The organism is Pseudomonas sp. KU43P, assembly GCF_033095865.1.
Classification (GTDB): domain Bacteria; phylum Pseudomonadota; class Gammaproteobacteria; order Pseudomonadales; family Pseudomonadaceae; genus Aquipseudomonas.
The window spans coordinates 1-55448 of the sequence record NZ_AP019365.1; the positions used below are offsets into that span (position 1 = coordinate 1).

The following is a 55448-nucleotide window of genomic DNA, read 5'->3' on the forward strand; positions in this document are numbered from 1 at the left end:
CATGGCTCAGAATGTTTCCACATGTGGATAACTGAGCGCTCGACCGGTACAATGGCGGTTTGTTTTTGCCTCATCCGGCTTTCAAACTCAGGGGATATCCGTGTCAGTGGAACTTTGGCAGCAGTGCGTGGAGCTTCTGCGCGATGAACTGCCTGCCCAGCAATTCAACACCTGGATCCGTCCGCTACAGGTCGAAGCCGAAGGCGACGAGTTGCGCGTCTATGCGCCTAACCGTTTCGTTCTCGATTGGGTGAATGAAAAGTACCTCGGCCGCCTGCTCGAACTGTTGGGTGAGAACGGCAGCGGTATCGCGCCTGCCCTTTCCTTATTAATAGGTAGCCGTCGCAGCTCCGCGCCGCGTGCCGCACCCAACGCCCCAGTCAGTGCCGCAGTGGCTGCATCGCTCGCACAAAGCCAACCGCAAGGCACCGCTGTGCCCGCCGCAGCCGTTTCCGAGCCGGTCACGGCCCCAGTAGTCGAACCCGTGCTTGTCACTGACAGCGCCGAGTCGTCTTCCCGTGACAGCTTCGATGCCATGGCCGACAGCAACTCGGCACCTGCTGCTAGCGGGCGCACTGAACAGCGTACCGTCCAGGTCGAAGGTGCGCTCAAGCACACCAGTTACCTGAACCGCACCTTCACTTTCGAAACCTTTGTCGAAGGTAAGTCGAACCAATTGGCACGCGCTGCTGCCTGGCAGGTAGCCGACAACCCCAAGCACGGTTACAACCCACTGTTCCTTTATGGTGGTGTGGGCCTGGGCAAGACACACCTGATGCACGCTGTGGGTAACCACCTGCTGAAGAAGAATCCGAATGCCAAGGTCGTCTACCTGCATTCCGAACGCTTCGTTGCGGACATGGTGAAGGCGCTGCAGCTCAACGCGATCAACGAATTCAAGCGTTTCTACCGCTCGGTGGATGCGTTGCTGATCGACGACATCCAGTTCTTTGCCCGCAAGGAGCGTTCGCAGGAAGAGTTTTTCCACACCTTCAACGCCTTGCTCGAAGGCGGCCAGCAGGTGATTCTCACCAGCGACCGCTACCCCAAGGAGATTGAAGGTCTTGAAGAGCGTCTGAAGTCGCGCTTCGGCTGGGGCCTGACAGTGGCCGTGGAGCCGCCAGAACTGGAAACCCGTGTCGCGATCTTGATGAAGAAAGCGGACCAGGCAAAGGTCGAGCTGCCGCATGACGCAGCCTTCTTCATTGCCCAGCGCATCAGGTCCAATGTGCGAGAACTGGAAGGTGCCCTCAAGCGGGTTATCGCTCACTCGCACTTCATGGGCCGCGATATCACCATCGAACTGATTCGCGAATCGCTCAAGGATCTGCTGGCGCTGCAAGACAAACTGGTCAGTGTGGATAACATTCAGCGCACGGTGGCCGAGTACTACAAGATCAAGATCGCCGATCTGTTGTCCAAGCGCCGCTCGCGCTCTGTCGCGCGCCCGCGCCAGGTAGCCATGGCGTTGTCCAAAGAGCTGACCAACCACAGTTTGCCGGAAATCGGTGACATGTTTGGCGGCCGTGACCACACCACCGTTTTGCACGCCTGTCGCAAGATCAACGAATTGAAGGAATCCGACGCGGACATCCGCGAGGACTACAAGAACCTCCTGCGGACGCTGACGACCTGATGGCCGTCAGCCCAGCTAATTGAAGGCAAGGGACTAGACCATGCATTTCACCATTCAACGCGAAGCCCTGTTGAAACCCCTGCAACTGGTCGCCGGTGTCGTCGAGCGCCGCCAGACCTTGCCGGTCCTGTCCAACGTACTGCTGGTCGTACAAGGCCAGCAGCTGTCGTTGACCGGTACCGACCTGGAAGTCGAACTGGTAGGCCGTGTGCAACTGGAAGAGCCGGCTGAACCCGGCGAAATCACTGTCCCGGCGCGCAAGCTGATGGACATCTGCAAGAGCCTGCCGAACGACGTTCTGATCGATATCAAGGTCGATGAGCAGAAGCTTTTGGTCAAGGCCGGCCGTAGCCGTTTCACCCTGTCGACCTTGCCTGCCAATGACTTCCCGACTGTGGAAGAAGGCCCAGGTTCGCTCACTTGCAACCTGGAGCAAAGCAAGCTGCGCCGACTGATCGAGCGCACCAGCTTCGCCATGGCCCAGCAAGATGTGCGCTACTACCTCAACGGCATGCTGCTGGAAGTGTCGCGCAACACCCTGCGTGCGGTGTCCACCGATGGCCACCGCCTGGCCCTGTGCTCGATGAGCGCAGCGATCGAGCAAGATGAGCGCCACCAGGTCATCGTGCCTCGCAAGGGTATTCTCGAGCTGGCCCGCCTGCTCACTGACCCTGAAGGCATGGTGAGCATCGTGTTGGGGCAGCATCACATTCGTGCGACTACCGGTGAGTTCACCTTCACCTCGAAATTGGTCGATGGCAAATTCCCTGACTACGAGCGTGTATTGCCCAAGGGGGGTGACAAACTGGTAGTTGGCGATCGCCAGGCACTGCGCGAAGCCTTCAGCCGTACCGCGATTCTGTCCAATGAAAAGTATCGCGGTATCCGTCTGCAGTTGGCTGCCGGCCAACTGAAGATCCAGGCCAACAACCCTGAGCAGGAAGAAGCCGAAGAGGAAATCAGCGTTGACTACGAAGGTAGCTCGCTGGAAATCGGTTTCAACGTCAGCTACCTGCTGGACGTGTTGGGCGTGATGACTACCGAGCAAGTTCGTCTGATCCTGTCCGACTCCAACAGCAGTGCCCTGCTGCAGGAAGCGGGCAATGACGATTCTTCCTACGTAGTCATGCCGATGCGCCTGTAACGTAGCAGGCCAAATGTCCCTTCGACGTATCATGGTCACCGCGGTGCGCAACCTGCATCCGGTGACCCTCACACCCTCCCCCCGTATCAATATCCTCTACGGCGCCAATGGCAGCGGTAAGACCAGCGTGCTTGAAGCTGTGCACCTGCTCGGCCTGGCCCGCTCATTTCGCAGCACCCGCTTGAACCCGGTCATTCAGTACGAACAACCGGCGTGCACGGTATTTGGCGAAGTGCAACTAGCTGAAGGGGGCACCAGCAACCTCGGTGTTTCACGCGAGCGTCAGGGGGAGTTCACCATTCGCATCGATGGGCAGAATGCCAAAAGCGCTGCTCAATTGGCCGAGCTGCTGCCATTGCAGCTCATCAACCCAGACAGCTTTCGACTGTTGGAAGGTGCGCCGAAAATACGTCGGCAGTTCCTCGATTGGGGAGTGTTCCACGTGGAACCTCGCTTCCTGCCAGCCTGGCAACGCCTACAGAAGGCGCTCCGGCAGCGGAACTCGTGGTTGCGTCATGGTACACTTGACCCAGCTTCGCAAGCCGCCTGGGATCGGGAATTGTGCCTGGCCAGCGCGGAAATAGATGAATACCGTCGCAACTACATCAAGGCCTTGAAGCCCGTCTTCGAGCGAACCCTGAGCGAACTGGTCGAGCTGGACGGGTTGACCCTTAGCTATTACCGAGGCTGGGACAAGGACCGGGAACTGCAAGAAGTCCTCGCTTCGTCTCTCTTTCGCGATCAGCAGATGGGCCATACCCAAGCCGGTCCACAGCGTGCTGATTTGCGTCTTCGTCTGGCTGCTAATAATGCAGCGGATATTTTGTCGCGTGGTCAGCAAAAGCTGGTGGTATGCGCATTGCGCATTGCCCAGGGCCATCTCGTCAGCCAGGCTCGTCGCGGTCACTGTATTTATCTCGTGGATGACTTGCCGTCGGAGCTGGACGACCAGCACCGACGCGCGTTGTGCCGCTTGCTTGAAGAATTACGCTGCCAGGTTTTTATCACCTGTGTAGATCACGAATTACTGAGGGAAGGCTGGCAAACGGAAACGCCAGTTGCTTTGTTCCACGTGGAACAGGGCCGTATCACCCAGACCCACGACCATCGGGAGTGAAGGCATGAGCGAAAATCAAACGTACGACTCCTCCAGCATCAAGGTGCTGAAAGGTTTGGATGCCGTGCGCAAGCGCCCCGGCATGTACATTGGCGACACCGATGATGGTAGCGGCCTGCACCACATGGTCTTCGAGGTGGTCGACAACTCGATCGACGAAGCCCTCGCGGGTCACTGCGATGACATCACCGTCATCATTCACCCGGACGAATCCATCAGCGTGCGCGACAACGGTCGCGGTATTCCGGTGGACGTGCATAAAGAAGAAGGCGTTTCGGCAGCTGAAGTCATCATGACCGTGCTGCACGCCGGCGGTAAGTTCGACGATAACTCGTACAAGGTTTCTGGCGGCCTGCACGGTGTGGGCGTGTCGGTGGTAAATGCCCTGTCTGAGAAGCTGGTGCTCACCGTTCGCCGCAGCGGCAAGATCTGGGAACAGACCTATGTGCACGGTGTTCCACAGGCGCCGATGGCCGTGGTCGGCGAAAGCGAAACCACCGGTACTCACATTCACTTCAAGCCGTCGGCTGAGACTTTCAAGAACATTCATTTCAGCTGGGACATCCTGGCCAAGCGCATTCGTGAGTTGTCTTTCCTCAACTCCGGCGTTGGCATCCTGCTGAAGGACGAGCGATCGGGCAAAGAAGAGTTCTTCAAGTACGAAGGTGGTCTGCGCGCATTCGTTGAATACCTGAACACCAACAAGACCCCGGTCAACTCCCAGGTGTTCCACTTCAATGTGCAGCGTGACGATGGCGTGGGCGTTGAAGTCGCCCTGCAGTGGAATGACAGCTTCAACGAAAACCTGCTGTGCTTCACCAACAACATTCCGCAGCGAGACGGCGGTACGCACCTGGTTGGCTTCCGCTCTTCCCTGACCCGTAGCCTCAACAGCTACATCGAGCAGGAAGGCCTGGCCAAGAAGAACAAGGTCGCTACCACCGGTGATGATGCCCGCGAAGGTCTGACCGCGATCATTTCGGTGAAGGTGCCGGATCCGAAGTTCAGCTCTCAGACCAAGGACAAGTTGGTTTCCTCGGAGGTGAAAACCGCCGTGGAACAGGAGATGAACAAGTACTTCGCCGACTTCCTGTTGGAGAACCCCAACGAAGCCAAGGCCGTTGTCGGCAAAATGATCGACGCTGCCCGTGCTCGCGAAGCGGCGCGTAAAGCCCGTGAAATGACTCGCCGTAAAGGCGCGCTGGATATCGCTGGTTTGCCGGGTAAGTTGGCAGACTGCCAGGAAAAGGACCCTGCCCTTTCCGAGCTGTACCTGGTGGAGGGTGACTCTGCGGGTGGCTCGGCCAAGCAAGGTCGTAACCGTCGTACTCAGGCAATCCTGCCGCTGAAGGGCAAGATCCTCAACGTCGAAAAAGCCCGTTTCGACAAGATGATCTCGTCCCAGGAAGTCGGCACGCTGATCACCGCGCTGGGCTGCGGTATCGGTCGTGAAGAGTACAACATCGACAAGCTGCGCTATCACAACATCATCATCATGACCGATGCTGACGTCGACGGTTCGCACATCCGTACTCTGCTGCTGACGTTCTTCTTCCGTCAGTTGCCGGAGCTGGTCGAGCGTGGCTACATCTACATCGCCCAGCCACCACTGTACAAGGTGAAGAAAGGCAAGCAGGAGCAGTACATCAAGGACGACGAGGCCATGGAAGAATACATGACCCAGTCGGCCCTCGAAGACGCCAGCCTGCACCTGGACGAATCGGCGCCAGCCGTTTCCGGTGTGCAGTTGGAAGCCCTGGTCAACGAATTCCGCAGTGTGATGAAGACCCTCAAGCGTCTGTCGCGCCTGTACCCGGAAGAGCTGACCGAGCACTTCATCTACCTGCCGGAAGTGACCCTGGAGCAACTGGGTGACCACGCCGTCATGCAGGCTTGGTTGGCCAGCTTCCAGGAGCGCTTGAACAACAGCCAGAAGTCTGGTCTGGCTTACAAGGCAAGCCTGCGCGAAGACAAGGAGCGTAACGTCTGGCTGCCGGAAGTGGAAATCACCTCCCACGGCCTGGCCAGCTACATCACCTTCAACCGCGACTTCTTTGGCAGCAACGACTACCGCACCGTGGTCAACATCGGCGCGAAGCTCTCCAGCCTGCTGGGTGAAGGTGCCTATGTACAGCGTGGTGAACGCCGCAAGGCAATCGTCGAGTTCAAGGAAGGCCTGGACTGGCTGATGAACGAGACTACCAAGCGTCACACCATCCAGCGTTATAAAGGGCTGGGTGAGATGAACCCGGATCAGCTGTGGGAAACCACCATGGACCCAACTGTCCGCCGTATGCTGAAGGTCACCATTGAAGACGCGATCGCTGCCGACCAGATCTTCAACACCCTGATGGGGGATGCGGTCGAACCGCGCCGCGAGTTCATTGAAAGCAACGCGCTGTCGGTGTCAAACCTGGACTTCTGATCAGGTGAGGTTCACAGAATAGCTGCACGGTTTCACAAATAGTTGACCGGCCGGGCTCCAACCCTGGTCCCTGTCGGTCACCATCAGCCCGCCCTCGCGGGCTTTTTTTTGCTTGGAGTTCCGCCGGTACGCCCTACTCCGCTCATTGGAAATTTAGGAGGGTAGGAATGCATTGAGCAAGAGATCTGATGGGCGGCCGAGAAAGCTCAAAAGGTCATAGGGTGGACCTTAGGTGTTGAGGAACATCACCATGAAAAAGCCCGCGTAAGCGGGCTTTTTCATGTGAGCAGGATTCAGTATTGCAGACGCTTGGACTCAAGGTTGCGTGAAGGTGCCCCAGACTTGCACCACTCCCACCAGATGCACTAGGCCGTATACCAGGCAGATCGCAGAGCTGACCCAGATAAAACGGCTACTGCGGCCTGTGCCGGCCAATGCAAATGGGCCCAGCATACCCCGGAGGAGATAAACCAAGGTTATGGCGCAAAGTGCTGGCCCTAGCAGAGGCAGCGGTGCAATCAAACCTGCACCGGAGAGTCCATAGGCTGCCCAGGCAGCAAGAACCAGTGCAATACCCGCCGTTACCACAGCCGGGAACCAACGGCCTGCTTGTGCCGCGCGAACAAAACCCTCGCCTGCGCCAAACAGGCGATACCACGATGGCCCTACCATTATCACCCCCACATGCATCAAGGATGCTAAGAGGCTGAGCCCTGCACCGATCGCTAAGGCCAAGTTGTATTCAGTTGCCACGTCATCGCTCCTCGATGGAATGCAGCTATGAGCCCTATGAGAATTGCCGAATGCAGCATAGTCGCCACTGTGCATGCGAGGCGCCCATAAGATCGTCAAAGGCTCGTCTGGGCCTCAGCGCGGGTACCGATATCCATGATCTGATAACGCACCTTGCGGCCACTGACGGCTGCGGCGGCCTCCACGCCTCCGGTCATGGCGCCGAATATGCCATGGCCAGTACGGGTGGAAGCGCCACACAGGTATAAGTTTCGAATCTCGGTTTTTGTGCCTGGGCGATTGTGCAGGAAGTATTTGGGGGTAAGCGCCAGGCCATAGGAAGAGTGGATACCCATGAAATCCCCGACCTGTTGCAGCATTTTGAAGTATCGGTTGATTCCGGTCTTTTCTTTGGGGAATGCTTCGATGAGCCGTTCACGGAAACATTCATAGCCGCGTGGGATGGCATCTACCACTTCTGTAACTGCTGAGCCAACCGGTGGGATAGTTTGAAACTATGATCGGCGCTGCTTCGCGATTGTTGGGCGTTGCGAAATATGCATAGTTTATTACCTGCAGATCACCCATTTGCATCGGCGGATATTCAAAGATGGCCTGTTGAAAGTCCAGTGGCCGCACCTCAGCCAGAGCATCTACCTGAGGAGATAGGGCCTGAGTTGGTATCAACGATGGCCAGGGGCAGAGGGCGAAAGGATCTGGGGGAACTGGCGCAAGCACTAGAGCAGTTCAAGGGCTCACGCAGCGAGCTTGCCGCGCATCTGGGTCTGAGCGAACGCACCTTGTACCGGCGCTTGAAAGCACTTGGATTGAATTAGGCCGGTAGGTATCTGAAGCGGGGCGCCAGCGCCAGTGTAGAGCGGTTTTATTATTCAGTAGGCAACAGTACATCGATTCAAGACACTGCTTTGCTACCGTCATGAAAACAGCATATGACGTGATCTATTCTTTGATCTCACCGCACCCTTTCCAGAACGTTGCGCAACTCGCGTATGTTGCCTGGGAATGGATGCAGGCTCAGACGTTGCAGCACCTCATCAGTCAAACTCGGCGGCGGCGCTCCTGGCATGCGCTGTAGCAGGCTTTGCGCCAGCAGCGGCAGATCTTCCAGACGCTCGCGTAACGCTGGCAAGCGAATGGGGAACCCGCTGATTCTGTAATACAGGTCTTCACGGAAATTGCCGTTTGCCACCATATTCTTCAGGGGTTTATGGGTCGCCGATACCAAACGAAAGTCTGAGTGCACCGTACGTAGGCTACCCACTGGGCGGAAGCTGCCCGATTCGATCAAACGCAACAACTTGACCTGCATGGCCAGCGGCACCTCACCGATTTCATCGAGAAACAGCGTGCCGCCATGGGCCGCTTCGGCAAGGCCGATCTTGCGCTGGTTGGCGCCTGTGAAGGCGCCTTTCTCGTAGCCAAACAGTTCACTTTCGAACAACGACTCCGTCAGGCCGGTACAGTCCACCACCACCAAAGGGCCGTTGGCCCGAGGGCTGCCCATGTGGATCGCACGGGCGAAGAGTTCCTTTCCAGTACCCGATTCCCCTTGGAGCAGCACCGGGATTTGTGCGGGCGCCGCACGCTGTAGGCTGGCCAATGCATGCTTGAAGGCAGGCGCGCGCCCGACCAGACCCTGCTGCTGAGGTTGTGCCGAGGCTAAGGTCACGGTAGTCAGGCGCTCGACGAAGGCCACCACCTTGCCCTGCTCATCGAGGATGGGCCGCAGTTCCACATCCACATGTTCGGGCCCGCGCGGGGTATGGTGAATATGCAGTACACGTTCCGGCAACTTGCTGTCCCAAGCCTTGCGCATCGGGCAATGCTCACCGGCCTGGTCGCAGGGCACGGCATAGTGATGCGAGACGCGGTGACACTTCTCGCCCAGAGGCGCTTGCTGGTCACGGCCGAACAACCGGCGATAGGCCGCGTTGGCCGCGAGGATGTTGTAGTCGGTATCCAGCACGATCGTAGGCAGCGCATCGTGTTCGAGGTAGGAAACCAGAGCTAGGATGATGGAACGGGATTCAGGCATGACGGCACCGATGGATGACGCACGCAGGGTAACAAGGACTGCCAAGCACTGCCATTGGCTGACAGTCGACTGCCATCCCGGCTGCCAATCTGCCAAACGCCAAGCCGGCAGTGGCCAATTTTCCTGGCTTTCAGGGCTCCAACAGCCTGGCATGCATCTTGATAAACCTCCTGGCACCGCCTACGCCTCTATCAAGGCGCGGTGGATTATTTGGAGAACGTGATGATCATCGGCAACAACCTTCACGTGGAAGCCTTCTTCGACAAGGCAACCTCGACCATCAGCTACCTGGTCATGGACGGCGAGACGCGCAAGTGCGCATTGATCGACAGCGTCCTCGACTACGATCCCAAGTCCGGACGCACCTGCACCGCCTCGGCCGACCTGCTGATTGCCCGGGTAAAGGCACTCGGTGCCGAGGTGCAGTGGGTGCTGGAAACCCACGTGCATGCCGACCACCTTTCGGCTGCGGCGTATCTCAAGGAACACCTGGGTGGCCATACCGCCATTGGTGCGCACATCACCCAGGTGCAGAAGGTATTCGGTTCGCTGTTCAACGCGGAACCTGACTTCGCCCGCGACGGCAGCCAGTTCGATGTGCTGCTCGAAGATGAAGAAGGCTTCCGTATCGGCAACCTGCACGCCCGTGCCCTGCACACCCCTGGGCATACCCCGGCCTGCATGAGCTATGTGGTTCAGGATGCTGGGGAAAAGGCGGTGTTCGTTGGCGACACCCTGTTCATGCCGGATTACGGCACCGCGCGCTGCGACTTCCCCGGCGCCGATGCCAGAACGCTGTATCGCTCCATCCGCCGTTTGCTGGCCTTCCCAGACCAGACTCAACTGTTCATGTGCCACGACTACCTGCCAGGTGGCCGGGACGTGCAGTACGCGACCACCGTGGCCGAACAGCGCGCCAACAACATCCACATCCATCAAGGCATCGACGAAGACAGCTTCGTGGCCATGCGCGAAGCCCGCGACAAGACCCTCGACATGCCCGTGCTGATCCTGCCTTCGGTGCAGGTGAACATGCGCAGCGGTCATTTCCCCGAGCCGGAGGAAAACGGCGTGAGCTATCTGAAGATCCCGCTGAACAAGCTTTGAACGCCCTGCTCCATCATTAGAAATTCAGGAAATACTGTCATGCCTGCCTTGTTGTCCCCAACTCATGCCGACCACCACAAAGTGGTCATCGTCGGCGCCGGTGCCGCGGGTATCGCCACCGCCTCCAGCCTGATCAGCCGCGACCCGTCTCTGGACATTGCCCTGATCGATCCCGCCGACGTGCATTATTACCAGCCCGGCTGGACCATGGTCGGCGCAGGTGTATTCAAAGCGCCAAGCACTGCGCGCACCATGGCGTCGGCCATTCCTCGCGGTGTGCATTGGGTGAAAGCTCGCGTTCAAGGTTTTGACCCTTCGGCCCAACTGGTCATGCTCGAGGACGGCCGCGCCATCAGTTATGAACAGCTGGTGGTCTGCCCTGGCCTGAAGCTCGACTGGGAAGCCATTGCCGGGCTCAGTGAAACACTGGGTCGCAATGGTGTGACCTCCAACTACCGTTATGACCTGGCGCCCTACACCTGGCAGCTTGTGCAAATGCTCAAGCAAGGACGTGCGCTGTTCACTCAACCGCCCATGCCGATCAAATGCGCCGGCGCGCCACAAAAGGCGCTGTACCTGTCCTGCGACCATTGGCTGCGCCATGGCCACCTTGGCAACGTCAAAGCCAGCTTCTTCAATGCGGGCGCCGTGCTGTTCGGGGTGCCCGACTATGTACCCGCGCTGATGGCCTACATCGACAAGTATGGTGTCGACCTCAACTACAACCACCGCCTGGTTGCCGTGGACGGCCCGAACAAGCGCGCGACCTTCGCCCGCACCCTCGCCGATGGCAGCAGCGAAACCCGCACTGAAACTTTCGACATGTTGCACGTCGTGCCGTCGCAGGTGGCTCCCGATTTCATTCGGCAGAGCCCGTTGGCCGATGCCGCTGGCTGGGTCGATGTCGACCCTCGGACCTTGCGCCATCGCCAGTTCGCCAACGTCCATGCCTTGGGTGACGTAGCCAACACCAGCAACGCCAAGACCGCTGCAGCGGCGCGCAAGCAGGCGCCGGTGGTGGCCAACAATGTGCTGGTGGCGCTTGGCAGGCTGCCTACCCTGGCCGAGTACGATGGCTACGGCTCCTGCCCGCTGACCGTCGAGCGCGGCAAGATCGTGCTGGCCGAGTTCACCTACGGCGGCAAGGTCGCGCCCAGTTTTCCACGCTGGCTGCTCGACGGCCGCAAGCCGACCCGCTTGGCCTGGCTCCTCAAGGCGCGGGTACTGCCCCCGCTGTACTGGCAAGGCATGCTCAAGGGGCGCGAATGGATGGCGCGGCCCCAGCCACTGGTCGAGGCTCGCCAGTGATCGAACATGAACTGCTGGGCGCTGGCCTCGGCGCTGTCATTGGTGCGGTGCTGGCGCTGACGGGGGCCGGCGGTGGAATCCTGGCGGTACCGCTGCTGGTGTTCGGCCTGGGACTGTCGATGGTCGAAGCGGCGCCTATCGGGTTGTTGGCGGTGGGCCTGGCGGCGGCTGTGGGGGCGGTGCTGGGGTTGCGTCAGGGGCTGGTGCGCTACCGCGCCGCCCTGTTCATCGCCCTTATCGGTATTGCTGCTGCTCCGTTCGGGCTGATGCTCGCCCACCGTTTGCCTAACACACCCCTGGCCCTGGTGTTCGCGGTAGTGCTGGTCTATGCCTGCCTGCGCATCTGGCGCAAGGCAGCCAAGGACCTACGTGGCGAAACTTCCGAAGCGCACCGCTACATCGAACCTTGCGTACTCAATCCGCTGCAGGGCCGTTTGCGCTGGACGCTGCCTTGCGCGCGAGCCCTGGCCTTCACGGGTGCATTGTCGGGGCTGTTGTCCGGATTGCTGGGAGTGGGTGGGGGATTCGTGATCATTCCGGCCTTGAACCGCTACACCAACCTGCGCATGAAAAGCATCGTCTCCACCTCGCTGGCAGTGATCGCGCTGGTTTCCATGGGCAGCGTAGTCAGCGCCAGCCTGGCAGGGGTCATGCATTGGCGGGTGGGTGCACCCTTTGCCGTCGGCGCGGTTCTCGGCTTGCTGGCGGCCCGGCCGCTTGCCGCAAAACTCGCCGGGCCACGTCTGCAGCAGATGTTTGCCGTGGCCGGCTGGTCGGCTGCCCTACTGTTGGCGGGCAAGGCGCTACTCGGCTAGCAGCTCGCCTTGTTCCGCGGCACACAGCGCCAGCAGGTAGTCCCACACTACCCGCAGGCGCACCGACTTGTGCAGCTCGCGGCGGGTGCAGATCCAGTAGCTGCGCTGGATGGTCTCGCTGGGCAGCACACGCACCAGTGTCGGGTCGTGGCGGGCCATGTAGTTGGGCAGCACGGCAATGCCTAGTCCTGCGCGTGCAGCGGTTTGCTGGGCAATCACGCTGGTGCTGCGAAAAGCCACGTTGGGCGCCCGGCAGAAGCTGTTGAGGAACAGCAGCTCCTGGCTGAACAGCAGGTCATCGACGTAACCGATCCAGCTGTGCTGGGCCAGGTCGTCGCGGTTGCGCAAGGGCGGAGCACGGTCCAGGTAGGCCTGGCTAGCGTACAACGCCAGGCGGTAATCGGTGAGTTTGCGGGTTATCAACAGGTCGGCGCTGGGCCGTTCCAGGTGGATGCTGATTTCTGCTTCGCGGTTGAGGATGCTGACGAAGCGCGGTACTGCCACCAGTTCCACTTCCAGGCCTGGGTAGCGTTCGAACAGCTCGCGCATGCGCGGAGTGAAGAACATGATGCCGATGCCTTCGGTGACCCCCAGACGGATCTTGCCCAGTGGAGTGATGGCCTGGGTGATCTCTTCCTGCGCCAGCAGGGCGACATTCTCCATGGCTTCGGCGTGCTTGAGCAGTGCCTGACCGGAGGACGTCAGCTCGTAGCCCTGGGCATGTTGCACGAACAGCGGCGTGCCGAGGCTTTTCTCGATGCTTTCGATATGCCGGGCGACGGTGCTGTGAGTGGTGTTGAGGCGTTTGGCGGCGGTGAGCAAGCGGCCGCTGCGCTGCAACTCGAGGAAAAACCGCAGATCATTCCAGTCGAACATGCTGGTCCCTTGTGCTGTTCGTTCTCGCCCAATCGCCGGCAAGCCGGCTCCCACATGCACCCCACAAGTCTTGAACCTGTGGGCTACTTATGGGAGCCGGCTTGCCGGCGACAGGGCCAGTCCAGGCCTACCACTGTGCTAAAACGCACAACGGCTGCGCGAAATCTCGTGTTTCCTCTGCGAAATTAATCAATAAGATGTAGGACGACAAGAACAATAATCAGGCGCGAGGTTGCACATGCCGTCAGCCGATTCTGTCTTCGATTACGTGGTCGTAGGTGCCGGTCCCGCCGGCTGCCTGTTGGCCAATCGTCTGTCCGCCGACCCAGCCTGCCGTGTACTGTTACTCGAAGCGGGCGGCCGCGACAACTATCCCTGGATTCACATCCCCGTCGGTTACCTCTACTGCATCGGCAACCCGCGCACCGATTGGTGCTTCAAGACCGAGGCACAAACGGGCCTGGGCGGTCGTAGCCTGGGCTATCCACGTGGCAAGGTGCTGGGTGGCTGCTCCTCCATCAACGGCATGATCTATATGCGCGGCCAGGCCGCCGACTATGACCGATGGGCCGAGCAAGGCAACGATGGCTGGGCATGGAAGGACGTGCTGCCGCTGTTCAAGGCCAGCGAAAGCCACTTTGCCGGCAGCAGCGCGCACCATGGCGCCAGCGGCGAATGGCGAGTTGAACGCCAGCGCTACAGCTGGCCCATCCTCGATGCCTTCCGCGATGCGGCCGAGCAGACCGGCATCGGCAAGGTCGACGATTTCAACACCGGTGACAACCAAGGCTGTGGATATTTTCAGGTCAACCAGCGCAGCGGCGTGCGTTGGAATGCTTCCAAGGCATTCCTGCGGCCGATAAAGGACCGCCCCAACCTCACTGTGCTCACCGATGTGCAGGTCGACCAGGTGCTGTTGAACAACACCCGTGCGCGAGCGGTGAAAGCACGCTGGCAAGGTGCCTGGCACGAGTTCGCTGCGCGCCGCGAGATCATCCTGTGCGCTGGCGCCGTAGGTTCCCCCGGTATTTTGCAGCGTTCTGGCATTGGTCCGCGCAAGCTGCTGGAAGGCCTGGGAATAGCTGTACGCCATGACATGCCAGGCGTCGGTGGCAACCTGCAGGACCATTTGCAGCTACGGCTGATCTACCAGATCCGCAACGCCCGCACCCTCAATCAGATGGCTAACAGCCTGTGGGGCAAGATGGGCATGGGCCTGCGCTACCTGTACGACCGCAGCGGCCCGCTGGCCATGGCGCCAAGCCAGCTGGGTGCGTTTGTGCGCTCGAGCCCCGAACAGGTCACGGCCAACCTGCAGTACCACGTACAACCGCTTTCACTGGAGCGCTTCGGCGAGCCATTGCACCAGTTCCCGGCCTTTACCGCCTCGGTTTGCAACCTGCGCCCGGCGAGCCGGGGACGCATCGACATCGCCAGCGCGGACATGCTCAGCGCTCCGCTGATCGACCCCAATTACCTGAGCGATCCCCAGGACCTGCGCGTCGCCGCCGATGCTATTCGCCTCACCCGGCGTATCGTCCAGGCCCCTGCCCTCGCCGCGTTCGCACCCGAGGAATACCTGCCAGGCCCGGCGTTGCAGACGGAAGAGCAACTGTTCGAAGCCGCCGGCAAGATCGGCACCACCATCTTCCACCCGGTTGGCACCTGCCGCATGGGCAATGGTCCCCTGGACGTTGTGGATAACCAGCTCCGCGTGCATGGCATCCCCGGCCTGCGCGTGGCGGACGCTTCGATCATGCCGCAGATCACCTCCGGCAATACCTGTTCACCCACCCTCATGATCGCCGAGAAGGCGGCGCAACTGATCCTCAAAGGAGCGGCTACCCAGACCAACTTGAACGAAGACGCGATACCGACGCCCTGACCCGGGTGCGTGCAGTACCGGCGGCTTGCGGTCAGAGGCTGCCGACAGTGGAACAAAAAGAATAATCACTGTGGCCTGTGGGCCGAGGACAGCAACGATGTCGGATTACATTCAAGAGCAGGGGGCGACGGCGAGCAGCCCCAGCCGTCGTGAAGAACGCAAGATCATTTTCGCGTCATCCCTCGGGACCGTTTTCGAGTGGTATGACTTTTTTCTTTATGGAGCGTTGGCAGCGGTCATCAGCAAGCAGTTCTTCGCTGGCGTGAATGACACGACCGCCTTCATCTTCGCCCTGATGGCCTTTGCCGCCGGCTTCCTGGTGCGGCCTTTCGGCGCGCTGGTGTTCGGTCGCCTGGGTGACATGATCGGGCGCAAGTACACCTTCCTGGTCACCATCGTGCTGATGGGCCTGTCCACCTTTGCGGTCGGCCTGCTACCCACCTACGCCAGCATCGGCATTGCGGCGCCGATCATCCTGGTGGTGCTGCGCATGCTCCAGGGCCTGGCGCTGGGCGGCGAATATGGCGGTGCCGCCACCTACGTGGCGGAACATGCTCCCGCTGGCAAGCGCGGTTTCCACACCGGTTTCATCCAGTCCACCGCTACCCTCGGCCTGCTGTTGTCGCTGCTGGTAGTGCTGGGTAGCCGCTACATCAGTGGCGATCAGTTCGAAACTTGGGGTTGGCGCCTGCCGTTCCTGCTGTCGATCGTGCTACTGGCGATTTCCACCTGGATCCGCATGAGCATGCACGAGTCGCCGGCCTTCGTGAAAATGAAGGCCCAGGGCAAGGTCAGCAAATCGCCTATCCGTGAGTCGTTCACTTCCTGGCCGAACCTTAAGGTGGTGCTTACTGCGCTGTTCAGCATCAACGCAGGGCAGGCTGTGACCTTCTATACCGCGCAGTTCTACGTGCTGTTCTTCATGACCCAGATGCTCAAGATGGACCCCGCCCAAGCCAACACCTTGCTGATCATCAGCGTGGTGATCGGGGCGCCGTTCTTCGTGTTCTTCGGCTGGCTGTCCGACCGCATCGGCCGCAAGCCGATCCTGATGTTGGGGCTGCTTCTGGCCACGGTGCTGTACTTCCCGCTGTTCAAGGCGCTGAGCCACTACGCCAACCCGCAGATCGACGCTGCCAGTCGCCAGGCGCCGATCGTGGTCACTGCCGATCCGCAGAGCTGCACCTTCCAGTTCGACCCGGTCGGCAAGGCGCGCTTCGACAGCCCCTGCGACAAGGTCAAGACGTTCCTGGTGAAACAAGGCCTGCCGTATAGCTCGGTGGATGTGGCCGGTAGCCAGGTGGTGGTGAATATTGGCGACAAGACCATCAACGGCTTCGACGAAGCGGCGTTGCGTACGGCAGTGGAGCAAGCGGGCTACCCCGCCAAGGCCGACCCGGCGCAGGTGAACCAGGTGATGGTGGTGGTGCTGATCGTGGCGATGATCCTGATCGCTACCATGACCTACGGGCCGTTGGCTGCGGTGATGGTCGAGCTGTTCCCGACGCGGATCCGCTATACCTCGATGTCGTTGCCTTATCACATTGGTAATGGCTGGTTCGGTGGGTTTTTGCCGACGGTATCGTTCGCGCTGGTGGTGTATACCGGGGATATCTTCTACGGGCTCTGGTACCCGGTGCTGGTGACCGGGATCAGCCTGGTGGTGGGGATCTTCTGCCTCAAAGAAACCAAGGATGTGGATATCGACAAGGTTTGAGGGTGTGGCTGCTGGCCCTATCGCCGGTAAGCCGGTTCCCACAGGTTCACCACGCCCTTGGGCACTGTGGGGGCCCCTGTGGGAGCCTGCTTGCCGGCGATGAGGCCATCGAAGCCCATAAAAAAACCGGCTGTAAAAGCCGGTTTTCTTATGCCTCGAAAAAACTTATGCACGATTTTCAGAAAAATGTCATACAGAGAAATAAACAGCCAATTCAAACACTTAGCGATTACTTCCGGCATTTAGTCCAAAAATTGCTAACAACTTATCCACAGAAGGTCAGGCCATCTGCTCCTGCGGTTTTTCATCCACTGGCGGCAACGAACCCATGGCCCGCTGAGTCGCTTCGTTCCAGGCCGCAGCACGGTCGTTGAGTTCGGCGATGGCGCGTGGGCCGGAGCCATTGGCATACATCGGCTCGCCGATCACCACCTCGATGGTGCCAGCACGCTTGCCCCAGCCAGTTTTCGGCCAGTACTTGCCTGCATTGTGCGCAATCGGCAGCACCGGCAACCCGGCATTCACCGCCAGCGCAGTACCACCACGGGAAAACTTGCCCACGGTGCCGAAAGGCACGCGGGTACCCTCCGGGAAGATCAGCACCCACACTTTCTGCTTGAGCAACTCGTCACCTTTGCTGGCCACCTGGCGCAAGGCTTCCTTTGGGTTGTCGCGATTGATCGCGATCGGCCGCAGCATGGCCATTGCCCAGCCGAAGAACGGCACGTAGAGCAGCTCACGCTTGAGCACCTGGCTCAGGGGCGAGAAGTACGCCGAGAGGAAGAAGGTCTCCCAGGTGCTCTGGTGATTGGAGAGAATCACGCAGGGCTCTTTCGGCACGTTCTGGGCGCCGGTGATTTTATAGTCGATGCCGAGAATATTGCGCGCCAGGAACAACGCACAGCGGCACCAATAGACGTTGATGAACTTGTAGCGTTTGGGGAATGACAGGAATGGCGCAACGAAGAAGCTAAGCGAGCACCACAACAGCGAACTGGTGCCCAGCAGCAGGTAAAAAAGAAAGATTCTGATCGCCTGCAGGATCGACATAGTGGCAAGTACCGTTGCGGGGCGTGCCCGCCTGAGAAAAATGCGCCCTCAGGCGCATTGTTTAAATTAGTTCTCTGGCGATAGCTGCCAGATCGTCGAAAATCAGTGTAGTTTCAGCGACGCCTTTTTCCAGCGTCCGCTCGCCCTTGCCGGTTTTCACCAGCACGGGCTGTGCACCGACGGCCAGGGCGGCCTGCAGGTCACCTGTGCTGTCGCCGACGAACCAGACGCCGTGAAGGTCAGCCTGGTAGTGCTCGGCAATCGCCCGCAGCATGCCAGGTTTGGGCTTGCGGCAATCGCAGCCTTCGTCCGGCCCGTGCGGGCAATACACGATGTGGCCCACCTCGCCGCCCTGCTCGGCCACCAGTGCGCGCAAGCGCGCATGCATGGCCTCCAGGGTTGCCAGCGAGTAGTAGCCACGGGCGATGCCGGACTGGTTGGTGGCCACGGCCACCGTCCAGCCCGCCTTGCTCAACTGCGCGATCGCTTCGATCGAGCCGGGTATCGGGATCCACTCTTCCAGCGACTTGATGTAGGCGTCGGAGTCCTGGTTGATCACCCCGTCACGATCGAGAATCAGCAGTTTCAAGGCTTACCCCAGCAGCGAAATGTCGGCAACGCCCAGGAACAGACCGCGCAGGCGGCTGAGCAGGGCATAACGGTTGGCACGCACCTTGGCGTCCTCGGCGTTGACCATCACCGCCTCGAAGAAGGCGTCGACCGGGTCACGCAGAGCAGCCAGGCGGGCCAGCGATTCGCTGTACTGGCGTGCGGCAGCCATCGGTTGCACGGCCTGGTCGGCCTGCTGGATGGCCGAGTACAGCGAGAACTCGTTGGCGTTGTCGAAGTACTTCGGCTCTACCTGGTCGGCGATGGCGCCTTCAGCCTTGCTCAGCAGGTTCGATACACGCTTGTTCACCGCAGCCAGGGCTTCAGCTTCCGGCAGCTTGCGGAAGGCCTGCACAGCCTGCACGCGCTGGTCGAAGTCCAGGGCCGAGCCCGGCTTGAGGGCACGTACCGACAGGTAGGTGGCCACATCGATGCCTTCGTCTTCGTAGCGCGCACGCAGGCGGTCGAAGATGAACTCCAGCACCTGCTCAGACAGGCCGGCAGCCTTGACCTTGGCGCCGAATTGCTTGACCGCGAACTCGACCGCGGTGGTCAGATCCAGGTCCAGCTGCTTCTCGATCAGGATGCGCAGCACGCCGAGGGCGGCGCGGCGCAGGGCGTACGGATCCTTGCTGCCGGTAGGCAGCATGCCGATGCCGAAAATGCCGACCAGGGTGTCGAGCTTGTCGGCGATGGCCACGGCCGCGCCGGTGAGGGTCTGCGGCAGCTCGGCGCCAGCACCGCGCGGCATGTACTGCTCGTTCAGGGCCAGGGCGACGTCTTGCGGCTCGCCATCGTTGAGCGCGTAGTAGTAACCGGCAACACCCTGCATCTCAGGGAACTCGCCGACCATCTCGGTGGCCAGGTCGCACTTCGACAACAGGCCGGCACGACTTGCGCGCTGGGCGTCGCCGCCGATCAGCGGGGCAATGAACGCGGCCAGCTTGGAAACACGCTCGGCCTTGTCATAGACGGTGCCCAGTTGGGCCTGGAATACCACGTTCTTCAAGCGTTCGTTGAAGGTTTCCAGCGGCTGCTTCTTGTCTTGCTTGAAGAAGAACTCGGCGTCGGTCAGGCGCGGGCGCACGACCTTCTCGTTACCCTGCACGATCTGCTTGGGGTCACGGCTCTCGACGTTGGCCACGGTGATGAAGCGCGGCAGCAGCTTGCCTTCGCTGTCCAGCAGGCAGAAGTACTTCTGGTTGTCCTGCATGGTGGTGATCAGGGCTTCCTGCGGCACGTCGAGGAAACGCTCCTCGAACGAGCACACCAGCGGCACCGGCCACTCGACCAGCGCGGTCACTTCGTCCAGCAATGCCGGCGGCACGATGGCAGTGCCTTCCTGCTGCAGGGCCAGTTCGGCGGTACGCTTGCTGATCAGTTCGCGGCGCTCGGCGAAGTCGGCCAGCACGTAGGCTTTGCGCAGGTCTTCGACGTAGTTGGCCGGGGTGGTGATAACCACGTTTTCCGGGTGGTGGAAACGGTGGCCACGGGATTCACGGCCGGCCTGCTGCGACAGGATGGTGCAGTCGACCACCTGGTCGCCGAGCAGCATCACCAGCCATTGGGTCGGGCGCACGAACTCTTCACGGCTGGCCGCCCAGCGCATGCGCTTGGGGATCGGCAGGTCGTTGAGCGAATCTTCGACGATGGTCGGCAGCAGGCTTGCGGTGGCCTTGCCCGGAATGTGCTGGGAGAAGCGCAGCTTGGCGCCGCTCTGGTCGATTTCCGACAGCTCTACGCCGCATTTCTTGGCAAAGCCCAGGGCGGCCTGGGTCGGTTCGCCGTCTTTGAAAGCAGCCTGCATGGGCGGGCCATCGATGTTGATGCTGCGGTCCGGCTGCTGCACGTCGAGCTGGCGGATCAGCACGGCCAGGCGGCGCGGCGCGGCGTACACCTGCTTGCCGGTGTAGTTCAGGCCAGCGGCCTGCAGGCCTTTCTCGATACCGGCCAGGAAGGCGTCGCCGAGGGTGGCCAAGGCTTTGGGTGGCAGCTCTTCGGTGCCCAGTTCAACCAGGAAATCTTGAGCACTCATTGTGCAGCCTCCAGCTTCGCCAACACTTCGTCACGCAGTTCAGGGGTGGCCATCGGGAAGCCCAGGCGTGCGCGGGCTTGCAGATAGCTTTGCGCCACGTCCCGGGCGAGGGTACGGACACGCAGGATGTAACGCTGGCGCTCGGTCACCGAGATGGCGCGGCGGGCGTCCAGCAGGTTGAAGGTGTGCGAGGCCTTCAGCACCATTTCATAGGTCGGCAGCGGTAGGTCCAACTTGATCAGGCGGTTCGCTTCGCTTTCGTAGAAGTCGAACAGTTCGAACAGCTTCTCGACGTTGGCGTGCTCGAAGTTGTAGGTCGACTGCTCCACTTCGTTCTGGTGGAACACGTCGCCGTAGGTGACCTTGCCGAACGGGCCGTCGGCCCATACCAGGTCGTACACCGAGTCGACGCCCTGGATGTACATGGCCAGGCGCTCCAGGCCATAGGTGATTTCACCGGTGACCGGGTAGCACTCGATGCCACCGACTTGCTGGAAGTAGGTGAACTGGGTCACTTCCATGCCGTTGAGCCAGATTTCCCAGCCCAGGCCCCAGGCGCCCAGGGTCGGCGATTCCCAGTTGTCTTCGACGAAGCGGATATCGTGGACCAGCGGATCCAGGCCGATGGCTTTCAGCGAGCCGAGGTACAGCTCCTGGAAGTTGGCCGGGTTCGGCTTGAGCACCACCTGGAACTGGTAGTAGTGCTGCAGGCGGTTGGGGTTTTCGCCATACCGCCCGTCGGCAGGGCGACGGCTGGGCTGCACGTAGGCAGCGTTCCAGGTCTCTGGGCCGACGGCGCGCAGGAATGTAGCGGTGTGGAAAGTGCCGGCGCCTACTTCCATATCGTAGGGCTGAAGCACCACACAACCTTGCTCGGCCCAGTAGTTCTGCAGGGCGAGGATCAGGTCTTGGAAGGTACGCACGGCTGGCGTAGGCTGGCTCACGAAATTCACCTGTATCTGGGGATGCGGATGTAAAGAGCGGGAGTATAACCTGATTCGCCTCGCCCTCTACTCATTGGAGCCTTATGCCACGCTGCTTTTGGTGTACCGACGATCCGTTGTACCAGGCCTACCACGACCAGGAATGGGGAACGCCGCAGCGTGACCCGGCGTTGCTCTTCGAGATGCTTTTGCTCGAAGGGTTCCAGGCGGGGTTGTCATGGATCACAGTGCTGCGCAAACGCGAGCGCTATCGCGAGGTGCTGCACGGCTTCGACCCGCACAGGCTGGCGCAGATGAGCGACGAACGGGTCGAGGAGCTGATGCTCGATACCGGCATCATCCGCAACCGCCTCAAGCTCAAGGCCATAAGGCGCAATGCCCAGGCCTGGCTGGCGCTGGAAAACCCCGCCGAATGGCTGTGGTCGTTCGTCGGCGGCGAGCCGAAGATCAACCACTTCAAAACCCGCAGCGAAGTCCCGGCCGTCACCGACGAGGCCAAGGCGATGAGCAAGGCCCTGCAGAAAGCCGGCTTCACCTTCGTCGGCCCGACCATCTGCTACGCCTTCATGCAGGCCACCGGCATGGTCATGGACCACACCACCGACTGCGATCGCTACGCCGCCTTGCGGCGCTGAGGGGTTACAATGCGCGCCTTGCTGAAATAAGGAATTCGCCTGTGGAAAAGTTCAAGGGCGCCCTGATGGTCGGGGTGCTACGCCTGTTTGCCAAGCTGCCCTGGAGCGCTGTGCAGCGCGTTGGCGCCGGTATCGGCTGGCTGATGTGGAAAGTCCCCAATGGGTCGCGCAATGTGGTGCGGATCAACCTGGCCAAGTGCTTCCCGGAGATGGACCCGGTTGAGCGCGAGCAGCTGGTGGGCCGCGCACTGAAAGATATTGGCAAGTCGTTCGTCGAAAGCGCCTGTGCCTGGATCTGGCCGCCGCAGCGCTCACTCGACCTGGTCAAGGAAGTGCACGGCCTGGAAGTGCTGGAGCAGGCCCTGGCCTCAGGCAAGGGTGTGGTCGGCATCACCAGCCACCTGGGCAACTGGGAAGTGCTCAACCACTTCTACTGCAACCAGTGCAAACCGATCATTTTCTACCGCCCGCCGAAGCTGAAGGCAGTGGATGACCTGCTGCGCGAGCAGCGCGTGCAGATGGGCAACCGCGTGGCGCCTTCGACCAAGGAAGGCATCCTCAGCGTGATCAAGGAAGTGCGCCGGGGTGGGCAGGTGGGCATTCCAGCCGACCCGGAGCCGGCGGAGTCGGCCGGTGTGTTCGTGCCGTTCCTCGGGACGCAGGCGCTGACCAGCAAGTTCGTACCGAACATGCTGGCCGGTGGCAAGGCGGTGGGGGTGTTCCTGCATGCCCTGCGGCTGCCGGATGGATCGGGCTTCAAGGTGTTTCTGGAGGCGGCGCCGGAGGAAATGTACAGCACCGACGTGAACGTGTCGGCGGCGGCCATGAGCAAGGTGGTCGAGCGGTATGTGCGTGAGTACCCGAGCCAGTACATGTGGAGCATGAAGCGCTTCAAGAAGCGCCCGGCTGGAGAGGCGCGCTGGTATTGAGGTTTTGGGGGCGCTTTGCGCCCCCTTCGCTGGCAAGCCAGCCCATATTGACCGCAGTGTACATAGGGCATTCTGGGAGCTGGCTTGCCAGCGATGGGCTGCAAAGCAGCCCAGGGTCTCAAACCTTGTTCAGCTTCTTGAGGAACACCGCCATTTCCTTCTCGGCCTGTTTGTCCCCATGGGCCTGCGCCGCCACGATCCCGTCTTCCCAAGCCTTGCGCGCTGCCGCTACGTCACCTTGCAACTGATAGGCCTTGCCCAGCAGTTTCCAGGCCGCCGAATACTTCGGATCCTGCTCCACACAGCGAGCCAAGTGCACGGCCGCCTCGGCCCCGTTGCCCTCATCCAGCCAGGCCTTGCCCAGGCCAAACCGCAGCAGGGGGTTATCCACACCCTTGGCCAGCATCTTCTCCAGCGATTCGCGCATGCCCTCTTCTCCTAGAAGAAACTCAAGCCGACGTGGAACAGCTTCTCCACATCCCGAATATGCTTTTTATCCACAACGAACAGAATCACATGGTCACCCGACTCGATCACCGTATCGTCATGGGCGATGAGTACCTCTTCATCGCGAATGATCGCGCCGATGGTGGTACCCGGCGGCAGGGTGATGTCTTCGATGGCCTTGCCGACCACCTTGCTCGACTTCGCATCACCATGCGCCACCGCTTCGATGGCCTCCGCTGCGCCGCGGCGCAGGGAGTGCACGCTGACGATATCGCCCCGGCGCACGTGCGCCAGCAAGGTGCCGATGGTGGCCAGCTGCGGGCTGATGGCGATATCGATGTCGCCACCTTGCACCAGGTCGACGTAGGCCGGGTTGTTGATGATGGTCATCACCTTGCGCGCGCCCAGGCGCTTGGCCAGCAGCGACGACATGATGTTGGCCTCGTCGTCGTTGGTCAGGGCCAGGAAGATGTCGGCATCGGCGATGTTCTCTTCGAGCATCAGATCCTTGTCCGAGGCGCTGCCTTGAAGCACCACGGTGCTTTCCAGGGTGTCGGAGAGGTGGCGGCAGCGCGCCGGGCTCATCTCGATGATCTTCACCTGATAGCGGCTTTCGATGGCCTCGGCCAGGCGCTCGCCAATCTGCCCACCACCGGCGATGACCACGCGCTTGTTGGTTTCGTCGATGCGCCGCAGTTCGCCCATCACGGCGCGGATGTCCTTACGTGCGGCAATGAAGAACACCTCGTCGTCCGCTTCGATCACAGTATCGCCGCGTGGGGTTATTGGCCGGTCGCGGCGGAAGATCGCGGCCACGCGGGTGTCGACGTTGGGCATGTGCGCGCGGATCTGGCGCAGTTGCTGGCCCACCAGCGGGCCGCCGTAGTACGCCTTGACCGCCACTAGCTGGGCCTTGCCTTCGGCGAAGTCGATCACCTGCAGCGATCCTGGGTGTTCGATCAGGCGCTTGATGTAGTTGGTCACTACCTGCTCGGGGCTGATCAGCACGTCCACCGGGATGTGGTCGTTGTCGAACAGCTCCTCGCGGGTGAGGTAGGCCGATTCGCGCACCCGGGCGATCTTGGTCGGGGTGTGGAACAGCGAATAGGCCACCTGGCAGGCGACCATGTTGGTTTCGTCGCTGTTGGTCACCGCCACCAGCATGTCGGCGTCGTCGGCGCCGGCCTGGCGCAGCACCGTGGGCAGTGAGCCACGGCCCTGCACGGTGCGGATGTCGAGACGGTCGCCAAGGTCGCGCAGGCGCTCGCCGTCGGTGTCGACCACGGTGATGTCGTTGGCTTCGCTCGCCAGGTGCTCCGCCAGCGTACCGCCCACCTGCCCTGCGCCGAGGATGATGATCTTCATCCGCTACTCCCTAACGTTTTCTTACCCGCGCGAGGCGGCGATCTTGATCAGCTTGGCATAGTAGAAACCGTCGTGGCCGCCTTCCTGGGCCAACAACTGGCGGCCGTGGGGCTGGCGCAGGCCGGCCTCGGTGGCCAGGTCCAGCTCGCGGGCACCGGGGGTGCGGGCGAGGAAGGCCTCGATCACTTCGGTGTTCTCGGTCGGTAGGCTGGAGCAGGTGGCGTACAGCAGCATGCCGCCCACTTCCAGGGTTGGCCACAGGGCATCGAGCAGCTCGCCTTGCAGCGCCGCCAGGGCCGGGATGTCGTCGGCCTGGCGGGTCAGCTTGATGTCCGGGTGGCGGCGAATCACGCCGGTGGCCGAGCACGGGGCGTCGAGCAGGATGCGCTGGAAGGGTTTGCCGTCCCACCAGCTGGCGGTGTCACGGGCGTCGCAGGCGATCAGCTCGGCCTCCAGCTTGAGGCGGTCGAGGTTTTCGCGCACACGGGTCAGGCGCTTGGCTTCCAGGTCAATGGCTACCACATGCGCCAGGCCCGCCTCGGCTTCGAGCAGGTGGCAAGTCTTGCCGCCGGGGGCGCAGCAGGCATCGAGCACGCGCTGGCCGGGCGCCAGTTCGAGCAGGTCGGCGCAAAGCTGCGCCGCTTCGTCCTGCACACTGACCCAGCCTTCGGCGAAGCCCGGCAGGCCGCGCACATCGCAGGCTTCGACCAGGACGATGCCGTCGCGGCTGAATGGGCAGGCGCTGGCACTGACGCCCGCTTCGGCCAGCAGCGCCAGGTAGGCATCGCGGCTGCGGTGGCGGCGGTTGACCCGCAGGATCATCGGCGGGTGCGCGTTGTTGGCGGCGCAGATTGCCTCCCACTGCTCCGGCCAGAAGGCTTTCAATTGCTTTTGCAGCCAGCGTGGGTGGGCGGTGCGCACCACCGGGTCACGCTCCATGCCGGCGAGCAGCGCCTCGCCTTCACGCTGGGCGCGGCGCAGCACGGCGTTAAGCAGGCCCTTGGCCCAGGGCTTCTTGAGCTTGTCGGCGCAACCGACGGTTTCGCCGATGGCGGCGTGGGCCGGGATGCGCGTGTAGAACAACTGATACAGGCCCACCAGCAGCAAGGCCTGCACATCAGCATCGGCGGCCTTGAAAGGTTTTTGCAGCAACTGCGCGGCGAGCAGGTCGAGGCGCGGCTGCCAGCGAGCGGTGCCGAAGGCCAGGTCTTGGGTCAGGCCACGGTCGCGCTCATCGACCTTGTCCAGTTGCGCCGGCAGCGAGCTGTTCAGCGAGGCCTTGCCGCTGAGAACAGCGGCCAAGGCACGGGCGGCGGCGAGGCGTGGGTTCATTGGCCAAGCACCTTGCCACTGGCGAACTTCTCGCGGCGGCTGTTGAACAGGTCGCTGAAGGCCAACGCCTTGCCACCGGGCAACTGCAGTCGGGTCAGGCTCAGTGCCTGGTCAGCGCAGGCAACCACCAGGCCGTCCTTGCTGGCGGACAGAATCTCGCCTGGAGCGCCTTTGCCTGTGGACAACTTGGCGGCCAGCACCTTCACGCTCTCGCCGTCCAGGGTGCTGTGGCACACCGGCCAGGGGTTGAAGGCACGAATCAGGCGCTCCAGCTCCACGGCCGGGCGGTTCCAGTCGATGCGCGCCTCGTCCTTGTTCAGCTTGTGTGCATAAGTGGCCAGGGCATCGTCCTGAACCTCGCCCTGCAGGCTGCCATCGGCCAGGCCGGCAATGGCCTGCAGCACCGCAGGCGGGCCCATTTCGGCGAGGCGGTCGTGCAGGCTACCACCCGTGTCGTCGGCGCTGATCGGGGTGACCACCTTGAGCAGCATGGGGCCGGTATCCAGGCCTGCTTCCATGCGCATCACGGTCACGCCGCTTTCGGCGTCGCCGGCTTCGACGGAGCGCTGGATCGGCGCTGCACCGCGCCAGCGTGGCAGCAGCGAGGCGTGGCTGTTGATGCAGCCCAGGCGTGGGATATCCAGCACCACCTGGGGCAGGATCAGGCCATAGGCGACCACCACCATCAGGTCGGGCTTGAGTGCGGCGAGTTCGGCCTGTGCTTCGGCGTTGCGCAGGGTTGGCGGCTGGAACACCGGGATGTCATGGGCCACGGCCAATTGCTTGACCGGGCTCGGCATGAGCTTCTGGCCACGGCCAGCGGGGCGGTCGGGCTGGGTGTAGACAGCCACGATCTCGTAGGGGCTGTCGAGCAGGGCCTTGAGGTGTTCGGCGGCAAACTCTGGAGTGCCTGCAAAGACGATGCGCATGGAGTTCTCGCTTCAAAAAAGAAAAAGGCTTGCCGGAGCAAGCCTTCTGGAAGGTAGGGATCAGGCTTGCTGGCGGTGCTGCTTTTCCAGCTTCTTCTTGATCCGGTCGCGTTTGAGCTGCGACAGGTAGTCGACGAACAGCTTGCCGTTGAGGTGATCGAACTCGTGCTGTACGCACACCGCCAGCAGGCCTTCGCATTCCAGCTCGAACGGCTTGCCGTCGCGGTCCTGGGCCTTGACCCGAACGCGCAGTGGGCGGTCGACGTTCTCGTAGAAGCCCGGTACCGACAGGCAGCCTTCCTGGTACTGGCCCATGTCGTGAGTCAGCTCTTCGACAGTGGGGTTGATGAAGACGCGCGGCTCGCTGCGGTCTTCGCTCAGGTCCATGACCACGACCTGTTTGTGCACGTTGACCTGGGTAGCGGCCAGGCCGATGCCAGGGGCTTCGTACATGGTTTCAAACATGTCGTCGATCAGCTGACGCAGGGCGTCGTCGAACTCCGTCACCGGTTTGGCAAGGGTACGCAGGCGCGGGTCCGGGAATTCGAGAATGTTCAAGATGGCCATAAGGTCAGGCAGTCACTGTGCGTTCGGTTGAAAACTGAGCACACATAATAAAGGGAATCGACGATTTCGGCACCTGGCAAGCTCGTCTAGGGTGACTATGGGCTTGATAGCCTGCATTTCATGGACAGCTTTTCAAAGTGTTACCCACACAGTTATCCACAGCTTGTGCCACGTAGATGGCCCTGTTTCGATCAAGGATGATCCCCATGCCATGTCACCATCCGTCGCATTGTTCGCCTGCCGAACTGGAGGCCCGATTACGCCTGCATTGCCTGCCGGAAACCGGATTACGGCGTTTTCATACCCTGCTGCAAGCCTTCGGCAGTGCCTCTTCTGCACTCAGTGCCCCGGCTGGCGCCTGGCGGGCGCTGGGCATGGGGCAGGCCGCCGTCGATGCCCGGCGCAGTGCCGACGTGCGCGAGGCTGCACTGGCTGCAATGGCCTGGCTAGAGCGGCCCGGCCAGCATTTACTGATGTGGGACAGCCCTGGCTACCCGGCCCTGCTGGCGGAAATCGACGATCCGCCGCCGTTGCTGTTCGTCGCTGGCGACCCTGCTTTGCTCGAGCGACCGCAGCTTGCGGTTGTGGGCAGCAGGCGTGCTTCACCCCCGGCCCTGGACACCGCCAGGGCATTCTCGCGTTACCTGGCGCAAGCCGGCTTCACCATTACCAGTGGCCTTGCCCTGGGCATCGACGGCGCCGCTCATCGGGCGGCGTTGCAGGTTGGAGGGGGCACGATCGGGGTGCTTGGCACGGGCCTGCAAAAACTTTATCCACAGCGCCACCGCGACTTGGCCAAGGCGATGATCGACAGCGGTGGCGCGCTGGTTTCCGAATACCCGCTGGATGCCGGCCCGCTGCCGGGCAACTTTCCCCGGCGCAATCGCATCATCAGTGGCCTGTCGCTGGGGGTGCTGGTGGTCGAGGCGAGCCTGGCCAGCGGCTCGTTGATAACCGCCCGCCTTGCAGCCGAACAGGGCCGCGAGGTGTATGCCATCCCCGGCTCCATCCACCACCCGGGAGCCAAGGGTTGCCACCAGTTGATCCGCGATGGTGCGTTGCTGGTGGAGAGCGTGGAACAGATCCTGGAAAGCTTGCAGGGTTGGCAGAATTTGCCGCCGGCGGTTGTGGATAAACCGTCCCATCCCCTGCTCGCTTTGCTGCTTGCCGCGCCGCAGACCAGCGAGGCGCTGGCCGTTTGCAGCGAACTGCCCTTGGCCCAGGTGCTGGCGCAATTGACCGAGCTGGAACTCGAAGGCCGGGTGTGTAATGAAGCGGGGCGTTGGTTTGCCCGCGTGGGCTAAGTAAACTGCGCCCATGGCTTAATGCGGAGAGACAAAATGGTGAGCAGTTGGCGTGTGCAACAAGCCGCACGTGAGATCCGGGCCGGCGCGGTAATCGCCTATCCGACGGAAGCGGTGTGGGGCCTGGGCTGCGACCCCTGGAACGAGGACGCGGTGTATCGCCTGCTGGCGCTCAAGTCGCGGCCTGTGGATAAAGGGCTGATTCTGGTCGCCGACAACATCCGCCAGTTCGACTTCTTGTTCGAGGATTTCCCTGAAGACTGGATCGACCGCATGGGCAGCACCTGGCCTGGGCCCAACACCTGGCTGGTGCCGCACCAGGACCTGTTGCCGGAGTGGGTGACGGGCCAGCATGACACGGTGGCCCTGCGGGTCAGCGACCATCCGCAGGTGCGTGAGTTGTGTGCGTTGGTGGGGCCGTTGATTTCCACCTCGTGCAACCCGGGCGGGCGGCCGGCGGCGAAGACGCGGTTGCGGGTAGAGCAGTATTTCCACGGGCAGCTGGACTTGGTACTCGGTGGGGCGCTGGGTGGGCGGAAGAACCCGAGTGTGATTCGTGATCTGGTGACCGGCGAGGTCGTGCGCCCGGGCTGAAATAGGGGCTGACTGTATTGGGGGCTGTGGGAGCCGAGTTGCCTGGGACTTTTCTGATTTCCTATCTAAAGGGCTACCTGGGCTTTAATTTGGGAAATTTCCTACAACTCGTATCGAATACCATCACCTTCTCAGTAGGAACTCCTGCCTCTAGGCTTCAGACCGTCGCCGAATAACTTGGCGATCGGGTGTGGTAGCCCGGATGCAGTTTTTCCATGACAGTCTATGGCGGCTGTGCGTGGGAGGCTTTCGAGCCTGCCTGGATTGGAAAATGCCTGGGTCTACCACCTCGCGTACAGTCGCCACCCAATTCACGTGGTAGTGATGGGGTGGCGGCCTTGAGGAGCATTTTCCAATGGCTAGAAAGATAGTCCCCGACCCACCAATCCCCTGCACTTCCACCCGCCCCTTCGGCCGCTGCGACGCCGGCCACCCTCCACTCTTCACCGTAAACCCCGACATCTCCGCCGCCGACGCCCTGGTCCACGTGGCCCTGTACCTGCGCTGCGCCTACGAGACGGGTTACAAGACCCTCGATTACCTGCGCGAAGAAGGCCGCGGCATGTACTGGTCGAGCCTGCATGCGATCGAAATGGCGGAGGGATTGGTAGAGGCGATGCTCGATGGCATCGAGTCAGCGCCTGTGGCGCAGAGGTAGGTGTGAGGCTTACGGGTGCTTGCCTCGGTTTTTGCATTGTTGCGTAGATCGAGCGCCGCCCGCGCGGCGCTCGATCTCAAAGGCGCCATAACACTCAAGGCAACAAAACAGTCGACCCCACAGTCCGCCGCGCCGACAGCTCGGTCTGCGCCTTGGCCGCCTCACTCAGCGGATACCGCTGCTGGATATCTACCACCAGCTTGCCACTGCCAATCATGGCAAACAGATCATCCGCCATGGCCTGGGTGTTCTCGGCATTGTTGGCATAGCCGGCCAAGGTCGGCCGGGTGACATACAGCGAGCCCTTCTGCGACAGGATCCCCAGGTTCACCCCGGTCACCGCGCCGGACGCATTGCCAAAGCTCACCATCAACCCGCGCGGCTGCAGGCAGTCGAGCGAGGTCAACCAGGTGTCGGCGCCCACGCCGTCATACACCACCGGGCATTTCTTGCCGTCGGTCAGCTCCAGCACGCGCTTGGCCACGTCTTCGCGGCTGTAGTCGATGGTCGCCCACGCCCCCAGTGCCTTGGCTCGCTCGGCCTTCTCGGTGGAGCTCACCGTACCGATCAGCTTGGCGCCGAGTGCCTTGGCCCATTGGCACGCCAGCGAGCCGACGCCCCCGGCCGCGGCGTGGAACAGGATCACATCGCCCGGCTGCACGGCGTAGGTCTGCTTGAGCAGGTACTGCACGGTCAAACCCTTGAGCATCACTGCCGCTGCCTGCTCGAAGCTGATGTTGTCGGGCAGTTTCACCAGGTTGGCTTCGGGCAGCGTGTGCACTTCGCTGTAGGCGCCTAGCGGGCCGACGGCATAGGCGACGCGGTCACCCACTTTCAGGCGGGAAACGCCCTCACCCACCGCCTCGACCACCCCAGCGCCTTCGGTGCCCAGGCCAGACGGCAGTGCGGGTGGTGCGTACAGCCCGCTGCGGAAATAGGTGTCGATGAAGTTCAAGCCCACCGCATGGTTGCGCACGCGCACTTGCTGCGGGCCGGGCGCTACCGGGTCGAACTCCACAAGCTGCAGCACTTCCGGGCCGCCATGCTGGCTGAACTGGATACGCTTGGCCATCTCGCACTCCTGTTGTCGGGATCGGGAAAGGCCTTCTATCGGACGCCTTTGCTTGATCGCCGTCAACTGCGGCGCGCGGGTTGGCGGTGGTATGCTACGCGGCGAATTCTTCCCTGCCCGTTCCTGGTGACCCGATGACTAGCCGCACCGAGGCCGTGAAAGCCTACCTGCTCGACCTGCAAGACCGCATCTGCTCTGCCCTCGAAGCCGAAGACGGCGGCGCCCGCTTCGTCGAGGATGCCTGGGTGCGCGAAGCCGGTGGCGGGGGCCGCACGCGGGTGATCGGTGAGGGCAAGGTGATCGAGAAAGGCGGGGTGAATTTCTCCCACGTGTTTGGCGCCGGCCTGCCGCCGTCGGCCAGTGCCCACCGCCCCGAGCTGGCGGGCCGTGGCTTCGAGGCCCTGGGCGTGTCGCTGGTGATCCACCCGCACAACCCGCATGTGCCCACATCCCACGCCAATGTGCGCTTCTTCATCGCCGAGAAGGAAGGCGAAGAAGCCGTGTGGTGGTTCGGTGGCGGCTTCGACCTGACCCCGTACTACGGCAATGAGGAAGACTGCATCCACTGGCACCGCGTGGCCGAGCAGGCCTGCGCGCCGTTCGGCGCCGACGTGTACCCACGCTACAAAGCCTGGTGCGACCGCTACTTCCACATCAAGCACCGTGGCGAACCGCGAGGCATCGGTGGGCTGTTCTTCGATGACCTGAACGAGTGGGATTTCGACACCTGCTTCGCCTTCATCCGCGCTATCGGCGATGCTTACGTGGACGCCTACCTGCCGATCGTGCAGCGCCGCAAGGCCATGCCCTACACCGCTGAACAGCGCGAATTCCAGGAGTACCGCCGCGGCCGTTACGTGGAGTTCAACCTGGTCTACGACCGCGGCACCCTGTTCGGCCTGCAGTCCGGTGGCCGCACCGAGTCGATCCTCATGTCGCTGCCGCCGCAGGTACGCTGGGGCTATGACTGGAAGGCAGCGCCCGGCAGCGAAGAAGCGCGCCTGACCGACTACTACCTGCAAGACCGCGACTGGCTTGCCCAGTAAGCCCTGTGGATAACCGAGGAGCCCCCATGGACCAGTACGTCGTTTTCGGCAACCCCATCGGCCACAGCAAGTCGCCGTTGATTCACCGGCTGTTCGCCGAGCAGACCGGACAGGACCTGGAATACACCACCCTGCTGGCGCCGCTGGACGAGTTCAGCGACTGCGCCCGCGGCTTCTTCAAGCAAGGCAGCGGCGCCAACGTGACCGTGCCATTCAAGGAAGAGGCCTATCGCCTGTGCGACAGCCTCACCCCACGCGCGCAGCGTGCTGGCGCGGTGAATACCTTGAGCAAGCTGGCTGACGGCACGTTGCAGGGCGACAACACCGACGGCGCCGGCCTGGTACGTGACCTGACGGTGAACGCCGGGGTCGAGCTGACCGGCAAGCGCATTCTCATCCTGGGTGCCGGTGGTGCGGTGCGTGGTGTGCTGGAACCGATCCTGGCGCTGGACCCGCAGTCGCTGGTGGTCGCCAACCGCACCGTGGAAAAGGCCGAGCAGCTGGCGCGCGAGTTCTCCGAGCTGGGGCCGGTGGTAGCGAGTGGCTACAGCTGGTTGCAGGAGCCGGTGGACGTGATCATCAATGCCACTTCGGCGAGCCTGTCTGGCGAGTTGCCGCCGATTGCCGAAAGCCTGGTCGAGGCTGGGCGCACGGTGTGCTACGACATGATGTATGGCAAAGAGCCGACGCCGTTTTGCCAGTGGGCCAGTAAACTCGGGGCGGCGAAGGTGCTGGATGGGCTGGGGATGCTGGCTGAGCAGGCGGCCGAGGCGTTCTTTATCTGGCGTGGGGTACGGCCGGATACGGGGCCGGTGTTGGACGAGCTGCGTCGGCAATTGGCCCGCGGTTGAGAATCTGGGGCCGCAAAGCGGCCCCCGTCATCACTCAGCGAATTGAATGGGGCACAGCTCCACCCCCTCCAGCTTCTGCAATTCCTCGATCACCTGCGGCCTGGCCCGCTGCAACGTCAAACTGCCCCCCGCGCGCCGCAACCGCCGCGCCTCCCGGTGCAACATATCCACACCCGAATAATCGATGAAGTTCACCTGCCGCGCATCGATCACCACGTGCGGCCCCTGGCAGCGCTGCAAACGCACCTGCAGGTAATGCGCTGCGCCGAAGAAGATCGACCCGCCCACTCGCAATACATCGGCCTGCCCTTCCCTGCTCTGCTGCACCCGTGGCCGAGACGTGCGCTTGAGGTAGAAGAACAGCGACGCCAGCACCCCCGCATAAATGGCCGTCTGCAGCTCCAGCAACAAGGTTGCCGCTGCGGTCAGCGCCATCACCAGGAACTCCGACCGGCTGACCCGGAACAGCGCACGAATCGCCCGGTGGTCCACCAGCCCCCAGCAGATCAGTAAAATGCTGCCGGCCATGGCCGGGATCGGCAGGTGCGCGATCAAGCCGGCCCCGGTCACCGCGAACAATGCCACCCAAAGGGCCGAGAACACACCAGCCAGCGGCGAACGGGCTCCGGCGTCGTAGCTCAGGCCCGAGCGGGTGAACGAGCCGGAAGACAGATAGCCAGAGAAGAATGCGCCAACGATGTTCGACAGGCCCTGAGCGCGAATTTCCTGATCGGCGTCGATCAGTTGCTCCGAGCGCGCCGACAGCGAGCGGGCGATCGACAGGCTGGTCACCAGGCCAAGCATGCCGACCGCAACGGCACTGGGCAGCAGGCGCAGAATCAGTTCCAGGTCCAGCAACGGCAGTGGGCTGAGCGGCGGCAGTTGGCCAGTGAAAGCCGGTACCCGGGCTACATGGCCGAAGAAGCCCGGCATCAGCCAGGCGAACAGACTGACCAGCACCAGGCTTATCAACAGGCTCGGCCAGCGTGGGCGCCAGAGCTTGAAGGCCATGCCGATGACCACGGTGGCCAGGCCAAGCAGCAGCGAAGGCAGGTCTACTTCACCGGCGTGGCTGGCCAGGTCCTGTACGGTCTTAAGAGCCGTCGCCTGGCTTGGCAGGTCCATGCCCAGCAGGTTGGGCAACTGGCCGAGGGCGATGACGATGGCCGCGCCGAGGGTGAACCCGAGCACCACCGAATGGGAAACGAAATTGACCAGCGCGCCGAAGCGCAGCAGGCCGAGCAGCAATTGGAAGATGCCACCGAGGAAGGTCAACAGCAGCACCAGCGTGATGTAGTCGCTGCTCCCGGCCACGGCCAAGGGGCTGATGCTGGCGTAGAGGACGATTGAGATCGCGGCGGTCGGGCCGCAGATCAGGTGCCAGGAGGAGCCCCACAAGCAGGCCACCAGCACCGGCACGATGGCAGCGTACAGGCCGTACTCGGCGGGCAGGCCGGCGATCAGGGCGTAGGCGATCGATTGTGGCAGGGCGAGGATCGCACCGCTCAGGCCCACCAGCAGATCCTGGCGCAGGCTGCGGCCCGATTGGCGGGGCAGCCAGGTGAGGAAGGGCAGCAGGTGAGTCAGGTGAATCATCGGGTAACTCGCATTGGGTTCTTGTGCGGGTTGGAGCGGCCTCATCGCCGGCAAGCCGGCTCCCACAGATACAGCAGTGTGTGAAATCCCTGTGGGAGCCGGCTTGCCGGCGATGAGGCCGCTACAGGTTCTACAAATCCAGGGCACTGCCTCCAGCCAGGGTAGTCACCCCAGCCAACCAACCCTCGACTACCTGGGGATTCGCCTTGACCCAAGCCTTGGCCGCCTCATCGAAGCTGATCTTCTTATCCACAACCTCAGCCATGATGCTGTTTTCCATGCCCAAGGTAAATTTCAGGTTGCTCAGCAGCTTAGCCGCATTCGGGCAGGCTTGTGGATAACCCTTGCGGGTCAACGTATAGACCTCGCCCTTGCTGCCGAACCACTGCTCCCCACCCGACAGGTAATGCATCTTCAACTTCACGTTCATCGGGTGCGGTGTCCAGCCCAGGAAGGTGATGAACTGGTTCTTCTTTACCGCTCGGTCTACCTGCGCCAGCATCGCCTGTTCGCTCGACTCCACCAGCTTCCATTGGCCGAGGTTGAACTCATTCTTGTCGATGATCTCCTTCAGCGACAAGTTGGCGGGGGCGCCGGAGCCGATCCCGTAAAGCTTCTTGTCGAAGCGGTCGGCCTGTTTCTGCAGATCGGCAAAATCCTTCACGCCGGCATTCCACACGTAGTCGGGCACCGCTAGGGTGAACTCGGTTCCCTCCAGGTTGCGCGAGAGCTGCTGAACATCGCCATTGGCGACGAACTTGTCATGAAAGCCCTGCTGCGCCGGCATCCAGTTGCCGAGGAAGGCATCAACCTTGCCGTCTTTCAGGCCGCCATAGATGATCGGCACCGCCAGGCTGTCGATCTTGACCTGATAGCCCAGGCGCTCCAGGAGCAGGCGGGCAACAGCGTTGGTGGAGGCAATGTCGCTCCAGCCGGGGTCAGCCAGTTTCACGGTGCTGCATTGCGCGTCGTCGGCGTGGGCCGTGAGGGTAGTCAGGCCGAGGGCCAGGGCGAACACGGCGGTGGAAAACTTGGGCATGGCGGCCTCTCTTCATCAATCCATGGGGGCGGGCTGTGGATAACGTGCCTTACGCTCGAGGTCGTCGAGATCGATGTGGTTGCGCATGTACTGTTGGCTGGCGTCCACCCAGGGTTGGTGGTCCCAGCTTTTCAGCGTGCCGACGGCCAGCGCTTCGGCCACCAGGCGGCGCCGCCGTTGGCTGGCCAGTACCTGCTGGCGCAGGCTGGGGATATCCCAACGCTGCCGGGCTTCATCGACAAATGCCTGCAGCAGCGCCTGGTGGTCGGGGCTGCCGGTGAGGTTCTCCCGCTCGTGCGGGTCGCGGTTCAGGTCATAGAGTAGACAGGGGTCCTCTTCGCTGTATACGAACTTGTAGGCGCCGCGACGGATCATCATCAGCGGGCCGACCGTGCCTTCGGCCATGTACTCGCCAATCACCTCATCGTGCCCGCCCTGCCCTTGCAGATGGCCGAGCAGCGAACGGCCGTCCAGGTGCAGGGATTTATCCACAGCCCCACCGGCCAGTTCGACCAGGGTCGGTAGCAAGTCGCAGGTCGATACCGAGGCGCTCACCCGCGCTGGGGCAAAGCGTTTTGGCGCGTGAATCAGCAGTGGCACCCGTGCCGACATCTCGAACCAGTGCATCTTGTACCAGAGCCCGCGCTCGCCAAGCATGTCGCCGTGGTCGCCGGAGAACACGATGAGGGTGTCGTCGGCCAGGTTGCACTCTTCCAGGGTCTGCAACAGTTGGCCGATGTTGTCGTCAATGTAGCTGCAGGCGCCGAAGTAGGCGCGGCGTGCGTCGCGGATCTTGTCCACAGGCACAGGCTTGTTCCACAGGTCGTAGACCTTGAGCAGGCGTTGGGAGTGTGGGTCGAGTTCTGCCTGGCTGAATTCGGCCCGGGGCATGGGGATATCCACACCTTCGTAGCGATCCCAGTAGCGCCTGGGGATGGTGTACGGGTCGTGCGGGTGGGTCATGGACACGGTCAGGCAGAACGGTCGGCCATCGTTTTCGCGCACATGGTCGTAGAGGTACTGGCGGGCTTTGAACACCACTTCTTCGTCGAAATCCAGCTGGTTGGTGCGCACGCAAGGGCCGGCCTGCAGCACCGACGACATGTTGTGGTACCAGCTCGGGCGTTCGTCCGGGGCGTCCCAGTTGACTGCCCAGCCGTAGTCGGCAGGGTAGATATCGCTGGTCAGTCGCTGTTCGTAGCCGTGCAGCTGGTCCGGGCCGCAGAAATGCATCTTGCCTGACAGCGCCGTGCGGTAGCCGAGGCGGCGCAGGTAGTGGGCGTAAGTCGGGATGTCGGCGGGGAAGTCGGCGGCGTTGTCGTAGGCGCCGATGCGGCTGGGCAGCTGGCCGCTGACCAGGGTGAAGCGGGACGGCGCGCACAAGGGGCTGTTGCAGTAGGCCGAATCGAACACCACTGCCTGTTCGGCCAGGCGGCTCAGGTGCGGCATCTGGATGGGGGATGGGGCGTAGATGGGCAACAGCGGGGCGGCCATCTGGTCGGCCATGATGAACAGGATATTCGGGCGCGTCATGGGAGGCTTCCATTGTTTGGGGTTATGCGAACCGCTTGCCTATCAAGATGCGACTGTGGCTAACATGGGTAAAGCCCATGGCGGGCAATGACTGGGATTAGCCAAGCTTATGTTTGATCACCTTGCCCACCTGTCACTGGATGCCTTGCGCGTGTTCGAGGCTGCTGCCCGCCTGCGCGGTTTCACCGCCGCTGCCCTTGAACTGGGCACCACGCAGCCGGCAGTGAGCCAGCAGGTCAAGCGCCTGGAAGCACAACTTGGTACGCGCTTGTTCGACCGTATCTACCGAGGCATCGAACTGACCGAAGCGGGCCAGTTACTGTTCGATCAGGTGCATCAGGGCTTGCAGGCCATGGACGATGGCATTGCCTCAGTCAGCGGGCGCGGCCAGCGGGAAGTGCTGCAGGTGGCAACCGACTTTGCCTTTGCGGCGTTCTGGCTGATGCCGCGTCTGCAGCGCTTTCATGAGGCTTATCCACAGGTGGATGTGAGCCTGGTGACGGGCGAGCGCAGCCAGGCCATGCTGCGGCCGGATATCGACGTGGCGGTGCTGTTTGGCGATGGGCGATTTCATCAGGGCGAGAGCCGGTGGCTGTTCGATGAGGAAGTCTTTCCCGTCTGCAGCCCTCGGCTAATTCATGGCAAACCCTTGTCAGCCGCGGCTTTGCAGCGTTTTCCGTTGCTTCATTTGCGTGGCGAACAGGCCAGCCGCTGGTTCGATTGGGCGGGCGTGTTTCGCGGGTTTGGAGTGACCAGCCCGCCTCCGCCGGGGCAGTTGCGGTTCGATAACTACACCTTGCTGATCCAGGCGGCGATTGCTGGGCAGGGGATGGCGATTGGCTGGGGGCATCTGGTGGATGGGTTGGTGGAGCAAGGGTTGTTGTGCCGCCCTTTGGAGGGGAGTTTGCGGTCCAAGCGGGGGTATTACGCGGTGCTGCCGCCGCGCAAGCGGCGGGGGGCGCTGATCGAGCGGTTCGTGGACTGGCTGGAGCAGGAGCGGGGGCTGTGATGGGGGCTGCTGAGCAGCCCATCGCCGGCAAGCCGGCTCCCACAGGTTCACCACAGGCTTTGAAAGCGCTGTAGGAGCCGGCTTGCCGGCGATGAGGCCTCAGGATACGAAGTTCAGATGCTCGCCCCGGTGCAGCCCCAGCTCCAGCATGTCGACCATCCCCGCCGCCACCCCGGCCAAGCGCCGCAGTGGCGCATCCAGCTCCGGCTCCACCGTGCCGCTGGCCGTGCGAAAGTGCTCCATGCCCATGCCAGGCCAATCCGCTGGCGCATTGATCAGCGTCCAGTGCAAGGCACTGCGCTGCAGCGCATCGACCACCTGGTCCGCCCCGACGCGCTGTTCATCACTGTAGCGGCCTGGCGTATCCAGCACGGCAAAATCGCCCACCAGCAATAGCTGGCGTATAGTCGTGCGGCCAAGCCCGGCAATCAGCGCTTCGCTCATGCGCCATTGGGCCGGCAGGTCTCCGGGCGCCAGCGCAGACAGCAGGGCGATTACCGCCGAGCCGCCTGCGGCGCCCTGCTCCGCCTGGTCAGCACTCGCCAGCCCGCCTATCTTGAAATGCAGACCGGGACGCGGGGCATGGCGATTGAGGTCGTCGACCACCGCCGTGACCTCATGCTGGCGCGACAGCAGCTCGACCATCAGGGCACTGCCCAGGCTGCTTTCAGCCCCGAACAGCACCAGTTTGAACACTGGGGTTTCGGCATTTTTCACCACGTCACTCCCTTCGCAGGTGGTGATGGTTTGACCGCAATCAGGAGTTATCGTGCAGAGGATAAAGGGCTACCACGCCCACGTTTACTATGACGCTAGCACCCTCGATCAGGCCCGTGAGCTGTGCGAGGAAGCGATGCGGCTGTTTCCCGTTACCATGGGTCGTATGCACCAGAAGCCGGTAGGGCCGCACCCCGACTGGAGCTGCCAGCTGGCGTTCGGGCCGGAGGTGGTGGGGGTGGTGTTGCCGTGGTTGGCGTTGTATCGGAAGGGGTTGGTGGTGTTTCTGCATCCGCTGACCGGGGATGAGCTGGCGGATCACCGGGATCATGCGATCTGGATGGGGGCCGTGCGGCCTTTGGATCTGTCGATCTTTGAGGAATAGGTTGGTTTTGCTGGCCTTATCGCCGGCAAGCCGGCTTCCACAGTGGGCATGTGCAGCCCTAACCCTGTGGGAGCCGGCTTGCTGGCGATGAAGGCGACGCGGATCAGCGGCGAGCGCCGCGCACCCCTTCAGCCAAGGCCGAGCACAGGCTCAATACATCGCCAACGGCCTGATCGGCATCTTTGGCCTGGGCAATTTTGTCGACCAGCGCCGAGCCCACCACCACACCGTCGGCCAACCGCGCGATCGCCGCAGCCTGCTCCGGCGTACGAATACCGAAACCAACGCTGATCGGCAGGTCGGTATGCCGGCGCAGACGGGTGATCGCCTCGGTCACATGTTCGGTAGTCGCCGAACCGGCCCCGGTCACACCGGCCACCGACACGTAGTAAACGAACCCGGAGCTGCGCTCCAGCACGCGCGGCAGGCGCGCATCGTCGGTGGTCGGGGTGGTCAGGCGAATGAAATCGATGCCGGATGCCTGGGCTGGGGTGGCCAGTTCGGCGTCGTGCTCCGGTGGCAGGTCGACGATGATCAGGCCATCGACACCGGCCGCTTTCGCTTCAGCGACGAACTTTTCCACGCCAAAGCGGTGGATCGGGTTGTAGTAGCCCATCAGCACGATCGGCGTGGCCTGGTTGCCCACGCGGAATTCACGCACCATCTGCAGGGTCTTGGCCAGCGTCTGACCGGCTTCCAGTGCGCGCAGGGTGGCGAGCTGGATGGCCACGCCATCGGCCATCGGATCGGTGAACGGCATGCCCAGTTCGATCACGTCGGCACCGGCAGCCGGCAGGCCCTTGAGGATCTGCAGCGAGGCGTCGTAGCCAGGGTCACCGGCGGTGACGAAGGTGACCAGGGCAGCGCGGCCTTCGGCCTTCAGCTCGGCGAAGCGTTGTTCAAGACGGCTCATGCCTGTTTCTCCTGGGCTGCCATGTGGTTCATCACGGTTTGCATGTCTTTGTCGCCACGGCCGGACAGGCAGATCACCATCAGGTGGTCCTTGGGCAGGTTCGGTGCGCGCTTGATCGCTTCGGCCAGCGCGTGGGAGCTTTCTAGGGCCGGGATGATGCCTTCCAGGCGGCAGGTGGCGTGGAAGGCGTCGAGGGCTTCGTCGTCGGTGATGCTGACGTACTCCACACGCTTCACTTCGTGCAGGTAGGCGTGCTCCGGGCCGATGCCTGGGTAGTCGAGGCCTGCGGAAATCGAGTGGGCGTCGGTGATCTGGCCGTCGTCGTCCTGCAGCAGGTAGGTGCGGTTGCCGTGCAGCACGCCCGGTACCCCGCCGTTGAGGCTAGCGGCATGCTTGTCGGTATCGACGCCGTGGCCGCCGGCTTCGACGCCAATGATCTGCACACTGGCATCGTCGAGGAAGTCGTGGAACAGGCCCATGGCGTTGGAACCACCGCCCACGCAGGCGATCAGGCTATCAGGCAGGCGGCCTTCCTTTTCCTGCAGCTGGGCGCGGGTTTCCTTGCCGATGATCGACTGGAAGTCGCGGACCATGGCCGGGTAAGGGTGCGGGCCGGCGACGGTGCCGATCAGGTAGAAAGTGTCGTCGACATTGGTGACCCAGTCGCGCAGCGCCTCGTTCATGGCGTCTTTGAGGGTACCGGTACCGGCGGTGACCGGCACGATCTCGGCGCCCAGCAGCTTCATGCGGAACACGTTGGCCTGCTGGCGCTCGATGTCGGTGGCACCCATGTAGATCACGCAGGGCAGGCCGAAGCGGGCAGCGACGGTGGCGGTTGCCACGCCGTGCATGCCGGCACCGGTTTCGGCGATCAGGCGCTTCTTGCCCATGCGCTTGGCCAGCAACACCTGGCCGATGCAGTTGTTCACCTTGTGCGCGCCGGTGTGGTTGAGCTCTTCACGCTTGAAGAAGATCTTCGCGCCGCCACAGTGTTCGGTCAGGCGCTCGGCGAAGTACAGCGGGTTGGGGCGGCCGATGTAGTCGCGCTGGAAGTAGGCCAGTTCTTCGAGGAACTTGGGGTCGGCCTTGGCGGCTTCGTATTCGCGGGCCAAGTCCAGCACCAGGGGCATCAGGGTTTCGGCCACGTAGCGGCCGCCGAACGAGCCGAACAGGCCGTTGGCGTCTGGGCCGGCGCGATATTGGGTCTGGGTCATGGGTCGCTCCAGGGCGTAATGAATGAGTGATGGGCTTTACTCTAACCACGGCAAGCCCGGCTGAAAACCGATAAGATTGCGCAAACCTGTCAGGAAAACTCACACGTCAAATGGCCCAGGATCTCCCTCCCCTCAATGCACTGCGGGCCTTCGAGGCCACCGCCCGGCTGAACAGCGTCAGCCAGGCTGCCGAAGCGCTGCATGTGACTCATGGCGCCGTGAGCCGGCAGATTAAGGTGCTCGAGGCGTACTTGGGCGTGGCGCTGTTCGTCAAGGACGGGCGAGGCATCAAACTCACAGATGCAGGCGTCAGGCTCCGCGATGCCAGCGGCGAGGCATTCGACAAGCTGCGCGGTGTATGTGCCGAGCTGAGCCGGGACAACAGCGAAGCGCCCTTCGTGCTGGGTTGCTCCGGCAGCCTGCTGGCGCGCTGGTTCATCCCCAGGCTCGGACGGCTCAAGGCCGATTTGCCCGAGTTGCGCCTGCACCTGTCGGCCGGCGAAGGTGACCTCGACCCGCGGCGGCCGGGGCTGGATGCGCTGCTGGTGTACGCCGAACCACCGTGGCCGGCAGACATGCAGGTGCATGTGCTGGCCGAGGAACGCATAGGGCCGGTACTCAGCCCACACTACGCGGGCTTCGAGCGCTTGCGTCGCGCGTCGGCCAAGGCTTTGCTCGGCGAAGCCTTGCTGCATACCACGTCGCGCCCGCAGGCATGGCCGACCTGGGCACAGGAGCAGGGGCTGAAGGTTGCTGAGCTGGAGTACGGCCAGGCCTTCGAGCACCTGTATTACCTGCTCGAAGCCGCAGTTGCCGGCCTTGGCGTGGCCATCGCGCCGCAACCACTGGTGGCGGACGACTTGCGCGCCGGGCGGCTATGTGCACCTTGGGGGTTTGCGCCGACGCCCGCAGCACTGGCGCTGTGGGTGCCACGGCGCGCCGCAGATGGGCGCGCCGAGCAGTTGGCGCAGTGGCTGCGCCGGGAACTGGAACGGCAGGTAGGTTAGTTGCGGCGGTACAGCAGGTAGGCCGCCAGCAGGCCGAGGGCGCCCAGCGCCACACCGGCGGTGGTGACCGGGTGCTCCTGAGCGTAATCGCGGGTGGCGATGCCGGTCTGGCGGGTGCGGGTCTTGACTTCCTCATAGGCATCGCTGAGCAGGCTGCGCGAGTGTTTCAGCGCACTTTCCGCGTTGCTGCGGATGGCCTTCACCGACTTCTGGGATTCCTCGGAAGCATCGTGCTTGAGGTTTTCCAGGCTTTTCAGAAGGCTTTCGATCTCCGCTTCCATGCTCTCCAGGGATGTTTTACGCAGCGAGTTGCGGTGCATGTTGACTCTCCTTTACAGAATGGACTGTAAGGATTGCGACTGCGCGGTGGGGCGAAAGTGCGATCGAACTTTCGCCGAGGGCGACGGCTCGCAGGTAAACCAGGCCTGCGCTGCTAGGCTCAATCTCACCGTCAATCAAGGAGAGCGCTCATGTCCGATCATCACACCTACAAGAAGATCGAGCTGGTCGGTTCCTCGCCCACCAGTATCGAAGAGGCGATCAACAATGCCCTGGCCGAAGCAGGCAAGAGCATCAAGCACCTGGAATGGTTCGAGGTGGTCGACACCCGCGGCCATATCCGTGACAACAAGGCAGCGCACTTCCAGGTCACGATCAAAGTGGGCTTCCGTATCGCCAACAGCTGAAACAGAGTCGGGCTGGCAATGCCCGGCGTGATGGCGTAATACACTCAAAGGGGCGCCCGGCCGGCGCCCTTTTCGATTTTCATCTGCACAAGGAACGCGAGTGATGAAGAAACTGGTTTTAGCAGTAGGCCTGATGGTGCTGGCAGGTGGTGCGATGGCGGCTGGGAAGCCGTGCGAGGAACTCAAGGCGGAAATCGCCTCGAAGCTGGATGCCAAAGGCGTGAAGGGCTACACCCTGGAGATCGTCAAAAGGGGCGAGCCGGCCGGCAAGGTGGTGGGCACGTGTGAGGGTGGCACGAAGGAAATCGTCTATCGCCGAGGCTGAGCGGTGGCCCGATCGCCGGCAAGCCGGCTCCCACAGGGTCTGCATTGCTGCAGTAAAGTGTGGGAGCCGGCTTGCCGGCGATTGCGGCCTACTCGGCCTTCAAGGCCTGCGCCAGCAACTCATAGGACCGCACTCGGTCCGCATGCTCATACAAGTCGCAGGTGAAGATCAGCTCATCCGCCCCGGTCTGCTCAAGCAACACTTCCACCTTTGCCCTTACCTTCTGTGGGCTGCCGACCATCGCCAGGCCCAGGAAGCTGCCGACCGCATCGCGCTCATGGGGCAGCCACAGCCCGTCCATGCTCGCCACCGGTGGCCGCTGCATCAGGCTCTGGCCACGAATCAGGGCCAGGATGCGCTGGTACACCGAGGTGGCCAGGTATTCAGCTTTCTCGTCGGTCTCGGCCACCACCATCGGAATGCCCAGCATCACGTAGGGCTTGTCCAGCGTGGTCGAAGGCTTGAAGTGGTCACGGTAGATGCGTATCGCCTCGTGCATGTAGCGCGGCGCGAAGTGCGAGGCAAAGGCGTAGGGCATGCCGCGCATCCCGGCCAGTTGGGCGCTGAACAGGCTGGAGCCCAGCAGCCACATGGGCACTTCGGTGTCGTGCCCGGGCACGGCGATCACTTTTTGATCATCGGTACGCGGGCCCAGGTAGCGTGACAGCTCCTCGACATCGTCGGGGAAGTCGTCGGCACTGCCCGATCGCTCGCGGCGCAGGGCGCGGGCGGTCATCTGGTCGGAGCCTGGCGCACGGCCCAGGCCCAGGTCGATACGCCCCGGGTACAGGCTGGCCAGGGTGCCGAACTGCTCGGCGATCACCAGTGGCGCGTGGTTGGGCAGCATGACGCCGCCGGAGCCCACGCGAATGGTGGAGGTGCCGCCCGCCAGGTAACCGATCAGCACCGAGGTGGCCGAACTGGCGATGCCATCCATGTTGTGGTGCTCGGCCACCCAGAAGCGGTTGTACCCAAAGCGCTCAGCGTGCTGGGCCAAGTCCAGGGAATTGCGCAACGATTGCGCGGGCCCCATGTCGGCGCGCACGGGCACCAGGTCGAGAGTGGAAATTTTCAGGTCACGCAGCGTCGACATCGAAGCCTCCATGAAGGGGGGGGGCCTAAGGCCTTTTCAACTCTGTATGGGCACATTCGGCGTATTCAATGCCTGTAGCGAGATTAGGCTGAACTTGCCGTAGGGCGCTGTCCTCTGAACCTTAGGTAAGTAACCGAGTGACCAGGAGGCAGCATGAAAAAGACAGCATCGGCGATCTGGCAAGGTGGCCTGAAGGACGGCAAAGGCCTGCTCTCGACGGAGAGTGGCGCGCTCAAGCAAAACCCTTATGGCTTCAATACGCGGTTCGAAGGCTCGCCAGGGACCAACCCGGAAGAACTCATCGGCGCGGCTCATGCCGGCTGCTTCTCCATGGCGCTGTCGATGATGCTCGGCGAGGCGGGGCTGACTGCGGAGCGGATCGACACCATTGCCGAAGTCACTCTCGACAAGCAGCCCGATGGCTTTGCCATTACCGCCGTGCACCTGATCCTCAAGGCCAAGGTGCCGGGTGCGAGCGAGGCGCAATTTCTGGAAATTGCCAACAAGGCCAAGGCTGGGTGCCCGGTGTCCAAGGTACTCAACGCCACCATCAGCTTGGATGCCACGCTGGTTGGCTAGGGAGCGCAACGGAGAAGGTTTCCTGTAGTCTAAAAGGTGTCGGCAGCCAAGCTGCCCTTCCAGGAGCCGTTCCATGATTCGCATAGCAATCGTTGTGCTGGCATCTCTGCTGGCCACCTCTGCTCTGGCGGCGGTCAAACCGTGCGAGGAACTCAAGGCCGAGATCGAAGCGAAGATCCAGGCGCAGGGCGTGCCGTCCTACACCCTGGAGATCGTGCCCAACAGCGAGGTCAAGGACCAGAACATGGTCGTGGGCAGCTGCGACGGCGGGACCAAGAAGATCATCTACCAGAAGAATGGCCGGTAGGTTAGCCGGGGCCGCCTGGCGGCCCCGCTTCACGGGATGCAGAACACATCACTGGGCTCGTTGACCAGGACCTTGCGGCTGGCGTCATACAGCAGCACCTGCGGTTCCATCACCGGTGCGCGCGCTTCAAGGCGATAACGTTCGCCGGCCTTGAAGTCATCAAAGCGCACGGTCAGGTAGCAGGTGCGATCTTTCGGCGATGTCAGCATGCCGCCGGCGTAGATTTCATAATCGAAACGTACCACCAGCTCGTGCTTGCCAGGCGTGACCTGGAAGTAGCGGCCATCATCCAGGCGCTTGCCATCGAGTCGGTCGGCCATGATCACCCGGCCTGGGGTCATGGTGTAGAGATCGACCCAGGCCTGCTTGGGGTCGACAGGGGGCAAGGGGCTGGCGCAAGCCCCCAGTGCACTGAGGGCGATCAGCATCATGGGCTGGCGCATGGTGAAGCTCCCACTTGCAACTCACAAGCTACAAGCATAGCGCTGTTTGCACGGTTCAGGTGCGTTGGCAGCCTGCCGGCATGCCCTGACCGAGCAACTTCTGCTGCTGGTCATAGAGCTTGATCCACGGGCGGAAGCCGATGCTGCCCGCCTGCAGCTGGTAGCGCTGGCCGGCGTTGAAGTCCTTGAAGGTCAGGTTGAGCTGGCAGTCGCGCCACAGCGGTTCGTCGACCGGGCCGATATTGCTCGGTGTCACCGGGAACTGGTAGCGCACAGTCAGCTCGTGGCTGCCGGGCTGTACTTCGAAATAGCGGTTGTCCACCCAGTCGCGCTCGTCCACTTGAACGGCGTGCAGCGAAGTGTTGTCGTGCGGGGTGAGTTCGATCCAGGCCTGGTTCGGGTCCGGGTCGGGCAGGGTCGAACAGGCCGATACCAGTAACAGTGAACCGGCGACGAACAGTGCACGCATGGCGAAACTCCCCCTTGGCGAGATAGTCTTGGAGCGCATCGGCCGTGAGCGAGTGGGACAGCCCAAGATGGTGTGGTTTTTTCTTTTGAAGCGCTCAGGCCCTGGGCCACTCGACCGCGTTTTCAGCGCTTTGGTTCCCGTGCTGGGCGCTTTTCTGCTGAGCGGTTGCTCCAACCTTGGCTATTACGGCCAGCTGGCAGAGGGTCAATGGCAGCTATTGCGCGCGCGCCAGCCGGTGGAAAAGGTGATTGCCGATCCACACAGCAGTGCTAAGTTGCGTGCACGTCTGCAGCACGCGGAGCAGGCCCGGGTGTTTGCCAGCCAGCATTTGGAGCTGCCCGACAACCGCAGCTACCGGGTGTATGCCGACCTGGGCCGCCCCTATGTGGTGTGGAACGTGTTCGCCACGCCCGAACTTTCGCTGCAGCCTGTGACCCATTGCTTCCCGATTGCCGGTTGCGTCGCCTATCGCGGCTATTACCGGCAGGGCGCGGCCCGCGGCGCGGCGGCGTTGATGCGTCAGGACGGTCTGGATGTTTATGTGGGTGGTGTGGAGGCCTATTCGACGCTGGGCTGGTTCGACGACCCGATCTTGTCGTCGATGCTGGGCTGGGGGGACGAACGGCTGGCCACTCTGATTTTCCATGAGCTGGCTCACCAGCGTTTCTATGTGCAGGACGACACCGAGTTCAACGAGTCATTTGCCACCTTCGTCGAGCAGGAGGGAACGCGGCAATGGCGCGCGGCGCGTGGGCTTGCTGCGAACGACGAAAGCCAGAGCGCACAGCGGGACCAGTTCGTCCGCCTGGTGTTGGCGAGCCGCGAACGGTTGCAGGCGATTTATGCCGGGCCATTGGATGATGGGCATAAACGGGCGGCCAAGCAGGCGGAGTTCGAGCGGTTGCGGCGCGAGTATCGCCAGGTTCGTGATAGCCAGTGGGCTGGGGACAAGCGTTATGACGCGTGGATGTATGGGCCGATGAGCAATGCCAAGCTGTTGCCGTTCGGGCTGTATGACCAGTGGGTGCCGGCGTTTGCGGCGGTGTTTCGGGAGGCGGGAGGGGATTGGCAGCGGTTCTACGCACGGGTTGAAACGCTGGGGCGGCTGCCGGTTGAGAAGCGCAAGGCGGCGTTGGCGCGATTGGTGGAAAGTCAGTGAGATTTTGGGGCCGCTTTGCGGCCCATCGCCGGCAAGCCGGCTCTCACAGGAAGTCGACACGATACCTGTAGGAGCCGGCTTGCCGGCGATGGGCTGCAAAGCAGCCCCAATGTGCTCAGGCCTTGGTGAATGCCTGGTGCATCTCTGCCACGGTGGCAAAGTGGAACGCCGGCGCCTCGGCCATCAGTTCTTCCCTGCTACCAAATCCGTACCCCACCGCCACCGCCTGCAACCCATTGCTGCGCGCGCCGATCAGGTCGTGCTTGCGGTCACCGATCATCAGCGTCTGCGCAGGGTCCAGCCCCTCTTCATCGAGCAGATGACGAATCAGCTCGACCTTGTTGGTGCGAGTGCCATCCAGTTCGCTGCCGTAAATGACCTTGAAGTGATGATCGAACTCAAAGTGCCGAGCGATCTCACGGGCGAACTCCCAAGGCTTGGAAGTGGCGACGTACAAGGTACGGCCCTGGCCATTCAACGCCTGGAGCAGCTCCGGCACACCGTCGAACACCAGGTTCTCGTACAAGCCGGTGACGCGGAAGCGTTCTCGGTAGAAGTTCACAGCGTCCCACGCCTTGGCTTCGTCAAAGTCGTAGAACTGCATGAAGGCCTGCAGCAGGGGTGGCCCGATGAAGTGCTCAAGGCGCGTCAGGTCCGGCTCGTCGATGCCCAGTTTGGCCAGGGCGTACTGGATCGAGCGGGTGATGCCCAGGCGCGGGTCGGTCAGGGTGCCGTCGAGGTCGAAAAGGATGTTCTGCTGGTGCATGTCTGAGGGTTCACTCAAGTCATTCAGGTTGGTCGTAGCCTTCGGCCAGGTGCTGGTCCTTGAGCTTCACGTAGTTGCTGGCGCTGTAAGGGAAAAAAGCGCGTTCCTTGTCGCTCAGCGGCCGCGCCTGTTTCACCGGGCTGCCCACGTACAGGTAGCCGCTTTCCAAGCGTTTTCCCGGTGGCACCAGGCTGCCGGCACCAATGATCACCTCGTCCTCGACGATGGCGCCGTCCATGATGGTGCTCCCCATGCCAACCAGGATACGGCTGCCCAGCGTACAGCCATGCAACATGACTTTGTGGCCGATGGTCACTTCGTCGCCGATGATCAGCGGAAAACCGTCCGGGTTGAACGGGCCGGCATGGGTGATGTGCAGCACGCTGCCGTCCTGCACACTGGTGCGGGCGCCGATGCGGATGCGGTGCATGTCGCCGCGGATTACCGTCAGCGGCCACACCGAGCTGTCTTCGCCGATTTCCACGTCGCCCAGCACCACCGCCGAACGGTCGACAAAGGCCCGTGCTGCAACTTTCGGAGTGTGTTGCTGGAAGCTTCGGATGGCCATGATAGCGTCTCTCATCTGTGCCGATAGGCAGGCTGCCTGCTGCGGTCGGCGTCGATTGTAATTAAGATGGGGCAGTGTTTCTTCTGCCAAGGTATCCAAACCGTGAGTGCCAACAACCCGCTTCTGCAATCCTATGATCTGCCGCCCTTCTCGGCGATCCGTGCCGAACACGTGCTGCCGGCCATCGAACAGATCCTGGCCGATAACCGCAAGGCCATTGCCCAGATCCTCGAAAAGCAAGGCAAGAACCCCACCTGGGCCGGCCTGGTGCTGGCCATGGACGAACTGAACGACCGCCTGGGCGCCGCCTGGAGCCCGGTCAGCCACCTCAATGCGGTGTGCAACAGCCCTGAACTGCGCGATGCTTATGAGTCCTGCCTGCCGGCGCTGAGTGCCTACTCTACCGAACTGGGCCAGAACCGTGCGCTGTTCGAGGCCTACGAGGCATTGATCAACAGCCAGGAGGCTGCGAGCTTCGACGTGGCGCAGAAAACCATCCTCGAGCACGCCCTGCGTGACTTCCGCCTGTCGGGTATCGACCTGCCGGCCGACAAGCAGCAGCGCTACGCCGAAGTGCAGAGCAAGCTCAGCGAGCTGGGCAGCCGCTTCTCGAACCAACTGCTCGACGCCACTCAGGCCTGGACCAAGCACGTCACCGACGAATCCGCCCTCGCCGGCTTGACCGACTCGGCCAAGGCACAGATGGCCGCCGCCGCCCAGGCCAAGGGCCTCGAAGGCTGGCTGATTACCCTGGAGTTCCCCAGCTACTACGCGGTCATGACCTACGCCAGCGATCGCGCCCTGCGCGAAGAGTTGTACGCCGCCTACTGCACCCGCGCCTCCGACCAGGGCCCGAATGCCGGCCAGTTCGACAACGGCCCGGTGATGCGCGAAATCCTCGACCTGCGCCAGGAGCTGGCCCAGCTGCTGGGTTACCCGAACTACGCCGAACTGAGCCTGGCCACCAAGATGGCCGAGTCCAGCGACCAGGTGCTGAGCTTCCTGCGCGATCTGGCCAAGCGTTCCAAGCCATTCGCCGCCCAGGACCTGGAGCAGCTCAAGGCCTATGCCGCCGAACAGGGCTGTGCCGAGCTGGCCAGCTGGGACGCCGGGTACTTTGGCGAAAAACTGCGCGAACAGCGTTACAGCGTGTCGCAGGAAGCCCTGCGCGCCTACTTCCCGATCGACAAGGTGCTGTCCGGCCTGTTCAGTATCGTCCAGCGCCTGTACGGCATCGAAATCGCCGAGCTCAAGGGCTTCGACAGTTGGCACCCGGATGTTCGCCTGTTCGAGATCAAGGAAAACGGCCAGCACGTCGGCCGTTTCTTCTTCGATCTCTATGCCCGCGCCAACAAGCGAGGCGGTGCCTGGATGGACGGTGCTCGCGATCGTCGCCGTACCGCTGAAGGGGCGTTGCAAAGCCCGGTGGCCAACCTGGTGTGCAACTTCACTCCAGCTGCGCCCGGTAAGCCTGCGCTGCTGACCCACGACGAAGTCACCACCCTGTTCCACGAGTTCGGCCACGGCCTGCACCACCTGCTGACCCGCATCGAGCATGCCGGCGTTTCCGGCATCAATGGCGTGGCCTGGGATGCGGTCGAGCTGCCGAGCCAGTTCATGGAAAACTGGTGCTGGGAGCCGGAAGGCCTGGCCCTGATCTCCGGCCACTACGAGACCGGCGCCGCACTGCCCCAGGACCTGCTGGACAAGATGTTGGCTGCGAAGAACTTCCAGTCAGGCATGATGATGGTGCGCCAGCTGGAGTTCTCGCTGTTCGACTTCGAGCTGCATGCAAGCCACGGCGATGGCCGCAGCGTGCTGCAGGTGCTCGAAGGCGTGCGTGACGAGGTTTCGGTCATGCGCCCACCGGCGTACAACCGCTTCCCCAACAGCTTCGCGCACATTTTCGCGGGCGGTTATGCGGCCGGCTACTACAGCTACAAGTGGGCCGAAGTGCTGTCGGCGGATGCCTTCTCGCGCTTCGAGGAAGAGGGTGTACTCAACGCCGATACCGGCCGCGCCTTCCGTGAAGCGATCCTGGCCCGTGGCGGTTCCCGCGAGCCGATGGTGCTGTTCGTCGACTTCCGTGGCCGTGAGCCTTCCATCGATGCACTGTTGCGCCACAGCGGCCTGAGCGAAGGCGCGGCGGCATGAGCGAGGTAGTTGTGAACAAGACCAAGAAGCGCTTCATTGCCGGGGCGGTTTGCCCGGCGTGCAGCGAGCCGGACAAGCTGATGATGTGGAACGAGGACGGTGTGCCACACCGCGAATGCGTGGCTTGCGGCTTCACCGATACCCTTAACGAACAGGGCCTGTCGGTTCCCAAGGAGCTGGGTACCCGGGTCAACCATCTGGAGCCCAAGGCCGCCCCCGCCAAGGTGCAAACGGTGCAGTTCTTCCCTAATCCGAAGCTGAAGAAGCCGGCTGACTGAGCGTTGCCTGGCTGACCGAAGGTGCTGGAGGAATCGTGATTGTCGCGATACTGTATGTAGATACAGTATCGGGGTGGGCCATGATTTCTCCAGCACCGCAAAAGGGCCGTGGCACGGCGCACAATCCGCACAATCGCTTTGCCCCGAGCCATTCGGTGGCGGAGGATGACGGCTGGTACCAGGAAGTGCCTTTCACTCAGGGCACCGAGGTCAGGATCGAAACGGCCAAGACCATCATCGCCCGTAATACTTCGCCTGACTTGCCCTTCGACCGTTCGATCAACCCCTACCGGGGCTGCGAGCATGGGTGCATCTACTGCTACGCCCGCCCCTCCCATGCCTATTGGGACCTTTCACCGGAGCTGGACTTCGAAACCAAGCTGATCGCCAAGACCAATGCCGCCGATGTGCTCGCACAGCAGCTGAGCAAGCCGGGTTACGTCTGCGCGCCGATCAATCTGGGTTCCAACACCGACCCCTATCAGCCGATCGAGCGCGAACAGCAATTAACCCGGCGCTTGCTCGAAGTGCTGCTGCGTTTCCGTCATCCGGTGACCATCGTCACCAAGGGCTCGCTGGTGCTGCGCGACCTTGACCTGCTGGCCGAGATGGCCAGACAACGGCTGGCGAGGGTGATGATCAGCCTGACCACCCTGGACGACGACCTCAAGCGAGTGCTCGAACCGCGTGCGGCATCACCCAAGGCGAGGTTGCGGGCGATCCGGGTGTTGCGCGAAGCGGGTATACCGGTTGGGGTGCTGTGCTCACCGATGATTCCGATGATCAACGACAGTGAGCTGGAACGGCTGCTCGAAGCCGCCAAGGAGGCTGGCGCGCAAAGCGCGGCCTACATGATGCTGCGCCTGCCACTGGAAGTGGCGCCGTTGTTCGAGCAGTGGCTGCACGACCATTACCCGCAGCGAGCGGCACATGTGCTCAGTCTGATTCGGCAAAGCCGGGGTGGCGAGCTGTATGACAGCCGATTCGGCACGCGGATGCGCGGAGAAGGTGTGTTCGCCGAACTGCTGGCGCAACGCTTCGCCAAGGCGATGCGTCGGCTGGAGTTCGAAGGGCGAGAGGCCCAGGCGCTGGATTGCTCGGCATTCTGCCCACCGGGCGGGCAGATGGCACTGTTTTGATCCCTCAATCGCGCTCATCCAAGCACATAATTCTATTCGAGGGTCTTGGCAGCTGATGCTTTTTTGCTATTATTCATCTCCCGCCTTTTCCTTCTGGAACGCCCGTTCTAGAGCCTTCGAATTAAGTTTCAGTTAAGTTTTCCCCGTTAGCGTAGGAAACCAGTCAACGAAGACTGTGATCTATGGCCCGTGCGTGTCATCTAAAACCCTGCATAGCCAGAATCTTTCACCGGTAAACTGGATTTACCAAAACACCGTCAAGAGGATGAATCATGCCCGTCAAGGACCCATCCAAGGTCATTCCGCAGGCCCCGGCGGAAAGCGCCGATGCCGCCCTGAAGCACATCGTCGACGGCTTCCTGCGTTTTCACCATGACGTCTTTCCCGAGCAACAAGAGCTGTTCAAGAAGCTCGCCACCGCGCAAACCCCGCGCGCCATGTTCATTACCTGTGCCGACTCGCGCATCGTCCCCGAGCTGATTACCCAGAGCTCACCGGGCGACCTGTTCGTGACCCGTAACGTCGGTAATGTGGTACCGCCCTATGGGCAGATGAACGGCGGCGTTTCTAGCGCCATCGAGTACGCTGTCTCGGCACTGAAGGTTCACCACATCATCATCTGCGGCCACTCCGACTGTGGTGCCATGCGCGCGGTGCTCAACCCGCAATCGCTGGCCAAGATGCCGACCGTTTCCGCCTGGCTGCGTCATGCCGAAGTGGCGCGTACCGTGGTCGAGAACAATTGCTCCTGCGGCAGCGAGCACGAAACCATGCAGGTGCTGACCAAGGAAAATGTCATCGCCCAGCTCCACCACCTGCGCACCCACCCTTCGGTGGCTTCGCGCCTTGCGGCTGGCGAGCTGTACATCCATGGCTGGGTCTACGACATCGAGACCAGCAAGATCGAAGCCTACGACGCCCTCAGCGACAGCTTCCTGCCACTGGCTGCTGGCGAGCCGGTCCCCTGCGCTACTCCGAGAGGCCGCTACTAAGCGACCCATTCAACGCTAGAACCTAGATAGCCGGCTGCACCCTCATGGGTGTGGCGCGGCCTTCTGCTGCCTTGAATTCCCTGACTGCCTTGCCGGCATGTTCGCCGGCGGCCTGCGCCTGCGCGTTCGTCAGGGGCCAACGTGCCCACGGCCAGAGGAATGGCCGTGCGACTGAGAAAGGAGAAATACGGTGAACATGACACAGTTGAAAGCGGCACTGCCGCGTGAGTTGCTGGCTTCGGTAGTGGTGTTTCTGGTCGCCCTGCCGTTGTGCATGGGCATTGCCATCGCCTCGGGCATGCCTCCGGCCAAGGGCCTGATAACGGGGATCATCGGCGGTATCGTGGTGGGCTTTCTGGCTGGCTCGCCGCTGCAGGTCAGTGGCCCCGCCGCAGGCCTGGCGGTGCTGGTATTCGAGCTGGTGCGCCAGCATGGCATGGCTATGCTCGGGCCGATCCTGCTCCTCGCGGGGCTCTTGCAGTTGCTGGCCGGGCGATTGCAGTTGGGCTGCTGGTTTCGCGTTACGGCGCCTGCAGTGGTGTACGGCATGTTGGCCGGCATTGGCGTATTGATCGTGCTGTCCCAGGTGCATGTGATGTTCGATACCGCGCCACAACCGTCCGGCATGCAGAACCTGCTGGAGTTTCCGGCGACAGTCGCCGCTGCTCTGCCGCTGGAGAGTCCAGGTTCCGGCTGGCAGGCCGGTGCCCTCGGGCTCGGTACCATCGCCATCATGTGGGGCTGGGAGCGCTGGCGGCCGCAGCGGCTGCGCTTCGTTCCAGGTGCCTTGCTTGGGGTGGCGGCAATGACGGTGATCAGCCTCTGGCTGGCGTTGCCGGTGAACCGTGTGCAGGTGCCGGCGGACCTTTCCCAGGCCATCGACTGGGTTCGCCCAGATGACCTGATGAAGCTGGCCGACCCTACGCTGCTGGTTGCCGCCTTCGCCCTGGCCTTCATCGCCAGCGCCGAGACATTGCTTTCCGCTGCGGCAGTCGACCGCATGCACAGCGGCCAGCGCTCGGACTTCGACCGCGAGCTTTCGGCCCAGGGTATCGGCAACATGCTCTGCGGTGTGCTGGGAGCGTTGCCGATGACCGGTGTGATCGTACGCAGTTCGGCCAATGTCCAGGCGGGAGCACAGACCCGGGCTTCTGCCATCCTGCATGGTTTGTGGCTGCTGGCGTTCGTTGTGGTATTGAGCAGTGTGCTGCAGCAGATTCCGGTGGCGAGCCTGGCTGGGGTGCTGGTGTTCACAGGTATCAAGCTGGTGGACTTCAAGGCGTTCCGTGGCCTGGGACGGTATGGCCGGATGCCGATGTTCACTTATGCGGCCACCGCACTCGCGATCATCTTCACTGACCTGCTGACCGGTGTGCTGCTGGGCTTCGCCCTCACCTTGCTGAAGCTGGCACTGCAGGCAGCGCGATTGAAGATCAACCTGATCAGCCTGGACAAGCCTCGGCACATGGAACTGCGGCTCAGTGGTGCAGCCACATTCCTCAAGGTGCCTGCGCTGACCCAGGTGCTGGACAAGGTACCTGCCGGCACGCAACTGCACGTGCCGTTGACCAACCTCCATTACATCGACCATTCCGTACTGGAAATGCTGGAAGACTGGGGGCGCGCCCAACGCAGTGTCGGGTCGCGCCTGCTCATCGAGCAACGTGGGTTCAAGCGCAGGATAGAGGGGCGTGTGCGTACCGCGGCAGAGTGCTGAGGTCAGTCTTCTTCTACGACGTGAATGGAGGGCGAGCCGGGCCATGTACCGAGCAGGTTGATGGTCCGGCTACCGCCTACCCACTGGCTGAGCGGAGTAGCCCACTGCTTCGTGACCGCCTGGTTATCGCCGAGATTGACGAACTCGGCCTTGAACTCCAGGTTCCTGGCTCCCA

General features: G+C 62.3%; 55 protein-coding genes and 2 pseudogenes (1 of these 57 running past the window's edge). 30 read left to right on the forward strand and 27 right to left on the reverse strand.

Annotation, left to right across the window (positions count from 1 at the left end; translation table 11 throughout):
* The first annotated feature begins 100 nt into the window (after positions 1-100).
* From dnaA to gyrB, 4 genes are read left to right on the forward strand one after another with little or no spacing between them, the layout of a single operon-like run.
* Positions 101-1636 (forward strand): chromosomal replication initiator protein DnaA, encoded by a 1536-nt coding sequence (gene dnaA / locus KU43P_RS00005; RefSeq protein WP_317660489.1) that lies wholly within the window; start codon positions 101-103, stop codon positions 1634-1636.
* A 40-nt stretch (positions 1637-1676) separates the two neighbouring features.
* Positions 1677-2780 (forward strand): DNA polymerase III subunit beta, encoded by a 1104-nt coding sequence (dnaN, locus tag KU43P_RS00010; protein ID WP_176511754.1) that lies wholly within the window; start codon positions 1677-1679, stop codon positions 2778-2780.
* Positions 2781-2793: 13 nt separating this feature from the next.
* Positions 2794-3897 carry a DNA replication/repair protein RecF gene (recF, locus tag KU43P_RS00015; protein WP_317660490.1) on the forward strand — a complete coding sequence of 368 codons (1104 nt, stop codon included), beginning with the start codon at positions 2794-2796 and terminating at the stop codon, positions 3895-3897.
* A gap of 4 nt (positions 3898-3901) precedes the next feature.
* Positions 3902-6322 (forward strand): DNA topoisomerase (ATP-hydrolyzing) subunit B, encoded by a 2421-nt coding sequence (gyrB, locus tag KU43P_RS00020; RefSeq protein ID WP_317660491.1) that lies wholly within the window; start codon positions 3902-3904, stop codon positions 6320-6322.
* A gap of 315 nt (positions 6323-6637) precedes the next feature.
* Here the strand turns inward: gyrB and KU43P_RS00025 are convergent, their stop codons facing one another.
* Both KU43P_RS00025 and KU43P_RS00030 read right to left on the reverse strand, forming a co-directional pair.
* Positions 6638-7075: a hypothetical protein gene (locus KU43P_RS00025; RefSeq protein ID WP_317660492.1), complete on the reverse strand. Its 438-nt coding sequence runs from the start codon at positions 7073-7075 to the stop codon at positions 6638-6640.
* A 95-nt stretch (positions 7076-7170) separates the two neighbouring features.
* Complete coding sequence (locus KU43P_RS00030) at positions 7171-7530, reverse strand: hypothetical protein (protein ID WP_317660493.1); 360 nt, start codon at positions 7528-7530, stop codon at positions 7171-7173.
* 165 nt (positions 7531-7695) lie between these two features.
* Here KU43P_RS00030 and KU43P_RS00035 point away from each other — a divergent pair.
* Positions 7696-7890, forward strand: a pseudogene (locus KU43P_RS00035) (helix-turn-helix domain-containing protein); the annotation flags it as partial.
* Between the two features lie 140 nt (positions 7891-8030).
* Here the strand turns inward: KU43P_RS00035 and KU43P_RS00040 are convergent.
* Positions 8031-9110: pseudogene (locus KU43P_RS00040) on the reverse strand (sigma-54 interaction domain-containing protein); the annotation flags it as partial.
* Between the two features lie 222 nt (positions 9111-9332).
* On the opposite strand from KU43P_RS00040, the gene KU43P_RS00045 reads away from it, so the two are divergent.
* Genes KU43P_RS00045 through KU43P_RS00055 form a run of 3 tightly spaced genes read left to right on the forward strand, consistent with a single transcriptional unit; the run spans position 9333 to position 12340 of the window.
* A complete protein-coding gene (locus KU43P_RS00045; protein ID WP_317660494.1) occupies positions 9333-10217 on the forward strand; it encodes an MBL fold metallo-hydrolase in 885 nt (294 codons plus the stop codon).
* Between the two features lie 39 nt (positions 10218-10256).
* A complete protein-coding gene (locus KU43P_RS00050) occupies positions 10257-11525 on the forward strand; it encodes an FAD/NAD(P)-binding oxidoreductase (RefSeq protein ID WP_317660495.1) in 1269 nt (422 codons plus the stop codon).
* Positions 11522-12340, forward strand: coding sequence for a sulfite exporter TauE/SafE family protein (locus KU43P_RS00055; RefSeq protein ID WP_317660496.1), 819 nt, complete (start codon positions 11522-11524; stop codon positions 12338-12340). Before KU43P_RS00050 ends, KU43P_RS00055 begins: the two co-directional genes overlap by 4 nt.
* On the opposite strand, the gene KU43P_RS00060 is transcribed toward KU43P_RS00055, so the two are convergent.
* A complete protein-coding gene (locus tag KU43P_RS00060) occupies positions 12329-13216 on the reverse strand; it encodes a LysR family transcriptional regulator (RefSeq protein ID WP_317660497.1) in 888 nt (295 codons plus the stop codon). The two genes, KU43P_RS00055 and KU43P_RS00060, sit on opposite strands and share 12 nt — an antisense overlap.
* Before the next feature lie 238 nt (positions 13217-13454).
* Between KU43P_RS00060 and KU43P_RS00065 the strand changes: the two genes are divergently transcribed.
* Positions 13455-15101: a GMC family oxidoreductase gene (locus KU43P_RS00065; protein WP_317660498.1), complete on the forward strand. Its 1647-nt coding sequence runs from the start codon at positions 13455-13457 to the stop codon at positions 15099-15101.
* A 97-nt stretch (positions 15102-15198) separates the two neighbouring features.
* The gene (locus KU43P_RS00070; protein WP_317660499.1) at positions 15199-16818 is read left to right on the forward strand and encodes an MFS transporter; all 1620 of its coding nucleotides are present in this window, start codon (positions 15199-15201) and stop codon (positions 16816-16818) included.
* Positions 16819-17097: 279 nt separating this feature from the next.
* On the opposite strand, the gene KU43P_RS00075 is transcribed toward KU43P_RS00070, so the two are convergent.
* The 4 genes from KU43P_RS00075 to glyQ all read right to left on the reverse strand — a co-directional run bounded on the left by KU43P_RS00075 (position 17098) and on the right by glyQ (position 21456).
* Positions 17098-17868 (reverse strand): lysophospholipid acyltransferase family protein, encoded by a 771-nt coding sequence (locus KU43P_RS00075; RefSeq protein WP_317660500.1) that lies wholly within the window; start codon positions 17866-17868, stop codon positions 17098-17100.
* Positions 17869-17929: 61 nt separating this feature from the next.
* Positions 17930-18457, reverse strand: coding sequence for a D-glycero-beta-D-manno-heptose 1,7-bisphosphate 7-phosphatase (gmhB, locus tag KU43P_RS00080; protein ID WP_317660501.1), 528 nt, complete (start codon positions 18455-18457; stop codon positions 17930-17932).
* Between the two features lie 3 nt (positions 18458-18460).
* A complete protein-coding gene (glyS, locus tag KU43P_RS00085) occupies positions 18461-20512 on the reverse strand; it encodes a glycine--tRNA ligase subunit beta (RefSeq protein WP_317660502.1) in 2052 nt (683 codons plus the stop codon).
* Positions 20509-21456 (reverse strand): glycine--tRNA ligase subunit alpha, encoded by a 948-nt coding sequence (glyQ, locus tag KU43P_RS00090; protein ID WP_025337182.1) that lies wholly within the window; start codon positions 21454-21456, stop codon positions 20509-20511. Before glyQ ends, glyS begins: the two co-directional genes overlap by 4 nt.
* An 83-nt stretch (positions 21457-21539) precedes the next feature.
* Here glyQ and KU43P_RS00095 point away from each other — a divergent pair, with 83 nt between their 5' ends.
* Complete coding sequence (locus tag KU43P_RS00095; RefSeq protein WP_317660503.1) at positions 21540-22091, forward strand: DNA-3-methyladenine glycosylase I; 552 nt, start codon at positions 21540-21542, stop codon at positions 22089-22091.
* A gap of 41 nt (positions 22092-22132) precedes the next feature.
* The gene (locus KU43P_RS00100) at positions 22133-23020 is read left to right on the forward strand and encodes a lysophospholipid acyltransferase (protein ID WP_317660504.1); all 888 of its coding nucleotides are present in this window, start codon (positions 22133-22135) and stop codon (positions 23018-23020) included.
* Between the two features lie 118 nt (positions 23021-23138).
* On the opposite strand, the gene KU43P_RS00105 is transcribed toward KU43P_RS00100, so the two are convergent.
* The 5 genes from KU43P_RS00105 to def are packed head-to-tail and all read right to left on the reverse strand — an operon-like array spanning position 23139 to position 27660.
* Positions 23139-23447, reverse strand: coding sequence for a tetratricopeptide repeat protein (locus KU43P_RS00105; RefSeq protein WP_317660505.1), 309 nt, complete (start codon positions 23445-23447; stop codon positions 23139-23141).
* A gap of 11 nt (positions 23448-23458) precedes the next feature.
* On the reverse strand, positions 23459-24832 hold the full coding sequence (gene trkA / locus KU43P_RS00110; protein WP_317660506.1) for a Trk system potassium transporter TrkA: 1374 nt from the start codon (positions 24830-24832) through the stop codon (positions 23459-23461).
* 21 nt (positions 24833-24853) lie between these two features.
* Entirely contained in the window at positions 24854-26164 is a 1311-nt protein-coding gene (rsmB, locus tag KU43P_RS00115; RefSeq protein WP_317660507.1) for a 16S rRNA (cytosine(967)-C(5))-methyltransferase RsmB, read from the reverse strand.
* Positions 26161-27093: a methionyl-tRNA formyltransferase gene (gene fmt, locus KU43P_RS00120; RefSeq protein WP_317660508.1), complete on the reverse strand. Its 933-nt coding sequence runs from the start codon at positions 27091-27093 to the stop codon at positions 26161-26163. The genes rsmB and fmt overlap by 4 nt, the downstream gene beginning before the upstream one ends.
* 60 nt (positions 27094-27153) lie before the next feature.
* Positions 27154-27660, reverse strand: a complete 507-nt coding sequence (def, locus tag KU43P_RS00125; RefSeq protein WP_176511735.1) for a peptide deformylase — start codon at positions 27658-27660, stop codon at positions 27154-27156.
* A gap of 206 nt (positions 27661-27866) precedes the next feature.
* Between def and dprA the strand changes: the two genes are divergently transcribed.
* The 3 genes from dprA to KU43P_RS00140 all read left to right on the forward strand — a co-directional run bounded on the left by dprA (position 27867) and on the right by KU43P_RS00140 (position 30216).
* On the forward strand, positions 27867-28964 hold the full coding sequence (gene dprA, locus KU43P_RS00130; protein WP_317660509.1) for a DNA-processing protein DprA: 1098 nt from the start codon (positions 27867-27869) through the stop codon (positions 28962-28964).
* Positions 28965-29000: 36 nt separating this feature from the next.
* The gene (locus KU43P_RS00135) at positions 29001-29558 is read left to right on the forward strand and encodes an L-threonylcarbamoyladenylate synthase (RefSeq protein ID WP_176511733.1); all 558 of its coding nucleotides are present in this window, start codon (positions 29001-29003) and stop codon (positions 29556-29558) included.
* 355 nt (positions 29559-29913) lie between these two features.
* Positions 29914-30216, forward strand: coding sequence for a hypothetical protein (locus tag KU43P_RS00140; protein ID WP_317660510.1), 303 nt, complete (start codon positions 29914-29916; stop codon positions 30214-30216).
* Positions 30217-30310: 94 nt separating this feature from the next.
* On the opposite strand, the gene KU43P_RS00145 is transcribed toward KU43P_RS00140, so the two are convergent.
* On the reverse strand, positions 30311-31288 hold the full coding sequence (locus KU43P_RS00145) for an NADPH:quinone reductase (protein ID WP_317660511.1): 978 nt from the start codon (positions 31286-31288) through the stop codon (positions 30311-30313).
* Between the two features lie 134 nt (positions 31289-31422).
* Here KU43P_RS00145 and hemF point away from each other — a divergent pair, with 134 nt between their 5' ends.
* Together hemF and aroE are read left to right on the forward strand one after the other, a co-directional pair.
* Positions 31423-32334, forward strand: a complete 912-nt coding sequence (gene hemF, locus KU43P_RS00150; RefSeq protein WP_317660512.1) for an oxygen-dependent coproporphyrinogen oxidase — start codon at positions 31423-31425, stop codon at positions 32332-32334.
* A gap of 26 nt (positions 32335-32360) precedes the next feature.
* Positions 32361-33185 (forward strand): shikimate dehydrogenase, encoded by an 825-nt coding sequence (gene aroE / locus KU43P_RS00155; RefSeq protein WP_317660513.1) that lies wholly within the window; start codon positions 32361-32363, stop codon positions 33183-33185.
* Positions 33186-33215: 30 nt separating this feature from the next.
* Here the strand turns inward: aroE and KU43P_RS00160 are convergent, their stop codons facing one another.
* The 3 genes from KU43P_RS00160 to betC form a co-directional block, all read right to left on the reverse strand.
* Entirely contained in the window at positions 33216-34781 is a 1566-nt protein-coding gene (locus KU43P_RS00160; protein WP_317660514.1) for a SulP family inorganic anion transporter, read from the reverse strand.
* 130 nt (positions 34782-34911) lie between these two features.
* Positions 34912-35820 carry a choline ABC transporter substrate-binding protein gene (choX, locus tag KU43P_RS00165; protein ID WP_317660515.1) on the reverse strand — a complete coding sequence of 303 codons (909 nt, stop codon included), beginning with the start codon at positions 35818-35820 and terminating at the stop codon, positions 34912-34914.
* Positions 35821-35835: 15 nt separating this feature from the next.
* Positions 35836-37353: a choline-sulfatase gene (gene betC, locus KU43P_RS00170; protein WP_317660516.1), complete on the reverse strand. Its 1518-nt coding sequence runs from the start codon at positions 37351-37353 to the stop codon at positions 35836-35838.
* A gap of 109 nt (positions 37354-37462) precedes the next feature.
* Between betC and KU43P_RS00175 the strand changes: the two genes are divergently transcribed.
* Positions 37463-38362 (forward strand): choline sulfate utilization transcriptional regulator, encoded by a 900-nt coding sequence (locus KU43P_RS00175; RefSeq protein WP_317660517.1) that lies wholly within the window; start codon positions 37463-37465, stop codon positions 38360-38362.
* Positions 38363-38461: 99 nt separating this feature from the next.
* On the opposite strand, the gene KU43P_RS00180 is transcribed toward KU43P_RS00175, so the two are convergent.
* Positions 38462-39079, reverse strand: coding sequence for an NAD(P)-dependent oxidoreductase (locus KU43P_RS00180; protein ID WP_317660518.1), 618 nt, complete (start codon positions 39077-39079; stop codon positions 38462-38464).
* 52 nt (positions 39080-39131) lie between these two features.
* Between KU43P_RS00180 and KU43P_RS00185 the strand changes: the two genes are divergently transcribed.
* Entirely contained in the window at positions 39132-39464 is a 333-nt protein-coding gene (locus KU43P_RS00185) for a DOPA 4,5-dioxygenase family protein (RefSeq protein ID WP_317660519.1), read from the forward strand.
* Between the two features lie 103 nt (positions 39465-39567).
* On the opposite strand, the gene trpA is transcribed toward KU43P_RS00185, so the two are convergent.
* Both trpA and trpB read right to left on the reverse strand, forming a co-directional pair.
* On the reverse strand, positions 39568-40377 hold the full coding sequence (gene trpA / locus KU43P_RS00190; RefSeq protein WP_317660520.1) for a tryptophan synthase subunit alpha: 810 nt from the start codon (positions 40375-40377) through the stop codon (positions 39568-39570).
* The gene (trpB, locus tag KU43P_RS00195; RefSeq protein ID WP_317660521.1) at positions 40374-41591 is read right to left on the reverse strand and encodes a tryptophan synthase subunit beta; all 1218 of its coding nucleotides are present in this window, start codon (positions 41589-41591) and stop codon (positions 40374-40376) included. Before trpB ends, trpA begins: the two co-directional genes overlap by 4 nt.
* A 110-nt stretch (positions 41592-41701) precedes the next feature.
* Between trpB and KU43P_RS00200 the strand changes: the two genes are divergently transcribed.
* Positions 41702-42598 (forward strand): LysR family transcriptional regulator, encoded by an 897-nt coding sequence (locus KU43P_RS00200; RefSeq protein WP_317660522.1) that lies wholly within the window; start codon positions 41702-41704, stop codon positions 42596-42598.
* On the opposite strand, the gene KU43P_RS00205 is transcribed toward KU43P_RS00200, so the two are convergent.
* Positions 42595-42918: a YqjD family protein gene (locus tag KU43P_RS00205; RefSeq protein ID WP_317660523.1), complete on the reverse strand. Its 324-nt coding sequence runs from the start codon at positions 42916-42918 to the stop codon at positions 42595-42597. The genes KU43P_RS00200 and KU43P_RS00205 overlap by 4 nt on opposite strands.
* 150 nt (positions 42919-43068) lie before the next feature.
* Here KU43P_RS00205 and KU43P_RS00210 point away from each other — a divergent pair, with 150 nt between their 5' ends.
* Entirely contained in the window at positions 43069-43284 is a 216-nt protein-coding gene (locus tag KU43P_RS00210; protein ID WP_317660524.1) for a dodecin, read from the forward strand.
* Between the two features lie 103 nt (positions 43285-43387).
* Positions 43388-43609, forward strand: coding sequence for a DUF1161 domain-containing protein (locus tag KU43P_RS00215; RefSeq protein ID WP_317660525.1), 222 nt, complete (start codon positions 43388-43390; stop codon positions 43607-43609).
* Positions 43610-43697: 88 nt separating this feature from the next.
* Here the strand turns inward: KU43P_RS00215 and KU43P_RS00220 are convergent, their stop codons facing one another.
* Positions 43698-44702, reverse strand: coding sequence for an LLM class flavin-dependent oxidoreductase (locus KU43P_RS00220; RefSeq protein ID WP_317660526.1), 1005 nt, complete (start codon positions 44700-44702; stop codon positions 43698-43700).
* A gap of 153 nt (positions 44703-44855) precedes the next feature.
* Between KU43P_RS00220 and KU43P_RS00225 the strand changes: the two genes are divergently transcribed.
* Positions 44856-45281: an OsmC family protein gene (locus tag KU43P_RS00225; RefSeq protein ID WP_317660527.1), complete on the forward strand. Its 426-nt coding sequence runs from the start codon at positions 44856-44858 to the stop codon at positions 45279-45281.
* 73 nt (positions 45282-45354) lie between these two features.
* A complete protein-coding gene (locus KU43P_RS00230) occupies positions 45355-45588 on the forward strand; it encodes a DUF1161 domain-containing protein (protein WP_317660528.1) in 234 nt (77 codons plus the stop codon).
* Between the two features lie 29 nt (positions 45589-45617).
* On the opposite strand, the gene KU43P_RS00235 is transcribed toward KU43P_RS00230, so the two are convergent.
* Together KU43P_RS00235 and KU43P_RS00240 are read right to left on the reverse strand one after the other, a co-directional pair.
* A complete protein-coding gene (locus KU43P_RS00235; protein ID WP_176511713.1) occupies positions 45618-46031 on the reverse strand; it encodes a hypothetical protein in 414 nt (137 codons plus the stop codon).
* 55 nt (positions 46032-46086) lie between these two features.
* Positions 46087-46500 carry a hypothetical protein gene (locus tag KU43P_RS00240; protein ID WP_317660529.1) on the reverse strand — a complete coding sequence of 138 codons (414 nt, stop codon included), beginning with the start codon at positions 46498-46500 and terminating at the stop codon, positions 46087-46089.
* An 85-nt stretch (positions 46501-46585) separates the two neighbouring features.
* Here KU43P_RS00240 and KU43P_RS00245 point away from each other — a divergent pair, with 85 nt between their 5' ends.
* Positions 46586-47659, forward strand: coding sequence for an aminopeptidase (locus KU43P_RS00245; RefSeq protein WP_317663919.1), 1074 nt, complete (start codon positions 46586-46588; stop codon positions 47657-47659).
* Between the two features lie 115 nt (positions 47660-47774).
* Here the strand turns inward: KU43P_RS00245 and KU43P_RS00250 are convergent, their stop codons facing one another.
* Together KU43P_RS00250 and KU43P_RS00255 are read right to left on the reverse strand one after the other, a co-directional pair.
* Positions 47775-48425, reverse strand: coding sequence for an HAD family hydrolase (locus KU43P_RS00250; RefSeq protein ID WP_317660530.1), 651 nt, complete (start codon positions 48423-48425; stop codon positions 47775-47777).
* 19 nt (positions 48426-48444) lie between these two features.
* Entirely contained in the window at positions 48445-48993 is a 549-nt protein-coding gene (locus tag KU43P_RS00255; RefSeq protein WP_317660531.1) for a gamma carbonic anhydrase family protein, read from the reverse strand.
* 66 nt (positions 48994-49059) lie between these two features.
* Here KU43P_RS00255 and prlC point away from each other — a divergent pair, with 66 nt between their 5' ends.
* The 5 genes from prlC (at position 49060) to KU43P_RS00280 (ending at position 55273) form a co-directional block, all read left to right on the forward strand.
* Positions 49060-51147, forward strand: a complete 2088-nt coding sequence (prlC, locus tag KU43P_RS00260) for an oligopeptidase A (RefSeq protein WP_317660532.1) — start codon at positions 49060-49062, stop codon at positions 51145-51147.
* A complete protein-coding gene (locus KU43P_RS00265; protein WP_317660533.1) occupies positions 51144-51425 on the forward strand; it encodes a YheV family putative zinc ribbon protein in 282 nt (93 codons plus the stop codon). Before prlC ends, KU43P_RS00265 begins: the two co-directional genes overlap by 4 nt.
* Before the next feature lie 80 nt (positions 51426-51505).
* Positions 51506-52564, forward strand: a complete 1059-nt coding sequence (locus KU43P_RS00270) for a PA0069 family radical SAM protein (RefSeq protein ID WP_317660534.1) — start codon at positions 51506-51508, stop codon at positions 52562-52564.
* 272 nt (positions 52565-52836) lie between these two features.
* Positions 52837-53556: a carbonic anhydrase gene (locus tag KU43P_RS00275; protein WP_008092112.1), complete on the forward strand. Its 720-nt coding sequence runs from the start codon at positions 52837-52839 to the stop codon at positions 53554-53556.
* Between the two features lie 196 nt (positions 53557-53752).
* A complete protein-coding gene (locus KU43P_RS00280; protein ID WP_411567230.1) occupies positions 53753-55273 on the forward strand; it encodes a SulP family inorganic anion transporter in 1521 nt (506 codons plus the stop codon).
* 2 nt (positions 55274-55275) lie between these two features.
* Here KU43P_RS00280 and KU43P_RS00285 read toward each other — a convergent pair whose 3' ends face one another.
* On the reverse strand, positions 55276-55448 hold the final stretch of the coding sequence (locus tag KU43P_RS00285; RefSeq protein ID WP_317660536.1) for a hypothetical protein. It continues 916 nt past the right edge of the window; only the last 173 of its 1089 coding nucleotides appear in the window; its start codon lies off the right edge, out of view — the gene reads right to left on this strand; its stop codon occupies positions 55276-55278.

Bases quoted from the DNA above. Each gene is read 5' to 3' on its own strand.
- dnaN (WP_176511754.1), top strand. From the start codon at position 1,677: ATGCATTTCACCATTCAACGCGAAGCCCTGTTGAAACCCCTGCAACTG.
- recF (WP_317660490.1), top strand. From the start codon at position 2,794: ATGTCCCTTCGACGTATCATGGTCACCGCGGTGCGCAACCTGCATCCG.
- gyrB (WP_317660491.1), top strand. From the start codon at position 3,902: ATGAGCGAAAATCAAACGTACGACTCCTCCAGCATCAAGGTGCTGAAA.
- KU43P_RS00045 (WP_317660494.1), top strand. From the start codon at position 9,333: ATGATCATCGGCAACAACCTTCACGTGGAAGCCTTCTTCGACAAGGCA.
- KU43P_RS00050 (WP_317660495.1), top strand. From the start codon at position 10,257: ATGCCTGCCTTGTTGTCCCCAACTCATGCCGACCACCACAAAGTGGTC.
- KU43P_RS00060 (WP_317660497.1), bottom strand. From the start codon at position 13,216: ATGTTCGACTGGAATGATCTGCGGTTTTTCCTCGAGTTGCAGCGCAGC.
- KU43P_RS00065 (WP_317660498.1), top strand. From the start codon at position 13,455: ATGCCGTCAGCCGATTCTGTCTTCGATTACGTGGTCGTAGGTGCCGGT.
- KU43P_RS00070 (WP_317660499.1), top strand. From the start codon at position 15,199: ATGTCGGATTACATTCAAGAGCAGGGGGCGACGGCGAGCAGCCCCAGC.
- KU43P_RS00075 (WP_317660500.1), bottom strand. From the start codon at position 17,868: ATGTCGATCCTGCAGGCGATCAGAATCTTTCTTTTTTACCTGCTGCTG.
- glyS (WP_317660502.1), bottom strand. From the start codon at position 20,512: ATGAGTGCTCAAGATTTCCTGGTTGAACTGGGCACCGAAGAGCTGCCA.
- KU43P_RS00095 (WP_317660503.1), top strand. From the start codon at position 21,540: ATGCCACGCTGCTTTTGGTGTACCGACGATCCGTTGTACCAGGCCTAC.
- KU43P_RS00105 (WP_317660505.1), bottom strand. From the start codon at position 23,447: ATGCGCGAATCGCTGGAGAAGATGCTGGCCAAGGGTGTGGATAACCCC.
- trkA (WP_317660506.1), bottom strand. From the start codon at position 24,832: ATGAAGATCATCATCCTCGGCGCAGGGCAGGTGGGCGGTACGCTGGCG.
- rsmB (WP_317660507.1), bottom strand. From the start codon at position 26,164: ATGAACCCACGCCTCGCCGCCGCCCGTGCCTTGGCCGCTGTTCTCAGC.
- fmt (WP_317660508.1), bottom strand. From the start codon at position 27,093: ATGCGCATCGTCTTTGCAGGCACTCCAGAGTTTGCCGCCGAACACCTC.
- def (WP_176511735.1), bottom strand. From the start codon at position 27,660: ATGGCCATCTTGAACATTCTCGAATTCCCGGACCCGCGCCTGCGTACC.
- dprA (WP_317660509.1), top strand. From the start codon at position 27,867: ATGCCATGTCACCATCCGTCGCATTGTTCGCCTGCCGAACTGGAGGCC.
- KU43P_RS00135 (WP_176511733.1), top strand. From the start codon at position 29,001: ATGGTGAGCAGTTGGCGTGTGCAACAAGCCGCACGTGAGATCCGGGCC.
- KU43P_RS00140 (WP_317660510.1), top strand. From the start codon at position 29,914: ATGGCTAGAAAGATAGTCCCCGACCCACCAATCCCCTGCACTTCCACC.
- KU43P_RS00145 (WP_317660511.1), bottom strand. From the start codon at position 31,288: ATGGCCAAGCGTATCCAGTTCAGCCAGCATGGCGGCCCGGAAGTGCTG.
- hemF (WP_317660512.1), top strand. From the start codon at position 31,423: ATGACTAGCCGCACCGAGGCCGTGAAAGCCTACCTGCTCGACCTGCAA.
- aroE (WP_317660513.1), top strand. From the start codon at position 32,361: ATGGACCAGTACGTCGTTTTCGGCAACCCCATCGGCCACAGCAAGTCG.
- KU43P_RS00160 (WP_317660514.1), bottom strand. From the start codon at position 34,781: ATGATTCACCTGACTCACCTGCTGCCCTTCCTCACCTGGCTGCCCCGC.
- choX (WP_317660515.1), bottom strand. From the start codon at position 35,820: ATGCCCAAGTTTTCCACCGCCGTGTTCGCCCTGGCCCTCGGCCTGACT.
- betC (WP_317660516.1), bottom strand. From the start codon at position 37,353: ATGACGCGCCCGAATATCCTGTTCATCATGGCCGACCAGATGGCCGCC.
- KU43P_RS00175 (WP_317660517.1), top strand. From the start codon at position 37,463: ATGTTTGATCACCTTGCCCACCTGTCACTGGATGCCTTGCGCGTGTTC.
- trpA (WP_317660520.1), bottom strand. From the start codon at position 40,377: ATGAGCCGTCTTGAACAACGCTTCGCCGAGCTGAAGGCCGAAGGCCGC.
- trpB (WP_317660521.1), bottom strand. From the start codon at position 41,591: ATGACCCAGACCCAATATCGCGCCGGCCCAGACGCCAACGGCCTGTTC.
- KU43P_RS00200 (WP_317660522.1), top strand. From the start codon at position 41,702: ATGGCCCAGGATCTCCCTCCCCTCAATGCACTGCGGGCCTTCGAGGCC.
- KU43P_RS00205 (WP_317660523.1), bottom strand. From the start codon at position 42,918: ATGCACCGCAACTCGCTGCGTAAAACATCCCTGGAGAGCATGGAAGCG.
- KU43P_RS00210 (WP_317660524.1), top strand. From the start codon at position 43,069: ATGTCCGATCATCACACCTACAAGAAGATCGAGCTGGTCGGTTCCTCG.
- KU43P_RS00215 (WP_317660525.1), top strand. From the start codon at position 43,388: ATGAAGAAACTGGTTTTAGCAGTAGGCCTGATGGTGCTGGCAGGTGGT.
- KU43P_RS00220 (WP_317660526.1), bottom strand. From the start codon at position 44,702: ATGTCGACGCTGCGTGACCTGAAAATTTCCACTCTCGACCTGGTGCCC.
- KU43P_RS00225 (WP_317660527.1), top strand. From the start codon at position 44,856: ATGAAAAAGACAGCATCGGCGATCTGGCAAGGTGGCCTGAAGGACGGC.
- KU43P_RS00230 (WP_317660528.1), top strand. From the start codon at position 45,355: ATGATTCGCATAGCAATCGTTGTGCTGGCATCTCTGCTGGCCACCTCT.
- KU43P_RS00235 (WP_176511713.1), bottom strand. From the start codon at position 46,031: ATGCGCCAGCCCATGATGCTGATCGCCCTCAGTGCACTGGGGGCTTGC.
- KU43P_RS00240 (WP_317660529.1), bottom strand. From the start codon at position 46,500: ATGCGTGCACTGTTCGTCGCCGGTTCACTGTTACTGGTATCGGCCTGT.
- KU43P_RS00250 (WP_317660530.1), bottom strand. From the start codon at position 48,425: ATGCACCAGCAGAACATCCTTTTCGACCTCGACGGCACCCTGACCGAC.
- KU43P_RS00255 (WP_317660531.1), bottom strand. From the start codon at position 48,993: ATGGCCATCCGAAGCTTCCAGCAACACACTCCGAAAGTTGCAGCACGG.
- prlC (WP_317660532.1), top strand. From the start codon at position 49,060: ATGGGGCAGTGTTTCTTCTGCCAAGGTATCCAAACCGTGAGTGCCAAC.
- KU43P_RS00265 (WP_317660533.1), top strand. From the start codon at position 51,144: ATGAGCGAGGTAGTTGTGAACAAGACCAAGAAGCGCTTCATTGCCGGG.
- KU43P_RS00270 (WP_317660534.1), top strand. From the start codon at position 51,506: ATGATTTCTCCAGCACCGCAAAAGGGCCGTGGCACGGCGCACAATCCG.
- KU43P_RS00275 (WP_008092112.1), top strand. From the start codon at position 52,837: ATGCCCGTCAAGGACCCATCCAAGGTCATTCCGCAGGCCCCGGCGGAA.
- KU43P_RS00280 (WP_411567230.1), top strand. From the start codon at position 53,753: ATGACACAGTTGAAAGCGGCACTGCCGCGTGAGTTGCTGGCTTCGGTA.